The sequence below is a fragment of the Bacteroides sp. RCH18 genome, assembly GCF_058231005.1.
The window spans coordinates 1,038,086-1,095,756 of record NZ_JBIPTC010000001.1; the positions used below are offsets into that span (position 1 = coordinate 1,038,086).

At 41.9% G+C, this 57,671-nt stretch carries 48 protein-coding genes and 2 pseudogenes (2 of these 50 running past the window's edge); 28 read left to right on the forward strand and 22 right to left on the reverse strand.

Going from position 1 to position 57,671, the window contains the following annotated elements:
• Positions 1 to 764 precede the first annotated feature (764 nt).
• The gene (locus ACHLI0_RS04055; protein ID WP_143919628.1) at positions 765 to 1,463 is read left to right on the forward strand and encodes a DUF1963 domain-containing protein; all 699 of its coding nucleotides are present in this window, start codon (positions 765 to 767) and stop codon (positions 1,461 to 1,463) included.
• Positions 1,464 to 1,489: 26 nt separating this feature from the next.
• On the forward strand, positions 1,490 to 2,242 hold the full coding sequence (locus ACHLI0_RS04060) for a class I SAM-dependent methyltransferase (protein ID WP_490748508.1): 753 nt from the start codon (positions 1,490 to 1,492) through the stop codon (positions 2,240 to 2,242).
• Positions 2,243 to 2,356: 114 nt separating this feature from the next.
• On the opposite strand, the gene ACHLI0_RS04065 is transcribed toward ACHLI0_RS04060, so the two are convergent.
• Positions 2,357 to 4,216 (reverse strand): SLC13 family permease, encoded by a 1,860-nt coding sequence (locus ACHLI0_RS04065; RefSeq protein WP_022471458.1) that lies wholly within the window; start codon positions 4,214 to 4,216, stop codon positions 2,357 to 2,359.
• A 345-nt stretch (positions 4,217 to 4,561) separates the two neighbouring features.
• On the opposite strand from ACHLI0_RS04065, the gene ACHLI0_RS04070 reads away from it, so the two are divergent.
• Positions 4,562 to 6,184: a sensor histidine kinase gene (locus ACHLI0_RS04070; RefSeq protein ID WP_490748509.1), complete on the forward strand. Its 1,623-nt coding sequence runs from the start codon at positions 4,562 to 4,564 to the stop codon at positions 6,182 to 6,184.
• 291 nt (positions 6,185 to 6,475) lie between these two features.
• Here ACHLI0_RS04070 and ACHLI0_RS04075 read toward each other — a convergent pair whose 3' ends face one another.
• Positions 6,476 to 7,621, reverse strand: coding sequence for an iron-containing alcohol dehydrogenase (locus ACHLI0_RS04075; protein WP_490748510.1), 1,146 nt, complete (start codon positions 7,619 to 7,621; stop codon positions 6,476 to 6,478).
• Between the two features lie 77 nt (positions 7,622 to 7,698).
• Positions 7,699 to 7,839: a hypothetical protein gene (locus tag ACHLI0_RS04080; RefSeq protein ID WP_008765050.1), complete on the reverse strand. Its 141-nt coding sequence runs from the start codon at positions 7,837 to 7,839 to the stop codon at positions 7,699 to 7,701.
• 358 nt (positions 7,840 to 8,197) lie between these two features.
• Between ACHLI0_RS04080 and trpB the strand changes: the two genes are divergently transcribed.
• The 13 genes from trpB (at position 8,198) to ACHLI0_RS04145 (ending at position 22,101) form a co-directional block, all read left to right on the forward strand.
• Entirely contained in the window at positions 8,198 to 9,382 is a 1,185-nt protein-coding gene (gene trpB, locus ACHLI0_RS04085) for a tryptophan synthase subunit beta (protein WP_132059840.1), read from the forward strand.
• Between the two features lie 44 nt (positions 9,383 to 9,426).
• Positions 9,427 to 10,833 (forward strand): anthranilate synthase component I family protein, encoded by a 1,407-nt coding sequence (locus ACHLI0_RS04090; protein ID WP_490748511.1) that lies wholly within the window; start codon positions 9,427 to 9,429, stop codon positions 10,831 to 10,833.
• A gap of 68 nt (positions 10,834 to 10,901) precedes the next feature.
• On the forward strand, positions 10,902 to 11,468 hold the full coding sequence (locus ACHLI0_RS04095) for an anthranilate synthase component II (RefSeq protein WP_195211386.1): 567 nt from the start codon (positions 10,902 to 10,904) through the stop codon (positions 11,466 to 11,468).
• A gap of 4 nt (positions 11,469 to 11,472) precedes the next feature.
• Positions 11,473 to 12,471: an anthranilate phosphoribosyltransferase gene (trpD, locus tag ACHLI0_RS04100; RefSeq protein WP_490748512.1), complete on the forward strand. Its 999-nt coding sequence runs from the start codon at positions 11,473 to 11,475 to the stop codon at positions 12,469 to 12,471.
• A gap of 106 nt (positions 12,472 to 12,577) precedes the next feature.
• Entirely contained in the window at positions 12,578 to 13,360 is a 783-nt protein-coding gene (gene trpC, locus ACHLI0_RS04105) for an indole-3-glycerol phosphate synthase TrpC (RefSeq protein WP_490748513.1), read from the forward strand.
• 30 nt (positions 13,361 to 13,390) lie between these two features.
• Positions 13,391 to 14,014 (forward strand): phosphoribosylanthranilate isomerase, encoded by a 624-nt coding sequence (locus ACHLI0_RS04110; RefSeq protein ID WP_490748514.1) that lies wholly within the window; start codon positions 13,391 to 13,393, stop codon positions 14,012 to 14,014.
• An 18-nt stretch (positions 14,015 to 14,032) separates the two neighbouring features.
• A complete protein-coding gene (gene trpA, locus ACHLI0_RS04115) occupies positions 14,033 to 14,803 on the forward strand; it encodes a tryptophan synthase subunit alpha (protein WP_258972990.1) in 771 nt (256 codons plus the stop codon).
• Between the two features lie 265 nt (positions 14,804 to 15,068).
• Positions 15,069 to 16,109: an asparaginase gene (locus tag ACHLI0_RS04120; RefSeq protein ID WP_008765045.1), complete on the forward strand. Its 1,041-nt coding sequence runs from the start codon at positions 15,069 to 15,071 to the stop codon at positions 16,107 to 16,109.
• 214 nt (positions 16,110 to 16,323) lie between these two features.
• Positions 16,324 to 18,786: an LruC domain-containing protein gene (locus tag ACHLI0_RS04125; RefSeq protein ID WP_490748515.1), complete on the forward strand. Its 2,463-nt coding sequence runs from the start codon at positions 16,324 to 16,326 to the stop codon at positions 18,784 to 18,786.
• 241 nt (positions 18,787 to 19,027) lie between these two features.
• Complete coding sequence (locus ACHLI0_RS04130; RefSeq protein ID WP_008763087.1) at positions 19,028 to 19,393, forward strand: response regulator; 366 nt, start codon at positions 19,028 to 19,030, stop codon at positions 19,391 to 19,393.
• Positions 19,394 to 19,405: 12 nt separating this feature from the next.
• Positions 19,406 to 20,566, forward strand: coding sequence for a sugar transferase (locus tag ACHLI0_RS04135; protein ID WP_234118150.1), 1,161 nt, complete (start codon positions 19,406 to 19,408; stop codon positions 20,564 to 20,566).
• Between the two features lie 15 nt (positions 20,567 to 20,581).
• Entirely contained in the window at positions 20,582 to 21,496 is a 915-nt protein-coding gene (locus ACHLI0_RS04140) for a glycosyltransferase family 2 protein (protein ID WP_490748516.1), read from the forward strand.
• Positions 21,478 to 22,101: an acyltransferase gene (locus ACHLI0_RS04145; protein WP_490748517.1), complete on the forward strand. Its 624-nt coding sequence runs from the start codon at positions 21,478 to 21,480 to the stop codon at positions 22,099 to 22,101. Before ACHLI0_RS04140 ends, ACHLI0_RS04145 begins: the two co-directional genes overlap by 19 nt.
• Before the next feature lie 584 nt (positions 22,102 to 22,685).
• On the opposite strand, the gene ACHLI0_RS04150 is transcribed toward ACHLI0_RS04145, so the two are convergent.
• Positions 22,686 to 23,297, reverse strand: coding sequence for a response regulator transcription factor (locus ACHLI0_RS04150; protein WP_234118154.1), 612 nt, complete (start codon positions 23,295 to 23,297; stop codon positions 22,686 to 22,688).
• Positions 23,287 to 23,991, reverse strand: coding sequence for a hemerythrin domain-containing protein (locus ACHLI0_RS04155; protein ID WP_008763082.1), 705 nt, complete (start codon positions 23,989 to 23,991; stop codon positions 23,287 to 23,289). The genes ACHLI0_RS04150 and ACHLI0_RS04155 overlap by 11 nt, the downstream gene beginning before the upstream one ends.
• Before the next feature lie 203 nt (positions 23,992 to 24,194).
• Between ACHLI0_RS04155 and ACHLI0_RS04160 the strand changes: the two genes are divergently transcribed.
• The 9 genes from ACHLI0_RS04160 to ACHLI0_RS04200 all read left to right on the forward strand — a co-directional run bounded on the left by ACHLI0_RS04160 (position 24,195) and on the right by ACHLI0_RS04200 (position 32,065).
• The gene (locus ACHLI0_RS04160) at positions 24,195 to 25,370 is read left to right on the forward strand and encodes a phosphoribosylaminoimidazolecarboxamide formyltransferase (RefSeq protein ID WP_258972998.1); all 1,176 of its coding nucleotides are present in this window, start codon (positions 24,195 to 24,197) and stop codon (positions 25,368 to 25,370) included.
• 183 nt (positions 25,371 to 25,553) lie between these two features.
• Complete coding sequence (gene fldA / locus ACHLI0_RS04165) at positions 25,554 to 26,060, forward strand: flavodoxin FldA (protein ID WP_490748518.1); 507 nt, start codon at positions 25,554 to 25,556, stop codon at positions 26,058 to 26,060.
• A gap of 33 nt (positions 26,061 to 26,093) precedes the next feature.
• Positions 26,094 to 26,456, forward strand: coding sequence for a DUF2023 family protein (locus ACHLI0_RS04170; protein ID WP_008763079.1), 363 nt, complete (start codon positions 26,094 to 26,096; stop codon positions 26,454 to 26,456).
• Between the two features lie 153 nt (positions 26,457 to 26,609).
• A complete protein-coding gene (locus tag ACHLI0_RS04175) occupies positions 26,610 to 27,635 on the forward strand; it encodes a TQO small subunit DoxD (RefSeq protein ID WP_490748519.1) in 1,026 nt (341 codons plus the stop codon).
• Positions 27,636 to 28,353: 718 nt separating this feature from the next.
• Positions 28,354 to 29,358: a hypothetical protein gene (locus ACHLI0_RS04180; protein WP_008765035.1), complete on the forward strand. Its 1,005-nt coding sequence runs from the start codon at positions 28,354 to 28,356 to the stop codon at positions 29,356 to 29,358.
• A 58-nt stretch (positions 29,359 to 29,416) separates the two neighbouring features.
• A complete protein-coding gene (locus ACHLI0_RS04185) occupies positions 29,417 to 29,848 on the forward strand; it encodes a hypothetical protein (RefSeq protein WP_055218402.1) in 432 nt (143 codons plus the stop codon).
• 44 nt (positions 29,849 to 29,892) lie between these two features.
• Positions 29,893 to 30,462, forward strand: a complete 570-nt coding sequence (locus ACHLI0_RS04190; protein WP_055218404.1) for a hypothetical protein — start codon at positions 29,893 to 29,895, stop codon at positions 30,460 to 30,462.
• Positions 30,463 to 30,500: 38 nt separating this feature from the next.
• Positions 30,501 to 30,962 (forward strand): radical SAM-associated putative lipoprotein, encoded by a 462-nt coding sequence (locus ACHLI0_RS04195; RefSeq protein ID WP_008765032.1) that lies wholly within the window; start codon positions 30,501 to 30,503, stop codon positions 30,960 to 30,962.
• Between the two features lie 2 nt (positions 30,963 to 30,964).
• Positions 30,965 to 32,065 carry a TIGR04133 family radical SAM/SPASM protein gene (locus tag ACHLI0_RS04200; RefSeq protein WP_008765031.1) on the forward strand — a complete coding sequence of 367 codons (1,101 nt, stop codon included), beginning with the start codon at positions 30,965 to 30,967 and terminating at the stop codon, positions 32,063 to 32,065.
• A 321-nt stretch (positions 32,066 to 32,386) separates the two neighbouring features.
• Here the strand turns inward: ACHLI0_RS04200 and ACHLI0_RS04205 are convergent.
• From ACHLI0_RS04205 to ACHLI0_RS04250, 10 genes and pseudogenes are all read right to left on the reverse strand, one after another.
• Positions 32,387 to 33,421, reverse strand: a pseudogene (locus tag ACHLI0_RS04205) (ABC transporter ATP-binding protein); the annotation flags it as partial.
• A 285-nt stretch (positions 33,422 to 33,706) separates the two neighbouring features.
• Positions 33,707 to 33,814, reverse strand: a pseudogene (locus ACHLI0_RS04210) (TetR family transcriptional regulator); the annotation flags it as partial.
• Positions 33,815 to 34,002: 188 nt separating this feature from the next.
• A complete protein-coding gene (locus tag ACHLI0_RS04215; RefSeq protein WP_490748520.1) occupies positions 34,003 to 36,306 on the reverse strand; it encodes a family 20 glycosylhydrolase in 2,304 nt (767 codons plus the stop codon).
• Positions 36,307 to 36,484: 178 nt separating this feature from the next.
• A complete protein-coding gene (locus tag ACHLI0_RS04220) occupies positions 36,485 to 37,054 on the reverse strand; it encodes a YdeI/OmpD-associated family protein (RefSeq protein WP_055218410.1) in 570 nt (189 codons plus the stop codon).
• 280 nt (positions 37,055 to 37,334) lie between these two features.
• The gene (locus ACHLI0_RS04225) at positions 37,335 to 39,674 is read right to left on the reverse strand and encodes a TonB-dependent receptor (RefSeq protein ID WP_234118166.1); all 2,340 of its coding nucleotides are present in this window, start codon (positions 39,672 to 39,674) and stop codon (positions 37,335 to 37,337) included.
• A 96-nt stretch (positions 39,675 to 39,770) separates the two neighbouring features.
• Positions 39,771 to 40,088: a DUF8478 family putative metalloprotein gene (locus ACHLI0_RS04230; RefSeq protein WP_490749549.1), complete on the reverse strand. Its 318-nt coding sequence runs from the start codon at positions 40,086 to 40,088 to the stop codon at positions 39,771 to 39,773.
• A 145-nt stretch (positions 40,089 to 40,233) separates the two neighbouring features.
• A complete protein-coding gene (locus tag ACHLI0_RS04235) occupies positions 40,234 to 42,561 on the reverse strand; it encodes a TonB-dependent receptor (protein WP_055218417.1) in 2,328 nt (775 codons plus the stop codon).
• Between the two features lie 89 nt (positions 42,562 to 42,650).
• Positions 42,651 to 43,007: a DUF8478 family putative metalloprotein gene (locus ACHLI0_RS04240; RefSeq protein ID WP_225720769.1), complete on the reverse strand. Its 357-nt coding sequence runs from the start codon at positions 43,005 to 43,007 to the stop codon at positions 42,651 to 42,653.
• Between the two features lie 75 nt (positions 43,008 to 43,082).
• Positions 43,083 to 44,681 carry an aspartate:alanine exchanger family transporter gene (locus ACHLI0_RS04245; RefSeq protein ID WP_490748521.1) on the reverse strand — a complete coding sequence of 533 codons (1,599 nt, stop codon included), beginning with the start codon at positions 44,679 to 44,681 and terminating at the stop codon, positions 43,083 to 43,085.
• A 48-nt stretch (positions 44,682 to 44,729) separates the two neighbouring features.
• Complete coding sequence (locus tag ACHLI0_RS04250) at positions 44,730 to 45,629, reverse strand: cation diffusion facilitator family transporter (RefSeq protein ID WP_151209545.1); 900 nt, start codon at positions 45,627 to 45,629, stop codon at positions 44,730 to 44,732.
• Positions 45,630 to 45,851: 222 nt separating this feature from the next.
• Here ACHLI0_RS04250 and ACHLI0_RS04255 point away from each other — a divergent pair, with 222 nt between their 5' ends.
• A complete protein-coding gene (locus tag ACHLI0_RS04255; RefSeq protein ID WP_490748522.1) occupies positions 45,852 to 46,118 on the forward strand; it encodes a hypothetical protein in 267 nt (88 codons plus the stop codon).
• Positions 46,119 to 46,313: 195 nt separating this feature from the next.
• Here the strand turns inward: ACHLI0_RS04255 and ACHLI0_RS04260 are convergent, their stop codons facing one another.
• The gene (locus ACHLI0_RS04260) at positions 46,314 to 46,991 is read right to left on the reverse strand and encodes a bifunctional 4-hydroxy-2-oxoglutarate aldolase/2-dehydro-3-deoxy-phosphogluconate aldolase (RefSeq protein ID WP_490748523.1); all 678 of its coding nucleotides are present in this window, start codon (positions 46,989 to 46,991) and stop codon (positions 46,314 to 46,316) included.
• 43 nt (positions 46,992 to 47,034) lie between these two features.
• On the reverse strand, positions 47,035 to 48,060 hold the full coding sequence (locus ACHLI0_RS04265) for a sugar kinase (protein ID WP_008763049.1): 1,026 nt from the start codon (positions 48,058 to 48,060) through the stop codon (positions 47,035 to 47,037).
• A 252-nt stretch (positions 48,061 to 48,312) separates the two neighbouring features.
• Here ACHLI0_RS04265 and ACHLI0_RS04270 point away from each other — a divergent pair, with 252 nt between their 5' ends.
• Both ACHLI0_RS04270 and ACHLI0_RS04275 read left to right on the forward strand, forming a co-directional pair.
• On the forward strand, positions 48,313 to 49,377 hold the full coding sequence (locus tag ACHLI0_RS04270) for a LacI family DNA-binding transcriptional regulator (protein WP_490748524.1): 1,065 nt from the start codon (positions 48,313 to 48,315) through the stop codon (positions 49,375 to 49,377).
• Positions 49,378 to 49,402: 25 nt separating this feature from the next.
• A complete protein-coding gene (locus tag ACHLI0_RS04275) occupies positions 49,403 to 50,893 on the forward strand; it encodes a UxaA family hydrolase (protein ID WP_490748525.1) in 1,491 nt (496 codons plus the stop codon).
• A gap of 67 nt (positions 50,894 to 50,960) precedes the next feature.
• Here the strand turns inward: ACHLI0_RS04275 and ACHLI0_RS04280 are convergent, their stop codons facing one another.
• Positions 50,961 to 53,552, reverse strand: coding sequence for a hypothetical protein (locus tag ACHLI0_RS04280; RefSeq protein ID WP_490748526.1), 2,592 nt, complete (start codon positions 53,550 to 53,552; stop codon positions 50,961 to 50,963).
• 132 nt (positions 53,553 to 53,684) lie between these two features.
• Positions 53,685 to 55,289 (reverse strand): MFS transporter, encoded by a 1,605-nt coding sequence (locus ACHLI0_RS04285; RefSeq protein WP_055218427.1) that lies wholly within the window; start codon positions 55,287 to 55,289, stop codon positions 53,685 to 53,687.
• The gene (locus tag ACHLI0_RS04290; RefSeq protein ID WP_413554910.1) at positions 55,286 to 56,353 is read right to left on the reverse strand and encodes an HlyD family secretion protein; all 1,068 of its coding nucleotides are present in this window, start codon (positions 56,351 to 56,353) and stop codon (positions 55,286 to 55,288) included. The genes ACHLI0_RS04285 and ACHLI0_RS04290 overlap by 4 nt, the downstream gene beginning before the upstream one ends.
• Before the next feature lie 12 nt (positions 56,354 to 56,365).
• Positions 56,366 to 57,671 carry the 3' portion of a TolC family protein gene (locus ACHLI0_RS04295; protein ID WP_490748527.1) on the reverse strand. Its footprint extends 14 nt past the window's final position, so the window shows 1,306 of its 1,320 coding nt (coding positions 15-1,320); its start codon lies beyond the right edge, outside the window — the gene reads right to left on this strand; the stop codon is at positions 56,366 to 56,368.
• Positions 57,666 to 57,671, reverse strand: the 3' portion of a protein-coding gene (locus ACHLI0_RS04300) for a MarR family winged helix-turn-helix transcriptional regulator (protein ID WP_072066319.1). Its footprint extends 435 nt past the window's final position; only the last 6 of its 441 coding nucleotides appear in the window; its start codon lies off the right edge, out of view; it ends in the stop codon at positions 57,666 to 57,668. Before ACHLI0_RS04300 ends, ACHLI0_RS04295 begins: the two co-directional genes overlap by 20 nt.

The following is a 57,671-nucleotide window of genomic DNA, read 5'->3' on the forward strand; positions in this document are numbered from 1 at the left end:
ATTGATTCTGTTTATTTTCAACATTAAGCACTTAAACTTTCCAAAGAGCGAAATAGAAAACAGAGAAGACTAAAAGTATTAAATAAAGACAGTTTTATCGGTATGATGACACTATAGCAATGGTTTACTTACTTCATACCTACCTTTTAGTGACACCATCCGCATCTTTTGGTTACTTCATCCGCATCTTTTTCACAAACAATACGGTGTTTTTCATCAAACCATACAGTCATTTTATGCAAATCACCCGTATATTTGCGGTAATTCAACCATCTTTCCAAACTAACAGAAGATTATTAAAAAACAGGCAGGAAAGTAAATCGAGTCTTTCTACAAACAAATGACAGAATAAAGACTTATCACTGAACATTATGATAAAGGCAATCATCAATACCTGCACTCAAATAGTCTCTAAAATATAATATGCAATATATTACTTTTTTCACTTTTCTATTAGATGGAAGAAAAAACTGCCTGTTTCTTTTGTAGGGAATTAAACAAAACCGTATTTTTAGAGACAATAATTATAGTTTATAAAGCAAAAATGTCTGATATACATACATTTATTAGGTGACTGTGAAGGACTTGATAAATATTATTTAGTAACAGTTGATTTGATGGAGCTATATAGCATAACAGACCATGATGACTTACTTTATATTGATGTGAGAGGAAATGAAATAAAAAAGTTAACAACAAGCGAATAAGCGACCCTAATAGTCGGCTATTCACCAACCATTACCTGTAAACTAAAGAATCATAGAATGGATAAAATTACAGCAATAAAAAAACAGCTTGTAAAGAAAGCAACAAACTTCACCACAGGTGGATTCAGACCAACAAACTCTAACACAGAAAGTTGGATTGGACGAGTTTATCTTTATAAAGAAGATGAAGAAATTCCAACCGATAACAATGGTAAATTAATGATCCCATTATTTCAGGTTTGTCTTGAAAGTCTGCCCTATGTTCCGGCAAGCCTGCATGACACTAAAGTGCTGACTATTTTTGCGTCTGCTGATATACCTATGGATTTAGTAACAAATGGGGATAACTGGCTTATTCGGGAATATAAAATGAATGATGTATTAGTCGTAAAAGATTTAGTAAATAAAGCATCATTCGTAAAGCCATTTCCATTGAAAAGCCAATTGATTGAAGAAGATTATCCCGTATGGGATGGAGGAGGCATACCCGCTGAAATAGAAAGTGAACTTCTTGAAATGGAAGAATCGGGAGAAATAACCGATTATTTCGATTATGTGGAAATAAACGAAGGACATAAAATAGGTGGTTATCCTAACTTTATTCAATCGGGAATAGACTTTGGTGAAGGATATGAATTTCTGATTCAAATAGCGTCAGATGAAAAAGCAAATCTGGAAATTGTGGATAGTGGAAATATGTATTTCGCTAAAAACAGCCAAACAGGAGACTGGAAACTCTATTGCGATTTTTATTAATAAACAATAGATATTGGAGGATATAGATGAATAGCGATTATAAAGTTGGGGATTTAATTTATGATGCAAATATTTATGACGGGATGAATACCGACCTATCTGATTTGCAATTTTATAAGCGGTGGCTACCCCAAAGTAAAGGTGCCCGAATACTCGAACTTTGTTGTGGAACAGGTAGGCTTACTCTTCCAATAGCAAGGGATGGATATGATATTAGTGGAGTTGATTACACTCCCTCAATGCTTGCCCAAGCAAGACTCAAAGCTTCCGAAGCAGGATTAGAAATCAACTTCATTGAGGCAGATATCAGGACTTTAAATCTACAAGAAAAATACGACCTTATTTTTATTCCATTTAATTCAATCCATCATTTATATAAGAATGAGGACTTATTTAAGGTATTTAATGTCGTTAAAAACCACCTCAAAGACGGAGGTTTATTCTTATTAGATTGCTTCAATCCGAATATTCAATATATCGTTGAAGGCGAAAAAGAACAGAAGGAAATTGCTGCATATACCACTGACGACGGAAGAGAAGTATTGATAAAGCAAAGGATGCGATATGAAAATAAAACCCAGATTAATCGCATTGAATGGCATTATTATATCAATGGTAAATTCAATTCTATCCAAAATTTGGATATGAGAATGTTTTTCCCTCAAGAACTGGATTCATACTTGAAATGGAATGGTTTTAATATTATCCATAAGTATGGAGGATTTGGAGAAGAAGCATTTAATGATAATTCGGAAAAACAGGTATTTGTTTGTCGATGAAAATCCGCTGCATAACAATAACCTTCCTATATTGATATAACAACAACTGCCCTGTAGTCTGATATCAGACTACAGGGCAGTTGCTATAACGTTATACTAATTTCCTTCTATCTGTCAGAATGGGAAAATCAAAGGCAGCACCAATATCATCACAATTCCCATGATTATCTGCAATGGTAATCCCACTTTTATATAATCCATAAAAGTATATTGTCCGGCAGGCATCACCAGCGCATTAGGTGGTGTAGAGAACGGAGAAGCGAAACACATACTTGCACCCACCGTCACGGCAAACAGGAAAGGAACCGGACTAACTCCGATCTGCATAGCACTTTGCAAAGCAATCGGGGCAAGCAAGACAGCAGTAGCGGTATTACTGATAAACATAGTCATTAATGACGTCGTAAAATAAATACCAGCCATCAATGCTACCGGTCCGTAAGATCCAAGCCCACTTACCAAAGTATTGGAGATGTACTCCGAAGCGCCTGTTTTCTCTAATGCCAAAGACATAGGAAGCATAGCCGCAATCAATACAATACTTTCCCAGTTGATTGTTTTGTAAGCTGCTTCCACATTGCGGAAACATCCCGTCAGAACCATCAGAATACCAGCTATCATAACAGCCGTAACCGGCGCAACCGGAATAAAATCGAATACCATCATTGCCACCATCAATACCATGATAGCAGCAGCAACGGGTGCTTTGTAGTCCAACGTTACTTTAGCCGCTTCTGCCAAAGGCTGTCCCAACACCACCCAATCCGAATCTTCCTTACTAAGCCGGGCAATATTACTCCACGTTCCCTGCACTAAAAGCACATCGCCACTATGAATCCGCTCATTGCCCAAATCCTGCAACAGATATTCCTTTTTACGACGGATACCTAATACATTCACATTAAACTTATCACGGAATCCGGACTCTTTAATGGTCTGATTGACCAAATTGGAAGCAGGCATCAATACAATTTCGGCAATACCGATATCATAAAAATCAAGCGAATTAGTAGTGCTTTTCGTCTCTTCCGTGGCATGATCATCAAGGATATCCAGCAGATAATCTTCGGCAAACTGCTGCACTTTATCAAATTCTCCCGTCACATACAGAATATCTTCCGCTTCCAGCATAGTATCCGGTTCGGCAAGCTTCTGAGTGATAGTCTTCAGAAAACGGTGCTGCGAAGCATCTCCACGACGGACTTCCATAATATTAAGTCCATATTTACGACGAATATCCAGATCAAGAATGGTCTTTCCCAAAAGACGGGAGTCCTTGATCACTTGCATACGGAACAGATTACTGGAAAGACCATATTCATTCACCAACTGTTTCAGTGACTTACCCGAACGGCTGTTATCATCTTTCTGCCCTTTTTTAGAAAGAAACCACTTACTAAGCGGCATCAGAACCAGCGTACCGACAACCACACTTACCAGACCTACGGGCAGGAAAGTAAAGAAAGAGAGCGGTTCGAAGCCTGCGGAAGTCAATGTATTTTGTATGACAAGGTTGGGCGGTGTACCGATCAGTGTCATCATACCTCCCATACTACTGGCAAAGGCCAACGGCATCAGCAATCGGCTCGGATTCATTTTGGCGCTCATCGCCAGACTGACCACAATGGGAAGCATCAATGCCACCGTCCCGGTATTACTGACAAACGCACCAATAGCGGAAGTTACCAGCATAACAAGCAAGAACAGGCGAATTTCACTGTTTCCAGCAAGTTTAAGAATACGCGAGCTAATCATTTTTGCCAGTCCTGTCTGAAAAATAGCTCCGCCTACCACAAACAGTCCGATCATCATAATAACTACCGAATTGGAGAAACCGGAAAGGGCTTCGTCGGGTGTTAATATCTGAAAGATAAGCAAAGCTACCAATGCACATAGTGCCACAAGATCCGAGCGTATCTTACCGTTTACAAAAAAGATAGCCGAAAGAACGAGAATGATAATGGTTATCAACATAAGCAAAAAATAAAATGATTGTTTTATCCTGAATGTATCAAAGATTTATTTTGGAGGAGCAAAATTAAAAAATACTTTGCCGTTATAAAAACAAATTAGAATTGTTTTTGGTTCACGGGACATCATTTAATATTTTAATACATTCTTACTCTTTACGAAAATGTGTTCCATTAAAAACATTTTAAAACCAAACCGGAAATAGAAGGCACCAAAGTTCTACTAATCAGTAAAGGTATTCTTTTCAGAAGAGTTTTATAAGGCTGATAAACAATATATTTCAGAAATTCCCTTTGTGAATTACAAAAAATGCATATATTTACCACAGATTTAGTACAAACATAAATTATGGCAAACAATATACTATCCGTTATATGGATTACAGACCAGCATTGGAGTTATTATTATTTACTAATAGGCTTTTTACTCCTGATCATCTGTTTTTTATTTTACAGATTACGACAACTTAAAAAGAATATAGGAAAAGAACAGGATTACTATCATTCTTTATTCGATATACTCGATAATCTCCCTTTCCCTATTATGGTAAAAGATATCCAGGATAGTTTCCGATACTATTACTGGAATAAAGAATCCGAACTGCAATCCGGCATTAAGCGGGAAGAAGCAGTAGGATGCACAGATTATGAAATCTATGGAGAAGAACGAGGCAGAAAATACCGGGATGTAGATGAATCACTTGTACAGGCAGGCAAGGTATACCGTGCAGAAGAAAGCTACAGCACAGTAGACGGAATAGTACATGATACGATTGCCGTAAAATCGATTATCAAATGGAAGGAAAAGAAAAAATGGCTGTTAGTGACCCGATGGGACATCACCCGGCTAAAGACCTACGAACGGGAACTGATCGCCGCTAAAGAAGAACTGGAAAAAGCGCTGAACAAACAAAAGTTAGCCTTGAAGAGCGTTAACTTCGGGCTCATCTATATCGATAAAAACTATCTGGTACAATGGGAAGAAACAACGCAAATTGCCAGCCTCGTGAAAGGAAGGCATTATACACCGGGACAAATCTGTTACAAAACAAGTGCACTCCGGGATACTCCATGCGGACAATGCGCCTTTCAGAAAGCGATTGAACAAGGAAAAATCATACGCCATACCATCCGGATAGATCAGGTAGACTTTGAGGTGACAGCTACTCCGGTTTATAATAATGAAGGAACGGAAATCATCGGTGGTCTGTTGCGCTTCGAAGACATCACCGAAAAGGTAAAAATGGACAAGATGCTACAGGAAGCAAAAGAAAAAGCAGAAGAATCAAACCGTCTGAAATCAGCTTTTCTTGCCAACATGAGTCATGAGATACGTACTCCATTGAATGCGATTATTGGATTCTCTGACATGATTTGCCAAACGGGTGAAGAGGAAGAGAAACAGGAATACATGAAGATAGTGTCCAGTAACAATGAATTATTACTGCAATTGATAGATGATATTCTCGATCTTTCCAAAATCGAAGCCGGAACGATGGAGTTTACCCTTGCCCCTACCGATATCAATGGTCTGATGGAAGGCATTTACAGGCAAATGCAGGAGAAAAACACTTCCCCCGACGTGGCGATCACATTCATGGAGAAAGCGGAAGAATGTATTCTCAACACAGACCGCGTACGTCTTTCGCAAGTAATCATCAACTTCACAAACAATGCGATGAAGTTCACTCCGAAAGGTTCCATTCAAATAGGATACCGGATTGACGAAGCAAAAGATGAAATCTACTTCTATGTAAAAGACACGGGAATCGGGATTCCGGCGGATAAAATAAACGAGGTATTCGAACGTTTCGTCAAGTTGAATACATTCGCAAAAGGTACGGGACTTGGTCTGGCTATCTGCCGGGTGATCGTAGAGCGCTTAGGCGGCACTATCGGAGCAGATTCTAAAGAAGGAGAAGGTTCGTGCTTTTGGTTCAGACTTCCGATAACCCCAAAATCAAATAATTAACTGTAAATGGCTGTACACACTAATTCATGCTTGTACAGTTTTACTCCTTTCTGTTTAGGAATGAACTAAACAGTAGTACACAATAGTAACTCCATTCTCCTCCTTCGGGAAGGAGGAGTGGTCGAAGACCGAGGTGGTAGGAAAAACAATGTTTATACCTATTTCTTTGTAAATGACAGGATTATGTATTCACCTACCACCTCCCCCTACGGGTACTCCTCCTTCCCGAAGGAGGAGAATTGAAGATAGAACCGACTATCATTTAGTTCAAAACAGTGTCAAAAGAAGCGATCAGAGAGCAGCCTCCAATATTTTACGGGCAACGGCTCCTGTCACGTTCTCATTTTCTCCATACTTGGCACCACGCTCGTTAAATCGGCGTTCAATTTCCAAAACGGTTTCTTCACCGATATTTTCTTCATGCAGACGGGTAGTCAAGTCCAATGAACGGAAAAACTCTTCAGTACGATCAATTGCTTCATCAATACGTTCTTCTTTCGTTCCGGAAGTAATTCCCCATACTCTTTCACCGTATTGCACCAACTTGTCTCCTTTCGCTTCCCGAAGGACACGTAAAGTTGCCGGGAGAATAATTACCAGCGTATGCCCATGTGTCAGTCCATGCAATGCAGTGATTTCATGACCGATCATGTGAGTCGCCCAGTCCTGAGACACTCCCATTGCAATAAAGCCATTCAATGCCATTGTTGCAGAAAGCATGAAATCTGCCATAAGCTGATAATCATGCTGGTTCTCACGAATCTTTGGAGCTATTTCTACCAGAGTTTGCAGGATACCTTCCGCCCAACGGTCCATCACACGGCTTTGTCCGGCAACTGTCATGTATTGCTCCATCACATGAACGAATGTATCCGCCAATCCGCACGCCACCTGATGAGGAGGTAGAGTAAAGGTTACTTCCGGATCAAGAATAGAGAACAATGGGAAATTGGAATAAAAAGGATATTTTTCCTTGGTTTCGTGACGGGAGATGACAGCTCCGTTATTCATTTCCGACCCAGTGGCAGGAAGCGTCAATACGGTAGAAAGCGGAACAGTCTTGGTAACCGGACGTCCGGCAAGTACCAAATCCCATGCATCACCGTCGTATAACAAACCCGCGGAAATCAATTTCGTACCATCAATCACAGAACCACCGCCTACAGCCAATAGATAATCGACTTTCTGTTCCTTGCCCAAAGCAATCGCCTTGCGAAGCGTTTCGATGGCCGGATTAGGCTCAATGCCCCAAAACTCTATCGTAAAATGGTCTTTAAGCGCTTCTTTTACCTGATCATACACGCCATTCTTTTTCACGCTGCCTCCGCCAAAAGTTATCATAATACGTTTGTCGGATGGTATTTCTTTGCTCAACCGGGCAATCATTCCATGCCCCATAATCAGCTTTACGGGATTCTGAAAGATAAAATTTTCCATATCTGTCTATTGTTATTATTTTGGTTATTAGTTACTAACCTTGCAAATATACGCCAATTATCTGAAACCTGTCGGAATCAGGCAATGAATTGTTGCAAGGCCGAAGGAACCATAGCGGACAGCCAAGGTTTCATATCTTCAGCTACCAATAACCAATAAAGCAATAATATAATAAAAATGGCAATAGCGATACCTACTAAGACTTTTCTCTGTTTCATAATTGTTTTTCGTTTAAATATTCAATATTTATAAGAACAAATCAGGCAGAAAATTGTTCTATATCAGAAAAATGAAGGGGAAAAAGAAAAAAAGTAAGATTTTGTTTGTTGTTTCAAACAAAGTGTCTATATTTGTCCCCGATAAATAACAAAAGACAATGAGAACAATGTTAGTAAATACATATTGGTGGTGGCGCCCGTTACAACTCCGACAGTCGTAAGGGAGCAGTGCTCGTATGTATATACCTCATTAAAGATATAACAAATTTGAAAGAGCCCTGTCGCAACCTGCGACAGGGCTCTTTTTATTTGCCCGTTTTTGAAAATCGAATAAATAATAATAAATAAAAATAGGATTATGAAAAGTTTTTTAGTTGATCAGGATGGTTATTACGGAGAGTTCGGCGGCGCTTATGTTCCGGAAATTCTCCACAAATGTGTAGAGGAACTGAAGAATACGTACCTCGAAGTGCTCGAAAGCGAAGATTTCAAAAAGGAATTTGACCAGCTGTTGCGCGACTACGTAGGACGCCCTTCTCCACTCTATCTCGCCCGCAGACTTTCTGAAAAGTATGGTTGCAAAATGTATCTGAAACGGGAAGACCTGAACCATACAGGTGCTCACAAAATCAACAATACCATCGGACAGATTCTGCTGGCACGCCGCATGGGCAAGAAACGCATCATCGCCGAAACCGGAGCCGGACAACACGGCGTTGCAACGGCTACCGTATGTGCTTTGATGGATATGGAATGTATCGTCTATATGGGTAAAACGGACGTTGAGCGCCAGCACATCAATGTCGAAAAAATGAAGATGCTGGGAGCTACCGTAATCCCGGTCACTTCCGGCAACATGACACTGAAAGATGCGACCAACGAAGCAATCCGCGACTGGTGCTGTCATCCTGCCGACACTTATTATATCATCGGCTCTACGGTAGGTCCCCATCCTTATCCCGACATGGTGGCACGCCTGCAATCCGTAATCAGCGAAGAAATCAAAAAACAACTTCTGGAGAAAGAAGGACGTGATCACCCTGATTATCTGATAGCCTGCGTAGGTGGAGGAAGCAATGCCGCCGGTACGATTTATCATTATATCAATGACGAACGGGTAGGCATCATTCTGGCAGAAGCAGGAGGAAAAGGAATAGAAACCGGAATGACCGCCGCCACTATACAGCTTGGAAAAATGGGCATTATTCATGGAGCCCGTACTTACGTTATCCAGAACGAAGACGGACAGATTGAAGAACCCTACTCTATCTCCGCCGGACTGGACTATCCGGGAATCGGACCGATACACGCCAATCTTGCCGCTCAAAGACGGGCTACCGTATTGGCTGTCAATGATGACGAAGCAATCCATGCCGCTTATGAACTGACCAAGCTTGAAGGAATCATTCCCGCACTGGAATCTGCCCACGCACTGGGTGCGCTGAAGAAATTGAAGTTCAAACCGGAAGATGTGGTTGTACTGACCGTATCGGGACGTGGCGACAAAGACATTGAAACTTATTTGTCTTTCAATGAAAAGTGATTATCAACATCTAGTTTTGTAGTTTGAATTTAGAAATTATAAAAATGAAAACATTCAGTTATACAGCCCATAGTAAACAGGTACTCGGAGATATGCACACTCCTGTCAGTATCTATCTGAAAGTACGTGATATGTACCCGCAATCTGCATTGATGGAGAGTTCCGATTATCATGCAGGAGAAAATTCCCTTTCGTTCATCGCTCTTTGTCCGCTGGCAAGTATCGGTGTCAATAGCGGAACAGTCACTGCCAGTTATCCCGACAACAGTCGGAAGGAAGAGCCGCTCACCAAATCATTCACCGTAGAAAAAGCGATGAATCAATTCATCAGTCAGTTTCAAGTGACCGGAGAAAATAAGAATGTATGCGGACTTTACGGATATACCACATTCAACGCAGTAAAATACTTCGAACATATTCCGGTGAAAGAAAGTCATGATGAGCAGAATGACGCTCCGGACTTGCTATACATATTATATAAGTATATCATCGTTTTCAATCATTTCAAGAATGAATTGACATTGGTAGAAATGCTGGGCGAAGGTGAAGAAAGCGGTTTGCCGGAACTGGAGGCTGCCATCGAAAACAGAAATTATGCTTCTTATAATTTCTCGGTGACAGGTCCTGTCAGCAGCCCGATCTCCGATGAGGAACATAAAGCGAACGTCCGCAAGGGTATTGCTCATTGTATGCGTGGCGACGTTTTTCAGATTGTCCTTTCCAGAAGATTCGTCCAGCCTTATGCCGGAGATGATTTCAAAGTTTATCGTGCTCTTCGCAGCATCAATCCTTCTCCCTATCTTTTCTATTTCGATTTCGGAGGATACCGCATTTTCGGTTCTTCACCGGAGACTCACTGTAAAATTGAAGACGGACGTGCCTACATCGACCCGATTGCCGGAACAACCCGCCGCACCGGAGATACGGTAAAAGACCGCGAACTGGCGGAAGCACTGCTTGCCGATCCGAAAGAGAATGCGGAGCATGTGATGCTGGTTGATCTGGCAAGAAATGATCTTTCACGTAATTGCCATGATGTACGGGTATTGTTTTATAAGGAACCACAGTATTACAGTCATGTGATTCATCTGGTCAGCCGCGTGAGCGGTCAGTTGAATGAAGGGGCGGATAAGATTAAAACTTTCATCGATACTTTCCCTGCGGGAACGTTGAGCGGAGCACCGAAAGTACGCGCCATGCAGCTGATCAGCGAAATCGAACCTCATAACCGCGGTGCTTATGGCGGCTGTATCGGTTTTATCGGACTTAACGGAGAACTGAATCAGGCAATCACCATCCGTACTTTTGTCAGCCGGAATAACGAATTGTGGTTCCAGGCCGGAGGCGGTATCGTAGCACGTAGTCAGGATGAATACGAACTGCAAGAGGTAAACAATAAATTAGGAGCTCTGAAAAAGGCTATCGATTTAGCTGTTAATTTAAAAAACTAATTGTTCAGAGCAGTCTGCCTGATAAGTCAGAAAAACTATTTGAACAACAATTTTACAATGATAATAAAATGAAAATATTACTTTTAGATAACTATGATTCTTTCACCTACAATTTGCTGCATGCAGTGAAAGAACTGGGAGCTACAGACGTCGAAGTAGTCCGCAACGACCAGATAGACCTTGATGAAGTGGAACGATTTGATAAGATCATACTTTCACCGGGACCGGGAATACCCGAAGAAGCAGGCTTGCTATTGCCCATTATCAAACGATATGCACCGACAAAGAGTATTTTAGGCGTTTGTCTGGGACATCAGGCCATCGGCGAAGCTTTTGGTGCACGACTGGAAAACCTGAAGGAAGTATATCACGGTGTACAGACACCGATCAGCATCCTGCAGAAAGACGTACTTTTCGAGGGACTGGGCAAAGAGATACCTGTCGGGCGCTATCATTCCTGGGTAGTCAGCCGGGAAGGTTTTCCCGGATGCCTGGAGATAACAGCTGAAAGTCAGGAAGGACAAATCATGGCATTACGCCACAAAACCTATGACGTACACGGCATCCAGTTCCATCCCGAATCCGTACTGACTCCGCAAGGAAAAGAAATCATCAAAAACTTCTTAAACGAATAAACTTATGAAACAGATTCTATATAAGCTTTTCGAACACCAATATCTGGGACGCGATGAAGCACGTACTATCCTGCAAAACATCGCACAAGGGAAATATAATGACGTACAGGTAGCATCACTGATTACTGTCTTTCTGATGCGTAATATTTCTGTCGAAGAATTATGCGGATTCCGTGATGCATTATTGGAAATGCGGGTTCCGGTTGATTTGAGCGAGTTTGCTCCGATCGATATTGTCGGTACGGGAGGAGATGGAAAAAACACGTTCAACATTTCTACGGCGGCCTGCTTTACAGTAGCCGGAGCAGGTATTCCAGTAGTAAAACATGGCAATTATGGAGCTACTTCAGTCAGCGGTGCCAGCAATGTGATGGAGCAGCATGGGGTTAAGTTCACAAGTGATGTTGATCAGATGCGGCGCAGCATGGAACAATGTAATATTGCTTATCTGCACGCTCCTTTGTTCAATCCGGCACTGAAGGCAGTTGCCCCGATCCGTAAAGGATTGGCGGTACGTACATTCTTTAATATGCTCGGTCCGTTGGTCAATCCGGTGTTGCCGACTTATCAGCTTTTAGGCGTGTATAATCTTCCGCTTTTGCGCCTTTATACCTATACTTATCAGGAGAGTAAGACTAAATTTGCCGTTGTACATAGTCTGGACGGATATGATGAGATTTCTCTGACGAACGAGTTTAAGGTAGCCACCTGCGGCAATGAGAAGATTTATACTCCGGAAAGTCTCGGATTTGCACGTTATCAGGATGCTGATCTGGATGGTGGACAGACACCGGAAGATGCTGCTAAAATCTTTGATAACATTATGAACAATACGGCTACGGAAGCACAGAAAAACGTGGTTGTTATCAATGCAGCTTTCGCTATTCAAGTAGTTCGTCCGGAAAAAACGATTGAAGAGTGCATCGCCCTCGCTAAAGAATCACTGGAAAGTGGCCGGGCATTGGCTACACTGAAGAAATTCATTGAATTGAATAATAAGTAATAGATAATAAGTTATAAGTAATAGATAATAAGTTATAAGTAATAAATGATGAGTGGTAAATGATGAATATGCGATATCCTTTGCCTTGATTCAAAATTTAAGATTAATGAAAGATATATTATCCGAGATTATAGCTAACAAACGGTTTGAAGTCGATTTGCAAAAGCAGGCTATTTCCATCGAACAATTGCAGGAAGGTATCAATGAAGTTCCGGCTTCCCGTTCTATGAAACAGGCATTGGCTTCTTCCGATTCCGGTATTATAGCCGAATTTAAGCGTCGCTCGCCATCCAAAGGGTGGATCAAACAGGAGGCACGTCCCGAAGAGATTGTTCCGTCATATCTTGCGGCAGGTGCTTCCGCCCTCTCTATTCTCACTGATGAGAAGTTTTTTGGAGGAAGTCTGAAAGATATCCGTACAGCACGTCCCTTGGTCGATGTTCCCATTATAAGAAAAGACTTTATCATTGATGAGTATCAGTTATATCAGGCAAAAATTGTCGGTGCGGATGCCGTGCTTCTTATCGCCGCCGCACTGAAACAGGAAAAATGTCAGGAACTGGCAGAGCAGGCGCATGAACTGGGACTGGAAGTATTACTTGAAATCCATAGTGCGGAAGAGTTACCTTATATTAATAGCAAAATTGATATGATTGGGATTAATAATCGCAATCTGGGTACTTTCTTCACAGATGTAGAAAACTCTTTCCGACTGGCAGGACAACTTCCACAAGATGCGATATTAGTATCGGAGAGTGGCATTTCCGATCCGGAAGTGGTAAAACGTCTTCGGACCGCCGGATTCCGGGGATTCCTCATCGGAGAGACATTTATGAAAACTCCGCAACCGGGAGAAACGCTGCAGAACTTTCTGAAAGCCATCCAATAAATATATGAACTTCCAAAAACGGACAGCCCTATGATCAACGGAAAAATCATCAAAGTATGCGGTATGCGTGAAGCCCAAAATATACGGGATGTGGAGTCACTACAAAGAGTGGATATGATGGGATTTATCTTCTATCCCAAATCTCCCCGTTATATCTACGAACTTCCCGCTTACCTACCCGTTCATGCCCGCCGTGTCGGAGTTTTTGTAAATGAAGACAAAGATGTAATCACGATGTACGCCGACCGTTTCGGACTGGAATATATCCAGCTCCACGGCAAAGAATCACCGGAATACTGTCAGTCATTGCGCACCTCCGGCCTGAAAATCATCAAAGCTTTTTCTGTAGCTCGTCCGAAAGATTTGAATCACGTAAGCGAGTATGACAAAACTTGCAATCTTTTCCTGTTTGATACGAAATGTGAGCAGTATGGTGGCTCAGGAAACCAATTCGACTGGAACATTCTGCATACCTATAACGGACAGGTTCCATTCCTATTGAGTGGCGGAATCAACTCACACAGTGCCAATGCATTGAAAGCATTCGACCATCCCCGTCTGGCAGGCTACGACCTGAACAGCCGTTTCGAACTGAAGCCCGGGGAAAAAGATCCGGAACGAATCCGGATATTTCTAAATGAACTAAAGTCATAAAATTAAATTCTCAAAATCATGAACAGAATTAATCAACTCTTTAATAGCAACAAGAAAGACATCCTTTCTATTTATTTTTGTGCAGGTGATCCTACCCTTGATGGAACAGTCAATGTCATCCGTACTCTCGAAAAACATGGCGTCAGCATGATCGAAGTCGGCATTCCATTCAGTGACCCTATGGCAGACGGCATCGTTATCCAGAATGCCGCCACTCAGGCATTACGCAACGGAATGTCATTGAAAATCCTTTTCGAACAATTACGAAACATTCGCCAGGAAGTAAGTATTCCATTGGTATTTATGGGATACTTAAACCCTATTATGCAGTTCGGATTTGAAAACTTCTGCCGCAAATGCGTGGAATGCGGAATAGATGGCGTTATCATCCCCGACTTACCTTTCAGAGATTATCAGGATCACTACCGTATCATTGCCGAACGTTATGGAATCAAAGTAATCATGCTCATCACCCCGGAGACCAGCGAAGAGCGGGTACGTGAGATCGATGCACATACAGACGGATTCATCTATATGGTTTCATCCGCAGCAACTACAGGCGCACAACAAGACTTTAATGAACAGAAACGTGCCTATTTCAAAAAGATCGAAGATATGAATCTGCGCAACCCGCTAATGGTTGGTTTTGGTATCTCCAACAAAGCTACTTTTCAAGCAGCTTGCGAACATGCTTCCGGAGCTATCATCGGTAGCCGCTTTGTCACTCTGCTTGAAGAAGAAAAAGATCCGGAAAAAGCCATTCTAAAACTGAAAGATGCGCTTAAATAGACATAGGAAATAGTCAGACAAATGGTAGCTAAAATAGCCGGGTAGTATCGTTTTGCTTTGCATAACCATTCTTTCCAAACAATTTTAGCTACTTGACTATTTTTACAACTCACTTGATTTTTTCTTTTAATCCATCGTATAATTCCGCATAAATATTCAGATTTATAACATTTCACTGCAAACTACGAACAAATTCATCATTTACTATTCATAATTCGCAATTAATCTATATCTTTGTCAGCGTTTTAACAGAAATTCATCAATTATGAGAGTAGAGACCCCTTCCGTTTTGTTAATTTACACGGGTGGAACTATCGGAATGATAGAAAATCCGGAGACAGGTGCCTTAGAAAACTTTAATTTCGACCATTTGCTCAAGCACGTTCCTGAGCTGAAAAGATTCAACTATCGCATTTCCTCCTATCAATTCGATCCTCCTCTCGACTCCTCGGATATGGAACCTGCTTACTGGGCAAAACTTGTAAAGATCATCAACTATAATTACGACTATTTCGATGGCTTTGTAATTTTGCATGGAACGGATACAATGGCCTATACGGCTTCTGCCCTAAGTTTTATGCTCGAAAATCTGAGTAAGCCTGTTATTCTGACCGGTTCTCAATTGCCAATCGGAACGCTGCGTACGGACGGAAAAGAAAATCTGATCACTGCAATCGAGATTGCTGCTGCCAAGAATCCGGACGGTACAGCTATTGTCCCCGAAGTATGTATTTTCTTTGAAAATCACTTGATGCGGGGTAATCGTACCACAAAAATCAATGCTGAGAACTTTAATGCCTTCCGGTCTTTCAATTACCCGCCATTGGCACGCGTAGGCATCCATATTAAATACGAGCCCAACCTTATTCGCAAACCGGACCCGGACAAACCACTAAAGCCACACTATCTGTTTGATACGAATGTGGTAATATTAACTCTTTTTCCCGGCATCCAGGAGGAGATCATTCATTCACTACTCCATGTCCCCGGATTGAAAGCGGTCGTCATGAAAACATTCGGATCAGGAAATGCACCGCAAAAAGAATGGTTCATCCGGGAATTAAAAGAGGCTACTGATCGTGGAATTATCATTGTTAACATCACACAATGTGCTTCCGGAGCAGTAGAAATGGGACGTTACGAGACCGGAATGCATCTACTCGAAGCAGGTGTTATCAGTGGATATGACAGTACTCCCGAATGTGCTGTAACTAAACTGATGTTTTTGCTGGGACACGGACTATCTAATAAAGACATCCGATACAAAATGAACTCTTGTTTAATAGGGGAAATTACCAAACCCTAAAAAAGTAAATCTCTATAGTAATCTCCTGATTTTCATTCTATAATATTTCTGCAAAAGAAAAAATCAGGAGATTTTTCTTTCGTTTTTCATATAAAGCGAACCAAAACGGAATTATCGTTGCTTTTTACACAAGAAATATCAATAAATACATCTTTAATCCAAAATATACAACTATCTTTGCAGCAAACAAAAAAACAATCAAACAATAGACATTATGATGAAAAAAACAATTCTGCTTACATCTATTATTGCGATAGCAATAGTAAGCATGTTATCCAGTTGCGTAAATTCCGAGAAGGATCTATATGATCCGTCTTATCAGACAGCCAATCCAATGGGAGACGGTTTTGCTGCACCGGATGGATTTGACTGGAATATGACTACAACTAGTATTCTAAACATAGAAATTGATGATGAACTTTACAACCAAATAGAAATATTGGACGCAAATCCATTTTCAACGTCTGATTACCATATACTTGCCAAAGGAGTTGCCAAGAAAGGTCAAGCTTTTTCACAAGAAATAAATTATACAGAAGGAACTAATTACCTATATATTCGTAAGACAGACTCTAGAAGCAGAGTGTCTATTAGTACATGGGATGTATCTAAAAATAAAGAATTTGTAGGTTCAAGGACTACAAGAGTTGCAAAAGCGACCACCGGAAGCTATAATATTCCAGAAAAATATCCCGAAGAAACTTATGATACCACAGGAGCTATTGAACTTACAGGTAATACTAATTGGAATCAATCAAATCATCATTTGGAAGCAGGCAAAAGCTATATCATAAAAAACAAATTTAATGGTGAAATCAACCATACCAGTGGATATTTGAATGGCGGAAGATTTACCATATTTGTAGAAGGTGAATGGACACCCTCGCAAAACCAAATACAAAGTGCAGATATTATTATTTTGAAGGGTGGAAAAATCAACACCGATTCATTCACGAGTTTTCTTATTGCTGACAACTCAATATTAACGATTCAATCAGGCGGAAGTCTTATTGGCAATAACATCAATCTTGCTGCCATAGGAGTATTACTGAAAAATTTTGGAACAATTAATGTCAATAGTATGAAGGACTTGAATACGACGTCTATTTTATACAATGCTCCTAAAGCCACAATTAATGTTACAGGAAAATCTGTTGCTTCTTGGGAACAGTCCGTATTTACCAAAGGAGCTATTTATAACTTTGGAGAATTGACTATTCAAGAAGGTGCATTAAAGTTTAATTCTCAAGATGCAACATGCTATTTTTATAATGGAACTGAAGCAACAATTAATACTCCAACTTTCATTATAGGTGGGATTGGTGTAAATGATGGAACTGTTAATGCTCAAAAAATAAGTAATGATAATGGCGGTAACCCTACTTTTACTAATAATTGCAGTCTTTATGCCCAAAATTCTTTCGAATTCGGAGGAACAAGCGGAACTATCATAATGAATAAAGGTATATTGGCTGGTGGCGTAGAAAATGGTACTTTTATAGCTATTCCATCTTTTAAATGCGGTAATAGCGGAAGCACTTTTGAACTGAATAATGGTTCTATGATAAAAGCAGAGATAATGGATATTCCTAATGTCACTTTTAAAGCTGCCGGAACCCGTTCATTAATAAAATCCACAAAAAGCATATCTACTGGTTGGACAACTAAGTTCAATGGTAATTTGGATATTGAATGCCCGGAAGGGGAATTCGCCAAAGGGGTACCTGCCAATAATCCTAATTACATTATGGAAAATTCAGTAGAATTATATATCCCGAATGGTTCCAAAACAATCATTACTTCATGTGGTGAAATTTCAGAAATACCTGACCCTACCCCTGACCCGGAAGATCCTGAATTCCCTATTGAAGTGGAAGACAACAAAGATTATACTTACCTCTTCGAAGACCAATGGCCACTATATGGAGATTATGATATGAATGATATCGTTCTGACCATTCAGAAAAGGAAAATATATACTAATAAAGAGAATAAAGTAACAAAATTCGAGTTAAGTATTGACTTATCCGCAGCCGGAGCAACCAAAAGCATCGGAGCAGCTATTATGCTGGACAATGTACCCGCCAATGCCATTACACAGTCAGTTGAATTCAGTGACAATACTCTTGCCAAGAATTTCAATCTAAATAATAACAATATCGAAAGTGGTCAGGATTATGCTGTGATTCCTCTGTTTGATGATGCTCATAAAGTATTGGGAAGAGATCGGTATGAGCAGATTAATACTGTCTCAGACTATGCAGGCAATACCAAACCTAAGAATATCAGTTTCTCCATTACCTTCAATAATCCGACAATATCAGCAGATGCTTTTAATGTCAACAATTTGAATGTCTTTATCATCGTAGACGGCAACAGAAACCCACGTAAGGAAATACATGTTGCAGGCTATCAACCAACCAAACTCGCAAACACCGATCTGTTTGGCGGAAACAACGATAACAGTCATCATGGCAGCAAAAAATATTATATCAGTAAAGAGAATCTGGCATGGGGTATCATGGTTCCTTCCAATTTCAAATGGCCTTTAGAGTATGTAAATATCAAAACTGCTTATTCACAATTCAGCGACTGGGTAACGAGCGGTGGTACAGAAAATGAAAAATGGTGGAATGATTTTGATGTAAACAAGGTATTCCAAACAAATAAAAACTAATCTCCCTTATCAACACGGATTTCATTCTTTTTATGAAATCCGTGTTTTTTTCCTCACTAAATGTATCAGATATATTCTATTAATAAATAAAAATAATAACCTCCATGAATTTTACTTCTGCTAATTGGAAATTTATTCTAAAATTATATATATATTTGCACGAAGTGAAACAAAGACAAGAGATTCAATTTAATCTATATAAATCAAGTAGCAAAGCAAGCGATAGAAAGGTTCTATTTGTATGAAAAAAAAGATACTATTAGTTGACGATAAAGCGACTATTGGAAAAGTTGCAAGTATATATCTAGGTAAGGATTACGATGTTATGTATTTGGAAAATCCTATTAAAGCAATAGATTGGCTTAATGAAGGTAATGTACCCGATCTCATTATTTCCGATATCCGTATGCCGCTAATGAGAGGAGATGAATTCCTCAGATACATGAAAGCCAATGAGTTATTCAAGTCAATTCCCATCGTTATGCTGTCCAGCGAAGAAAGTACCACGGAAAGGATCAAATTACTGGAAGAAGGAGCAGAAGACTATATTCTGAAGCCATTCAATCCTTTGGAACTAAAAATCCGAATCAAAAAGATTATCGACTAATACAGCCTTTAAATGCAATATTTTGTTTACATAGGCAGACACAACAAAACAATAGAACTGTTTTCGAAATTAAGTACCGGAGTATTCTATGCAGCACCAAACTGCTATAAGGCAACTAAAGTGCTAGACAAGATACGAGAAAAATACGATGCAGCTTTATTTATTGAGCAGGTAGAACTATCAAAAGATATCGCCGATATTCGCTCTATACGAAAAATGTATCCAGGGCTTTATATGGTACTAGTTATAGATTCCATTACTAAGGAAGAAGCTACAGAATACTTGAAGGCAGGAGTTAATAACACGATTAAGTATGAAACCAACAGTGAAGTACTGAAAGATCTGTCAACTTTTCTCACACGTAGAAAAGAACAAAAAATAGAAGCGCTGCAACTCAAAACACAGAATTTAAATGCCTTTCGCTTGCCTTCGTGGAAAAGAATCTTCGATATATTCTTTTCCGGAATAGCATTACTTTTCCTTTCTCCTCTTTTAATAGCAACTTCTATAGCCATTCGCCTGGAGAGCAAAGGGCCGATTATCTATAAATCCAAACGTGTAGGAAGCAATTATCAGATATTTGATTTTCTCAAATTCCGTTCGATGTATACCGATGCCGATAAACATCTGAAGGATTTTAATGCTCTCAACCAATACCAACAGGAAGAACAAGAGGAAGAAGATATATGGGGAGAAGAATCCAGCATCTCTGAAGAAGCAGACGAAGAAGAAATTCTTCTGATATCCGACGATTTTGTAATTTCGGAAGAAGACTATATTCACAAGAAATCAAAAGAGAAAAGTAATGCTTTCGTAAAACTGGAGAATGACCCCAGAATCACAAAGATAGGACGTTTTATCCGCAAATACAGCATTGATGAATTACCACAGCTTATCAATATCCTCAAAGGAGATATGTCTATAGTAGGCAATCGTCCCCTCCCACTCTATGAGGCAGAGTTACTGACCAGCGATGAACATATCGACCGTTTTATGGGACCAGCCGGACTTACCGGACTGTGGCAGGTTGAAAAAAGAGGTGAAGCGGGTAAACTCTCCGCAGAAGAACGCAAGCAACTGGATATCCAATATGCAAAAAACTTCTCTTTCGGACTGGACATAAAAATCATTCTGAAAACAGTTACTGCATTCGTTCAAAAAGAGAACGTATAACTCTTTCACTGCAGAATGGACAACTTTATCTACATAGCAGACGATTTCTTCTTTTTGTGTATAGGGCTTTTGCTCCTATACCTTTTCATATTGGCTGTTGCCTCACATTTCAAACATTCCAATTATCCCAAAGCCAGAAAACAATATCAGTGTGCCATATTAGTTCCTGACGGAAGCCTCCTTCCTTTCATGCATCAACAAGAATCATATGAATTCATCACATATAAAGATCTGCTGGAAGCAATTGATTCATTAGATAAAGAACGATACGAATTAGTCATCCTTCTTTCTGATAAAGCCAGTGCTTTATCACCCCATTTTCTGGAAAAGATTCATAATGCCTACGATGCCGGAATACAGGCAATGCAGTTACACACGATCATTAATAATCGTAAGGGAGTACGGAATCGTCTCCATGCTCTATCCGAAGAAATCAATAACAGTCTTTTCCGATCGGGGAATACTCAGATCGGCTTTTCTTCAAGTCTTTTCGGAACCAATATGGCTTTCGACTTAGAATGGCTACAGAAGAATCAAAGAACTGCCAAAACAAATCTCGAACGGAAGTTATTTAAACAGAATATATATATTGAATATCTGCCGGATGTGATTGTACATTGTGACTCAGCCCCTGTTTATCCCTATCACAGGCGCATACGGAAGACCCTCTCTTATCTATTGCCGTCTTTATTAGAAGGCAACTGGAATTTCTGCAACCGTATAGCCCAGCAGCTGATACCTTCTCCGATGAAATTATGTACCTTCGTCAGTATCTGGACTTTATTGATAACAGGATACCACTGGACCTCGTCACTCAAATGGTGGATATTGCTTTTAGGATTGGCAATCACATACAGTCTGGCAATACCGGATTATTTAGTAGAAGATAAAAAGAAACAAAAACATTCAATATGGAGAAAAGGACACTGAAACAGCGAATCAAACAGAATCCGGCTTTGAAACAAGCCGTACATCGTTTTATTATGCATCCCGTAAAGACACGTCCCAACTGGTGGATACGCCTTTTCTATTTTGTATATCTGAAACGTGGAAAAGGTTCCGTAATTTATCGCAGTGTCCGCAAAGACCTTCCTCCTTTTAATCAGTTCTCGCTAGGGCGCTATTCGGTAGTAGAAGACTTTTCCTGCCTTAATAATGCGGTAGGAGATTTAATCATTGGAGATTATACCCGCATCGGATTAGGAAATACCATTATCGGTCCGGTTCGTATAGGGAATCATGTGAATCTTGCACAGAATGTAACAGTCACAGGACTTAATCATAACTATCAAGATGCGGAGAAATCAATCGACGAACAAGGAGTAAGTACACAGCCTGTCACTATTGAGGATGATGTATGGGTAGGTGCAAACTCCGTCATACTGCCGGGAGTAACTTTAGGGAAACATTGTGTAGTGGCTGCCGGAAGCGTTGTCAGCCGTTCCATCCCGGCATACTCTATTTGTGCCGGTTGCCCTGCCAAAGTGATCAAATCATATGATTTCGCAACGAAAGAGTGGAAAAAAGTAAAATGATATCCACCACTAATCATTAATAGTGAGAACAGCTACGCAATATACCTTATAAAGGGGATTGTGACAGATACAGAAACGCACTATCTTTGCAGTATCAGAATTGAATTAATTAGTCATAATTTTATTACGTAGCCACATTTAAGTAAAAATGAAATAGAGTCCCGCCGAAGCGATTTCGTCGGGATTTTGTTTTATACCAATCCCGGCCATTAGCAATCCCGGTATTTATATACCTTTCAGCTCCCCTGCGTCTATAAACAAAAAACGAGTCAATTCCTAGAAGGGAACCACTCGCCGCAGCATCAGAAAAGCCAGGAAGGCTTTTCTTTTATTACCTCAATTCCTGAAAACTAATCTTCTTTTTACCTTTTAAACTTCTTACCTATTGTTATCCTTTTTACCTTTTACCAAAAAATGTCCTATTGAATACTAAAAAATTTAATACCTTAATTATTTAAATCTAATACCTTAATAATCTTTTCTTTTACCTTTTAAACTAATAGCAATTTCTCAATTGCACTGCAAAGGTACAAAAAGATTCCGTGTTCGCAAACGGTTTCAGATTTTATAACATTCTTTGAAGGTTATAAATCTTTCACATCATTGAGCGTAACAAGCTTATTTACAATCGCATAAATAGTCAGACCAGCCGCGCTGTGTATCTGTAGCTTCTTGCTGATATTCCTTCGGTGAGTAATGACAGTATGGATAGATAAGAAAAGATTCTCTGCAATCTCTTTATTCGTCATACCTTTCACCACACAGATCACTATCTCTTTCTCCCGTTGGCTAAGCGTTTCCTGATTGTCAAGCTCCTCCTCTTCCGAAGCTAGATTTAGCAGACCATGAATCTTTTTAGAAAGAATATCCAAATCATCAAAGATAGAAATCGACTCATCATATTTAGTCAGCAAAGAGGCATCTACAAAAGAGGTAACCAAAGCAATCAAACGTATTTTCTTACCAGCAGTTTCTTCCCGGAACTTATTTACATCAAAGTAGTCACCAAAAGTAGGATTTACAATCAGCATTTCCGGATATTGCGTACGCAGGCAATCACTCAGAGCCTCCACTGAAAGTAATTCTATAGGTTGCACCTTCACATTAGGAAGACGCTTCAATGCAGCGGTCAGCCCACCCCGGATAATCACTGAGGTTTCGGCGATCGCAATTCGAATGGCTTCGTTATTTTTCATTTTCCCTAATCCTCCTTTCCAGCTTCAGAATGGCAGGAACAAAAATATAGTCTTCAACCTTGCAGTGAGATTCCAAGCCGGCCTCACAGGCGTATATATCGAAAAGAGCCGCATTCAACAGATTCTCATTGGCTTTGGCAGGACAATATTTAATGATGATATTTTTCAATTCTGTCAGCTTCTCTCCCACCTGGTCGTGATGTTTGGAGAATGTGCTAATCTGATAATTCCGGGGAGCATTGCCATTTATCAGCGCATCCACATACTTGAATACCGTTTTCTCCTCATAATCCATATGCTTACGTACCTCTCGTGTATATTCATCAAAGAACTTGAGAATCAGAAAGGCTACATCATCCTGCGAACAGTCAATCGCTTCAATCAGTTTACGACGAATGGCAGGAAGAGAAAAGTCCAGGAAGTAAATATGGGCTTGCCGCAGATAATCGATTAGTGCAGGTATAGAAATATCCTCACTGCTTCCATCCATCCGTGAGAAACCTTCAGACATAAAGTTGACTACAATCAGAAAAGTCCTGCAATCTACTCCATTAAGCTCGCAAACTTCTTTCACTGTTTTGTCGCCAAATCCCAACGAAAGGCCGAAACGGCTCATCACTTGTAACAAGGAATAGTTATCACTGATGAGATCAATCATCTTATCAGTTGGTTTGTATTTTTGCAAATTATCCATTTACACCTATTTATATTAGAGACTGCAAAGAAACGGAATATTTCGAGGATATGCAATCACCACAAATAGGTATTTTCGCTATTCACAGTTTCCCCAATACTAATTACTTGTTACTAATTTATAACAGGAGGCTAGGCTGGCTATTCTTTTTTTAGTAATTTTGTCGCTATCAATTTGTAATCAGTAATTCATAATTAAATAATATGGCAAACGAACTCGAACTGAAATACGGCTGCAACCCTAATCAAAAGCCTGCCCGTATCTTCATGAAAGAAGGCGAACTACCCATTGAGGTATTGAACGGACGCCCCGGTTACATCAATCTGCTGGATGCATTCAACAGTTGGCAGTTAGTAAAAGAACTGAAAGAGGCTACCGGACTTCCGGCTGCCGCATCATTCAAACACGTCAGCCCGGCAGGTGCTGCTGTTGCTGTAGAAATGAGTGACACACTGAAGAAAATCTATTTTGTGGATGATGTAAAACTGTCTCCACTGGCAACAGCCTATGCACGCGCACGCGGTGCAGACCGTATGTCTTCTTACGGGGACTTCATCGCATTGTCCGACACTTGTGATGAAGAGACTGCACGCATTATCAACCGTGAAGTATCCGATGGTGTGATTGCACCCGATTACACTCCCGAAGCTCTGGAAATCCTGAAAAATAAAAGAAAAGGAACTTACAATGTGATCAAGATAGATCCGGCTTACCGCCCGGCTCCTATCGAACACAAAGATGTTTTCGGAGTGACTTTTGAGCAAGGCAGAAACGAACTGAAAATAGACGAAAGTCTTTTGAAAGAGTTACCTACACAAAACAAGGAAATTCCGGCTGAAGCCAAACGTGACCTAATCATTTCTTTAATCACCTTAAAATATACACAATCCAATTCCGTATGTTATGCAAAAGACGGACAAGCGATTGGTATCGGTGCAGGACAGCAGTCACGCATTCATTGCACGCGCCTTGCAGGAAATAAAGCAGATATCTGGTATCTCCGCCAACATCCGAAAGTGATGAATCTGCCCTGGATTGAAAAAATCCGCCGTGCAGATCGTGATAATACTATCGACGTTTATATTTCAGAAGATCATGATGACGTATTGGCAGACGGCGTTTGGCAACAGTTTTTTACAGAAAAGCCGGAAGTCCTGACCCGCGAAGAGAAACGTGCATGGCTGGATACAATGACTGGCGTAGCTTTAGGCTCTGACGCATTCTTCCCCTTCGGAGACAATATCGAACGTGCACACAAAAGCGGTGTAAGCTATATCGCACAACCGGGAGGTTCTGTACGAGATGATCATGTTATCGGTACATGCGACAAGTACAATATGGCAATGGCATTCACAGGCATTCGCTTGTTCCATCATTAATCGTTTTCTGCTATATTTTAAGATTTATATCAGGTTGTTGGCTTTTAACCTATTTATAGATCCGAAACGTTATGCTATCCCCATTTATAATGAGAATAAAGCAATTATTCCACTATAAATGGGGATTTTCTATTTCTCCGAGACCCTCTATCTTTGCACCATCACATTAAAATAGAATCAAAGATGAACAAAATTGGAGTATTTTATGGTTCCACTACCGGAACAACAGAAGACCTTGCCCGTCGGATTGCAGAGAAACTAGATGTTCCTTCCGCACATATTTATGATGTATCCAAACTCACTGAAGCTTTGGTCGGTGAATATGATGTACTGATACTGGGCAGTTCCACATGGGGAGCCGGTGAATTACAGGATGACTGGTACGACGGAATTAAAGTTTTAAAGAAATGCGATCTGTCTCACAAATATGTAGCCTTGTTCGGTTGCGGTGATTCTGATTCTTACAGCGATACTTTCTGTGATGCTATCGGTATTCTTTTTGAAGAACTGAAAGATACCCGCTGCAAATTCTGTGGAGCGGTGGACACAGCCGGTTATACATTCGATTCTTCTATCGCTGTCGTTAATGGCAAGTTCGTAGGTCTTCCACTCGACGAAGTCAATGAAGACGGTCAGACAGATGAACGTATCAGCGCATGGGTTGAACAAGTAAAACAAGAAATCAGCTAATCTTTATCTCCATATAAAATAACAGTTTACATCATGGCTACCGAAAGAATCATTCCCGGAGAAATCCGGATTTTCCTCAACCACATTTATGAGTTCAAGAAAGGCGTACGCAACATGGTACTCTATACGATGAGCAGAGAGCACGAAGAGTTTGCTATCCGCCGGCTGAAGAATCAGAAGATCAGTTATATGATACAAGAAGTAGGTACTAACAAGATTAATCTGTTTTTCGGCAAACCCGAATGTATGGAAGCCATGCGGCATATCATCATTCGCCCCTTGAATCAACTGTCTGCCGAAGAGGACTTCATCTTGGGAGCCATGCTGGGATACGACCTTTGCCAACAATGCAAACGGTATTGTAATAAAAAAGAAGGTATAAAGATAGCCGTTTAAAGAATAACTTTTGCATTGTTAGCTTTGTTTTGTATGTAGTTTATCTTGAGTAGAATCGTTTCAAAAAAAACAGGTTTTCACAAAAACATTTTCCACTGGAAACTTGTTCTAATAAGAAACGATTCTCTCAATAACAAACTAACAACAAACAGTATGCTGACACAACAACAAGAACCATCCAAAGCCTACGTACTTGCGGGCATTTTCACTCTCTCCTTACGACTGATCGTCGGCTGGACTTATTTCTCAGCTTTTTGGCGCAGACTCGTCCTTGAAAACAAACTCATTCCGGATGGAACCGGATACATTGGAGAAAAGTTCAATCATTTCCTTCCCAATTCCATTGGTATCAAACCGATTATTGAATACTTGGTCAGCACACCGGATTTACTTTGGTGGGCAATGGTAATTTTCACATTAGTAGAAGGCATCGTCGGGTTACTCTATATGCTCGGTTTCTTCACACGATTAATGAGTATCGGCGTATTCAGTCTGGCATTCGGCATTCTTTTAGGCTCCGGCTGGCTGGGTACTACCTGCCTCGACGAATGGCAAATCGGCATCTTGGGGGTGTCAGCCGGATTCACTATTTTCCTGTCCGGTGGCGGAAAATATTCTTTGGATTATCTGTTATTGCCTAAACTTTCCAAGAACAAATGGCTTGTATGGCTTACTTCCGGTGAACTTCCACTATCTATCAAGCAATTCAGTAAAGTCGCAATAAGCGGTGCAGTACTGCTTTTCATACTGACCTTATATACTAACCAAGTCTTCCATAACGGTGTTTGGGGACCTTTGCACAACAAATCGGTCAAACCGGAACTGAAAATATCCAATGCAAAGATTCAAGAGGATATCCTCACGTTCAAAGTATACCGGATAGAAGGAGCCGACGTGTACGGTTCCTTCCTGATCGGCATAACACTAAAAGACGAGAATGGAAAAACAATACTTCAAAAGAATGGAGAAGAGCTAGCCCGCTTCCCACTTACCCGAATAAAAAATGACTATGTAGCCAAAGTAGCTCCGGGAAAACACAGCCTCATCATTCCTTTAGGAAGTAAAACAACTCTTACAATCAGAAGTGATGTTTTTATGGACTTGCCCAAAGGTAACTACGAACTAATTCTGACAGATATAAGTGGTATAACCTGGAAAGAGAAAATTACCATCAATTAAATCAAGTCAGAAAAATCTAATAACAAAAGACGGACTTTGTGGAAAGAAATATATATCGTACAAACTGTTTTTGCTATTTATGGGGAGTAGATACTGACGCTATTTACAGGATATAGTTACGCTATTTGCAGGCTGTAGTTACACTATACGCACAATATACTTACTCTATATCTTGTCTAACCTTACTCTTCACGCTACTAAGCCCCGTGCTGAAGCACTCTGAGAGCCGGTCCGGGAGTAGAAGAACTCCTTTCTGAGAGCAAGAAACCGCTATTTGAGGCAATTCTACAATATACAACGATAGGGAATTACTTTAAATCAAATCAAAAAGAAAGGATATCACAGAAAGTATCACACTTTTTGCTATTACACATATCCTTTCCAATATATGCAAAAGGGGGAGAATATCAATTCGCACATCCTGTGGATAAATACCAGCCTAGCATGGTAAAGATAAAAACGAGCCCGCTCTTTACCTTTTCCTGATCAAACATATCATGCAACAGATCATTGTGGAATTGACTGTCAAGGGATGCTTTTTCATAGGATAGAGGAAAAAACTAACAAATTCCTTTGTGGGTGATCAGACAAAACTGTATTTTTAGAGGCATAATATTGATGAATTATTAAATAGAAATGAATTAGATTGCTAACAAACTGATAAAGCACCTTAATAGTCAATTATCTGCCGGACATTAGCGGTTAAAATAAAAAACAAATGAACAGAATATTTGAAATAGAAGAATTAAACGAACTTGAAGTTTTTTTGAAATCTCAAAATGATATTGACAAATTGCGAGATAGTTTATTCGCTGAATTTCTTAAATATGCGGATTACAAAAATGTAGAAGAGTGGAATAATGCAGTTCGGGTTTGCGAGAGTTTGGCAATCATAGGTTGGGGATCTAATGAGGCCCTTGAGGCATTAAGAGGCTCTTTCTTTAATGGAAACCCGATGACTTGCTTTGTCAATAAACACAGAGAGCCTCGTTTCGTCGAAGCCATTTGGTCAAGAAGAATAAACGGATTTACCATGGAAGCAGGAAGGACAAGTTATCATTTCAGCCCGGATGATCCCTTTCAGAGGCAATCCATAGCATGGGAATATAAAACGAAAGAAGATGTACAAGGTATAGAACTTAGAAGTCAACGAAATTGGATTCCTAAAAATCCCATTTGGATTGAACGTACAATTGGTAACTGTTATGAGAACTCTAAGGTTGTTATTGAAAGTATTGAGAATGATTTACAATCAAAATTAAACAAACAAATGCGACCTGAATTGTATGGTCAGGCTGTCAATAAAATTATTCTAAAGTGTTCATTTAGTTATTACGACCATGTTTGCTGTAAATGCAATTACGTTATCGCTGATGAAAAACTGAAATTGAGACAAAAAGAATTATACCCCAAATTACTAACAATGTTTACCAAACAAGAGATTGAAAAGAATGGATATTATCTTCGAAATCGCTTTGAGTTTGGACCATTCAGAACAGATACTGGAAAAGTAAAAGCAGTGATAACCCTTGAAAAAGAATTTAGCGAACTGAATCATTCTGAACAAAAGAAAAGATTAAGCGAATATATCCTATCAGCATTAAGTCATATAACAAACAAACTAAATAAGAAGGTTAAGTATGACTTTGATTTAATGTTGGCTGATTTTAATGTAATATTGACCGAATGGAGTAATGAACAACTACCACTAACGAGCAAATGAGTTGTCTTAACAGTCGGTTAGCCACCGGACATTAGTTGCAATAAAAAAATGAAGAAAAATGAAAGGATATAGAATAGCAATGAAGCTGATTAATCAAACCAAGATTTTTAAATTTATAGTTCCCATTATAGTATTCATTCTATTGTATGCTGTCTCAACAATTAGAAACAACAATGTAAGAAAGGATGGCATATATTCTATAGTAACTCTTATTAAATACGGTTCTGCTTATAGAGGACAAAGCGCAAAATATGAATTTATATATAATAAGACTTTATATAAAGGAAGTTTTTTTATATCATTTGACGAGAGTAAAAACACTCCAATCGGAACCCGTTATTTTGTAACATTCTTAGCCAAAGCCCCCGACCGACATCGAATATTAGACACTGTACCATCCTGGTTTACTCTAAAAGCGCCAGATAAAGGATGGAAAACATTACCTACACAAAAACAACTACGAATAATGATGAAAGATAGCTTGATTTAAATGAAACATGGCAATCCGGATTCTGTAAAAGAATTGAATTAGATATGAAAGATAAAAGTTTGGAAAAAAACACATTCTGGATTTATCCTACAAATAAGTTTGTTTGGGCAGGAGTTGCAATATGCAGTATATTCAGTGCATTTATGATCTACTTTTTATGCGTAGCCGATTTAAGTGAGAATAAAGTCCTCCTTATTTTCTTGTTACCCATATCTTTGTCTATACTGTTAATCTATTGGGCATTACCCAGTAAGATTTTGCTTTGTGAGGATAGAATAGAAGAACGAAGCCTGTTCGGGAAAAGAAGTATCCGGGTGGATGAGATTAATTCGTGGGGAGTTGTGCAAATGTATAAACCCTACCGTTGTAAAGAGGGTATTTATTCTTACATACCTGCCAAGTCATTCAAGCCTTCCCGCAAAATAGAGGAGAACATGATTTTCTCGTATAGCCTGTTTTTATCCAATATTCCGCACTATGACGGTAAAAAGAAAGATTCCTTCCAAACAGATAAAACTATTTTTGTCAGTTATCGGAAAGAAGTGTATATTGCATTGGAAAAGCATCTAAAAAAAATAAAACGAACAATGGAGAACAACCAATTCAAAGATTAATTATCTTTGTCCCAACAAGAACTAAACACATTAACAACATGAAAAACAAATATCTACTAAGTCTGCTCGCCGCTTTAGGCTTTTCCGGATGTGGCAATAATAACGAGATCTGGGACGAACCTTGTTATTATGGTCCCGGTCCCGTCTGGACTCCTGACATTATAATAAGCAGTCAAGTACAAAATGAAGAAAAAGAAACTATTAATGGCATTCGCGTAGTATCCAGTTATATGAATCAAGAAGATTCATTAATTACAGATACTGCCTATACCGAGTCACGTGAAATAGAGCATTATACGGTAAGCGGTATAGCAATCAATACATTTAAATTCAAAGAGTATCCTCCCAAAGATACAGAAATGTACCTTGAGTATACAGATGTAGACGGCGAAAAGAATGGTGCATACCAAACAAAAAAGATTAGAATACAAGACCTTGGAAAAGAGGGAAAAGTCACTTTACTTAAAGAGGAGAAAAAAGAAGAAGAAAAAGAAGACTAAGAATGAAACGTATCATCCCCCTTACTCCCCGCCGATGGCTGGCTTTAGAAATATTCCGCCGGATGAAACACGAAAGAGTGGAAGAACATCCGCTCAGGCAGCTTTTTTGGGAATGCACCTTACGATGTAATGTACGTTGCCGCCATTGTGGCAGTGACTGCAAGTCCTCTCCCGCTACTCCGGATATGCCTCTACAAGACTTTCTAAAAGTACTGGACAGCATAGCGACACATACCAATCCGCACGATGTATTCGTCATTATCTCCGGTGGAGAGCCAACCGTACGTGAAGATTTGGAAACTTGCGGTAAAGAAATATCCCGACGGGGATACCCGTGGGGCATGGTATGCAACGGCCTGTGTCTCACACGAGAACGGCTTCATAACCTGATCCGCAGCGGTATGCGTAGTATATCCATCAGCCTGGACGGACTGAAGGATGTACACAACTGGATGCGACGACATCCCGAAAGTTTCGATTGTGCCGTAAATGCCATACGGGAAATCACAGCTATCCCCGAACTGACATTCGACGTCATTACCTGTGTCACCCGCCGTAGCCTGCCACAGTTGCCGGCTATGAAAGAGTTACTTATCAGTCTCGGAGTCAAACGATGGAGGGTATCTACCATCTTTCCGGTAGGACGAGCCGCCGAAGAACCGGAATTCCGTATGAACGGAGAAGAACTGAAACAAGTACTCGACTTCATCCGTGACACCCGAAAGGAAGGAATTATCCGTGCGAGTTACGGCTGCGAAGGTTTCCTGGGTAACTATGAAGGTGAAGTACGGAATACTCCTTTCTTCTGTAGCGCCGGAATATCAGTCGGCTCCGTCTTGATTGACGGTTCTATTAGTGCCTGTAGCAGCATCCGCTCCAACTACCATCAAGGAAATATCTATCAGGATGATTTTTGGGAAATATGGCAAACGAAATTCCAGCCTTATCGCGACCGTTCATGGATGAAAAAAGACGAGTGCGCCCGATGCAAATACTTCCGTTATTGTCAAGGCAATGGTATGCATTTGAGAGATAATGAAGGAAAACTACTGGTATGTCATCTGAACAGGTTGACAGGAAACTCTGCAAATGTTCCGGAATAAAAGATTCACCCCCACTATATATTGCTAGTAAACCGCCCAAGAATACCCATTTCAGGTGATTGCAGGAAATCGTCAAAGCCCCTATCTTTGCAATATCAGAATTGAATTAATTAGTCATAATTAAAAAATTACGTAGCCACATTGAAAACATTGGAATCGGCCGAAGTGATTCTCCCGCATTCTCACATTTGGTTGTCAGTTAAAAAAACCATATAATGTATTCAATATTACAGAATAAGTGTAAATAGCATAAATTCTAGTAAACAAAAGGCCCGGCTTGTGAAAGCCGGACCTTTTCGTTTTATCTCTGATGAGCCGTTTTTATAGTTTCCATCCCGATGTCTGTTCCTGTATATTCCAAAGTTTGGCGTACAGCCCCGGCCGGCTCAAAAGTTCATCATGAGTGCCTTGTTCCGCAATTCGTCCTTCTTCCAGCACAATAATCCGGTCGGCATTTCGGATCGTTTTGAGGCGGTGAGCGATAACGATTACCGTCCGCCCCGCAATCAAGGTATTGATAGCTTGCTGCACTTCCACTTCATTTTCTTCATCCGTAGCATCTGTCCTGCCGAAACGGATATTATTCTTCAGCGTATCCTAAAACAGATAGACATCCTGAAAAACCATGAAACAATGTTTCATTAATGACTCCGGCTCCAGTTCTTTCATATCCATTCCGTTAAAACGAACCGAGCCTTTACGCGGATCATAGAAGCGTGCGCAAAGTTTCAGCATCGTACTCTTTCCGCTTCCGGAAGGACCGACCAAAGCAGTGAGCGTCCCTTTTCTAAGAGTCACGGAAATATCATGCAGTATTTCCTTTTCCTGATAGCCGAAAGATACATGATCAAAAGTAATATCTCCGCTTTCGGGCACATCACGATCTCCCTTCATTTCCGATTCGTTCATCAACGTAAGGATACGTCCTCCTGCGATGGAGAAGTAGCGAAACTCGGCAAAGTTAGTCAAGGCAGATGTCAACGGATCGAAAACACGGGAACCGACTACCAGAAACATGACAAACGTGAGCAGTGAAAGTTCGCCTCCTATCAACAGGTACGTACCGCAAAGTATCATGAATGTCAATCCGGCACGAATCAATGTAACCGAGAATAAGATAAATGGGCTGAGAAGCGCCTCCTGCCGGATACAGGCACGACGGAGATCACTAAAAGCCATTTTCAGGCGTTCGAACTTGCCTCCCAGCAAATTATATGCTTTCATCACCCGTATGCCTTGCAGATATTCTTCCAAGCGGTTTCCGGCATTAATCTTGGATTCAATCTGCCGCACACTCAGCTTACGCTGGGCGATATTGCTAAGCAACAGGACAGCAACCGCAAGCGGTAAACATACCTTTTCATTTATCGGTATACTCCGAACGGAAGTTTTCCAGGGATGATCCCTGTGCCTGGAAAGTAACATACACAACCGGGCACGGTGTTCGGAAACCAAATCGATATATTCCTGCACGGATTCCTGCTGATAGTCCGAATTCGTAAAAACCTCTATGGACATCTGATTGGCATCATGTCGGTATATCTTGACATACAAATCATTCAGCACAGGTTTCAGAATCGTGCGGAATATCTCATCCTTATTGGTGAAATAATGATAGATGTTGCTGACTGTAATCCCTGTTCGGGAAGCAATTTCGCGCATGGAAGCATCCTTATATCCTTTTTCAGAGAATACTTCTTCGGCTATGTGGAGGATTTTTTCCTGTATGTCTTCTTTCAGATATTGCATAGTGGCGTTTTATTCACTCTGCAAAGTTGAGAAGAACTTTTGATTTGGGAAATACCCATTTATAAGGATATTTCAACAAGAATTACCTACAGAATAAAAACAGCGGATAAAAGTATCCCTACTTCTACCCGCCTTCTATCAAACCTTATCTATATTAATACCTAATAAAAAATCTTCAGGGGATCTGTTTATTCATGTTTCAGCCATTCTTTCGGAAGCACTTCTTTCTCACCCTTTTCATTGACTAATTCCATCTGCAAAACTCCGCCATTGCAATCGAAGTAGCGTACTTCTATCGGGTGCAGTCCGGCTTTCAAGGCCTTCTGTACTATAATCTCTACCGGTGAATGTGCTCCGTCATTATCTCCCAGTAATTCACCATCCAGTTTCAGCGTACTGCCGTCGTCCGAAAGAAGGGCAAATGTATAGATGCCATCAGCAGGTACTTCCAGGTAGCCCGTGAGTATCAGGCCGATATCTCCTTTCACCTCTTCGGGGATAGAAACGGATTCTACGACATACTCACCATTCACGGGAGCCGCATCGATATCCGCACAAAGATTACCACGGAATTTATGCCATACCGCTTTCAGTCCGGAATTCAAAGAAGCCGGAGCAGCAGTTGCCTCCGCATAAGGAGCTTTGACGTATCGGGTACGTGCTACATCCGATGGAGTACCGTCGGGACGGAAAGTGCGGAAAGTAAAATCTGTCGTTTCCGTCACTTTCAGATTTCCTTCATAAAGAGTGGATTGCTTAGTCGGCATACTTCCGTCAGTAGTATAACGGACTTCAATGCCGGGCAACGGACAAGTCAGATCAACCGAAGCCTCATCAAGGAAAGCATTCACTTTGTAGAATCCTTCCAGATCGGGTACCCGGTAGTTCAATCCAAGGATATCCATCCGCTTGAAATGCGGAACAAGCTGACGATAGAACTCTTTCAGATCCGGTTTCGCCTCCGGCTGCACCCAGGCTATTTCACTCAACGCCACCATACGGGGAAGTATCAGATATTCGATACGTTTCATAGACGGAATCCATTCTGCCCAGAGATTAGCCTGCACGCCCCAGAAACATTCTTTCTGTTCAGGTGACAAGCGGTCGTCTGCATACGGATCGTATGCCAATATCTTCTTCACGGAGTTTTTATCCTGCGCATAATCAAAATAGAAATATTCATTCGGACAGGCAATCACTCTTTGTCCTTGCGAAGTGGCCATAGGCACTGCCTCTTTCGACCAACTTCTCCACCAGGTAATAGCAGCATCCGAAGTCAGTCCGTCGGCAACAACTTCATCCCAGCCTATCAACTTCTTTCCATTGGCAAGGAAGAATTTCTCCATATCACGCACGAACCATGCCTGCAAATCTTCTACCGATTTAAGTCCTTCCGTGCGGATTCGCTTCTGGCAACGGGGGCACTTTTTCCAGTTATTTTTCTCGACTTCGTCACCACCCATGTGTACATATTCATAAGGAAAGAGATCGAAAATCTCTTTAAAGACATCCTGACAGAATTCCAGCGTCGTATCCTTTCCCGGACAAATAGGAGAAGAGAATGTTTCTCCCCAGCCGATCAGTCCGTCACAAGCGAGATCGGGGTATTGGGTGATAGCAGCCAGGAAATGTCCCGGCATATCTATTTCCGGAATCACATCAATACCTCTCTGTGCAGCATAATCTACAATTTCTTTTATATCTTCGTGCGTATAGTAACCACCATACAGAGTATCTCCTTCTACAATCCGTATTTTGTTTTCCGGAATCAGGAAGTCGGTATTGTCCTCTTCTACCGCACGCTCCATACAACCACGGTCGTGCTTGTTAAATTTCCGCCACGCTCCTTTTTCCGTCAGCAACGGATATTTCTCAATTTCGATCCGCCATCCCTGATCATCTGTCAGATGCCAGTGGAACTTATTCAGTTTATACAAGGACATCAAGTCCAGTATATGTTTCACTTCATCTTTATTCCAGAAGTGACGGGAAGCATCCAGCATAAATCCACGCCATTCAAAACGCGGCGAGTCCTCTATTTGCACGGCAGGAATAGAGAAAGTCTGTTTCGTTCCTTGCACTTCTATTCCGGCAGGCAGCAGTTGGTGGAGGCTGGCAATGGCGGAAACGATGCCCGAATAATCTCCGGCTTCAACCTGAACAGACTTGGGGGTAGCCTGAAGTTTGTAAGAGCCGGGCTTTCCATTATCCTGCCCTAGCTGGAGATAGATATCCGCCTTATCGGCTTCGGTCACCTCTACAGAAGTAGACACCACATTCCGAAGAATATCCTGCAAATATCCGGCAGCCGGAAATAAGGACTGATCGGAAACGCCGATTTTCATTCCATCCTTTAAAACGAAGATACCCGACTGTTCCGTCAGACTAACGGGGGTAGGTAAAATTGCGATCTCCTGCTTCACCGTAGGCGTGCAAGAGGACAAAATACATGCTGATGCAATCAGTAGAGAAGTACTTAGTTGTTTGAACATAAGGTTAACTGTTTAATAAGTTGATTACTTTGACTTTTATTGACTATCTATATATAATACAACTCAAACAGGCAAACTACTAAAAGGGAAAGAAAAGTTTTTAGTGATTTACTACTAATGATGCTCCATCGCTTCCATCAGACTATAAGGCCATTCTTCCATAAAGATTCGGACAATCTCAATAATATTTCTCTATTCCGCCAAATCCGGTTATCATCTTATTCTCTTTCACTTTACAGATAAAGTTGTTTAATCGCTTTTCAAATTCTTCCGGTCGCTTCCTTGCTGCTTCAATGTATGCAATTCGGATACGCTTATATGCGTCGGAAAAATGCTGGTAGTTTCTCCATGCTATTTCATCTTCTTTCAATCTGTCCATTATATCATTGGGGAAAATAAAAGGGTCAGATAAAACAGTGCGTATTTTATCTTCAAATTCAGGGTGTATCATTTTATTTTCCAATAACCATTTAAGTCTTTCTTTGTTGGCTTGTGAGTATGTACTTTTAGGTTTTCTAGGCGTGAAACGCTGAATTCTATGTTCTTTATCAAGCGGTTTTATCGTACTGTCAATCCATTCGAAACAAAGGGCTTCTTCAACAGCATCGTTGTATGCAATACTTTTTTCACCTGACGATTTAAGAGGAAATACAAACCAAATTTCGTCTTCGGTTTCAAAGTTGTCCATCAGCCACTTTCTCCAGTCTTCCCGATTTTCAAAATACTTTATTTTATTTTCTGTTGCCATAATAGGTCATTCAAACTAATTATTTTACTGCCTTTACATTCGTAATAATGAAGCATTTCGTCCATCTTCTTTTTATCATAATCCGTAATACAATCTGATAAGACTTTGAATCGCTTACTTACAATCGCCAAAAATACTAAAAATCGGTCAGGCAGATATGATTATCGTTGAAATCATCAATGTCAAATCTGTCGCTTATTTATAAAACATCCGGGAAGCAATCGTTTTATCACATTCCCGGATGCATAAAATGTTCTGAAAATAACAGACCGGTATCGTATCAATAACTAATCTTCACTCCGGCAAAGAAACTTCTCGGAAGCGAAGGACCGTAGATATAGTTGGAATCCCGGTTAGCTCCTCTGTCGAAGTCTTTCTGATATGCTTCAAAGATATTCTGAACACCTCCGCTAAGTTGTAAGTCTACCGTTTTATAGAGCTTGAAGTCATACGCTATCTTCACTCCCATATCGAAGAACCGGGGTGTCCGGATGGCTTCCGCCTTCCGTTCGGGCATATCGCCCATTGCTGCGTTTTCTGCGCTGATGTCCATACGCTGCACAAGCATACTGCCGGTATATGTCCCCGAGAGAGCGATGGACAACGGTTTGACGGGAGTATAAGTAGCCGTAAAATATCCGTAAGTATCGGGAGTACGGAAGATTTTTCTTTCTGCCGGCGCATCATCGTGCCATTTATGCGGTTCATCGTATCGGCTGCGCTGCAATGTCAGTCCTGCCTGTATTTGAAGCAAAGAAAGATAAGCAATCTTTCCTTCCAGAGTCAATCCCATTACTTTGGCTCCCGGACCGTTGCTGCGTATTTTCACCAATACACCGTCACCACGGTCAAAGGGCTCTCCTAACACGAACACATCAGTCAGCCTCGTATAAAATCCTTCTACTAACAGATTAGTCTGAAAAGCACCAAAGCGGTGATACATATCTGCGGATGCACTGAAGCTCTGCGATTTTTCCTCTTTCAAGTCCTTTGCACGCTCGATCATCGCCACTGTTCCACCTACATTTTCGATATGCATATCTTCGTCAAATGCCTGTGGGGCGCGGAAGCCGGAAGAATAGCTCAAACGCAGATTGATATTATCCGTAGGATTGAAACGCAGGTTGGCACGCGGGCTGAAAATAACATCATCCACCATATTGTGCTTATCCAGACGCCCGCCAATCAAAATTCCCCAATGTTTGTTTTTCCATTCGTTCTGTAGAAAAGCACTGTAAACCTTGACCGTCTGGTCCGTATGGCGGTCGTATCCCCACATATTATCTTTCAGCCGGTCACGGTTATATTCAAGTCCCGCCGTTAGGTCGGAAGGCATGAAAAGACATTTGTCGAATGTGTGCACATATTGCGCACCGCCCATAGCGGTGAGGTCGGTCGTCTTTCCGTATGCTTTCAGAGGATCGTTGCCGGGACCATAATAACTGTCACGATCCGTATTGGCTGCCGAGGCAAAAACACTTAAACGATTCTTTTCATTCGGTGAGAAATAATCGTATTTCAGACTTCCGCCATCTATGGAGTGTTGTAACTGTTCGGCAATATGGGCTTCGTGAGGAGGACGGTCTAGCATATCTCCACCACGACGGAATTCCTGCATATGATGGTATTCAAACGTCAGTTTGGAGTAAGTACTCGTTTTCAGATAAGAACGGAAACCGACCGTCTGATTCTTAAGTTTCGGAAGTTCCGTAAATCCGTCTCCGTCATAATCATATCCCGACCGGTGACGGTTCTGCCCGAAGATATACAATCCGGCACGATGATCATCCGTTACAAGGGAAGCATTCAGCGAGGTGTTGTTATCGAATGCGGAACTGCCACCAATGGAAGTGATCGTATGCGATAACTGACCGGAATTTCGCAGAGGCTCTTTCGTGATGATATTGATCGTTCCCGCAATGGCCGAAGAGCCGAACAATGCTGATCCTCCCCCACGCATGACTTCTACACGTTCGATCATGCTGGCAGGAATCTGCTCCAGCCCATATACCCCGGAAAGGGCACTGAACACGGGACGGGAGTCGATGAGTATCTGTGTATAGGGGCCGTCCAGCCCATTGATCCGGACTTGCTGGAAACCACAATTCTGACAGTTAGTCTCCACACGGACACCGGGCTGAAAATTCAACCCCTGTGATAATGTAGAAGAATTAGTAGTTTCAAACAGTTTCAAATCTACTACATTGACCAGAGTCGGTGCCAGACGTCGGGTCGTTTCACTACGGTTGGCAGAGACGACTACTCCGTCCAGAGCAATCGCATCTTCTTCCAGTTCAAAGTTCTCTTCCAGCGTTTTACCTTTTTTCAAGGTCACATTACGGGTAACCGTCTTATACCCTACCGAGCTGACTTCCATCACAAAGTTTCCTTCCGGCAGATTCTTCAGGAAATAGTGTCCGGTAGCGTCGGTGACGGTTCCTATCGTGGTTCCCTTTAATGCTATGGTAATATAAGGCAGATGCTCACTTGTCTTTTTATCCAATACATGACCAATTATATTCGCATCGGATTTTTTCAATTCCGGATACTCCGGATGTTCAGCCAATGCAGGCAACAAGGCACAACATAGGCTGACCAGGACTAAAAGATATTTTTTCATTGTCGTTAGTCTTTTAATGTTTTAAATCAAAAATAATAAGGATGGGAAGCAACAGCTGTTTCCAAAGAAGACCTGCCTGCTTCTACGTGATGCAGACTAAACGACGGGAGGTGCTCTGAGAGAAATGACGCCCGGACAGGGACGACAATACCGCATACGCTGCGGAGAGGCGAGAAAAACACATAAAAGAGACAGGACAGAAGTAACAAACAAAGGCGTCAAACCATTATCTGTCACCAATGTATGGTCCAATATGTGAATCAACTGGAACTCTACTGTCGTATGGCTATGTTCGCCACCTTTCTTGAAGGGATGTGAATGAACAATCGTAACCCCGTTTACCACATGGGAGTGAGTAAACAAAGTAATCCCTGCCATGTACGAAATAAACAGTACAGGCAAAAACCACTTCATTATATTCAGGTATATTTGTTTCATTCGTCAGTTTTTGTGTAACAAAGATCAGGTTTATCTTCTGCGACAAAGATAGGGATTGTCTCAAAGCAAGACAATCCCTATTTATAAGGATTTATAAGCTAAAAAGATTATTAAACCATTATTAATAGCTAATTTTCACTCCCGCAAAGAAACTTCTCGGCAGTGAAGGACCATAAATATAACCCGAATCACGGTCGGCTCCCTTGTCAAAGTCATTCTGATAAGCATTGAAGATATTCTGTATTCCGGCATTCACCTGCAAGTTCATCGACTTATAGAGTTTGAAGTCGTATGCCGCCTTCAGAGCGATATCGAAGAAGTCCTCCGTATTGACCGTAATCGGTTTGTCGAGGAATCCGGGAACCGGTTCGTGAGGCACTAGCATCGAACCGGTATAAGTACCGGAAAGGGCGATAGACAACGGTTTGACCGGAGTATAAGTAGCTGTAAAATAGCCGTAAGTATTCGGGGTACGCATCATCTTCTTTACTGCCGGAGCATCCGGATTCCATTCGTGCGGTTCACTGTAATGGCTCTGCTGCAAAGTAACCCCTGCCTGGATCTGGAATTTATTCAGATAAGCCATCTTTCCTTCCAGTGTCAGTCCCATCACACGAGCTCCGGGAGCATTATAGCGTGTACGTGTCAGAATTCCGTCTTTTACTTCGCCATCAGTCAATGCAAAGACATCCGACAATTTAGTATAGAATCCTTCCACCAAAAAGTTAATCTGGAATGCACCGAAACGGTGGTAAATATCTGCTGAAGCACTCAAGCTCTGTGATCTTTCCTCTTTCAGATCCTTTGCAAGCTCAACCATTGCCACATTTCCCCCTACGTTCTCCACATGCAAATCTTCATCAAAAGCCTGCGGTGCACGGAAACCGGAAGAATAGCTCAAACGCAGGTTAATATTTTGGGTAGGGTTGAAACGCAGGTTAGCACGCGGGCTGAATATAATATGACCAATCAGGTTATGCTTATCCAGACGACCGCCAAGCAAGAATCCCCAATGATCGTTCTTCCATTCATTTTGCAGGAAAGCGCTACCGATATTTACTTTTTGATCTACCGTGCGATGATATCCCCACATATTGTCTTCCAGCTTATCTTGGTTGAATTCGATTCCGGCAGTCAGGTCCGAAGGCATGAAAATACATTTTCCGAAACTGTAGACATATTGTGATCCTGCCATCCAGTTCAGGTCAGTAGTGTTTCCATAAGCATTCAGGTCTTGTCCGCCACCATAATAGCTGTCACGATTGATGTGCTGTGCGGATGCAAACACATTAAAACGGTGCTTCTCGTTTGGTGAGAAATAGTCATATTTCAATCCACCGCCATTGATGGAATGTTCTGTCTGTTCGGCCACATTCGCTTCGTGAGGCGGACGGTTCAGTAAGTCTCCTCCCCTGCGGAATTCTTCCATATGGTGATATTCGAAAGTCAGTTTTGAATAAGTAGTCGTTTTCAGGAAGGAACGGAAACCGATTGTCTGGCCATGTATTTTCGGTATTTCAGAGTATCCGTCTCCATCATGATCGTATGCCGAACGGTGGCGGTTCTGACCAAAGATATATAAACCAGCACGCTGATCGTCCGTTACAAGAGAGGCATTCAAAGCAGTATTATTATCGAAAGCGTCTCCATCTCCAATACCGGTGATGGTATGGGACAACATTCCTGAATTGCGAATCGGCTCTTTAGTAATAATATTGATTGTACCGGCAATGGCAGACGACCCGAACAAAGCCGAACCACCTCCACGCATAACTTCCACACGCTCTATCATGCTGGCAGGAATCTGCTCAATGCCATATACACCCGAAAGTGCGCTGAAGATCGGACGGGAATCAAGCAGGATTTGTGTATAAGGACCATCCAGACCGTTAATACGTACTTGCTGGAAACCACAATTCTGGCAGTTGGATTCTACGCGTACTCCAGGCTGAAAGCTCAATCCCTGTGCCAGAGTAGTGGAGTTGGTCGTTTCAAACATTTTCATATCGACTACATTCACCAAAGTAGGCGCTAAACGACGGGTAGTCTCGTTACGATTGGCGGAAACGACTACGCCGTCCAAGGCAACCGCATCTTCTTCTATTTCAAAATCTTCTTCCAGCGTACGGCCTTTCTTCAGTGTTACATTGCGTCTCACGGTTTTATAACCTACTGAGCTGACTTCAAGCACGAAGTTACCTTCGGGAAGGTTCTTCAAAAAGTAATGTCCGGTAGCATCGGTCACAGTACCGATCGTTGTACCTTTCAATGCCACAGTAATATAAGGCAGATGTTCTTTGGTGTTTTTATCAAGGATATGACCTACGATGTTTGCATCCGATTTACGTAAATCCGGATATTCGGGATGCTCATGGAGAGCAGCTTGTCCTTCGAGGGCAGGCAACAATGCACAGCACAAGCAGACAAGCGAAAAGATGTATTTCTTCATTTTTCGTTTGTTATTCGTTTTCGTTAAGTGATGATGTGAACAAACAGATGGGGACCTCCCGCTTTACTATAAAGCAGGATACCATCGGTTCAAATGACGGAAAAACGAATAGCAGGAGGGGCCCTGAGTGCCACCACCCCATGATAGGGAGAATGGTAGTGCGTATGCTGTGTAATACCATGCAACCGCCACAAGAGGAATGGAATAAAAAGAGAAAGAGCAAACACAACAGCCGCACCGTCCGTTGTCAGGTGTGACAGAAAATGAACTAATAACAGTTCGACTGTTGAGTGCTTATGTGCCGCCCCTTTCTTGAAAGGGTGCGAATGGACGATTGTCACGCCATTGACCACATGTATGTGAGCAAAGAATGTGATACTTACCAGATACGATACAAACAGTACCGGCAAGAAGCAGCGCATGATATTCAATGACAATCGTTTCACCTCATCTTAAATTTTGAGGCGGTAAAGATACAAACTATTATTTTAACAATCAATACCTATATATATTGATTTTCATTAATATACAGCTGAGGATATCACCTGTATAAATAAAATAAGGAATACCATAGCAATCGGATAAACGGTCGCGTATGCTACACTTGGAATATTACTGTCCACCATCGAATCGGCAGCAGCCAGTCCCGGAGTACTGGTCATACCTCCCGTAATGGTTCCTAGTAGATCAAGTATGTTGATCTTGAACACCAAACGTCCTACAATTACCGCAACCAGCATCGGTACTACCGTGATAGCTGCACCCACTCCGAACATCAGCAAGCCACTTTCCTGAAAAGTAGCCACAAGGTTCTTTCCGGCAGAGGTTCCGACTTCGGCAAGGAAAAGCAACAGACCTAACTGTCGCAACAGTTGATTGGCGGGACCGGACATAGACCAAATGATAGGTCCTGTCTTACCAACGGCACTCAAAACCAACGCCACAATCAATACTCCTCCGGTCAATCCAGGTGAAAACGATAGTGTATCGGAGAAAGAAATATTCAGCTTACCAAACAAAACCCCCAGCACAATACCCATCGCGATGGGGAAGAAATCAGTATCGGAAAGTTTCTTCGCATTGTTTCCCAGTAGGCGGGCTACTCCTTTGATGCCTTCCTTCTCTCCTACCACCATCAGTTTATCACCAAACTTCAAAGCCAAATCCGGCGACGGAGATAAATCAATACCGCTTCGACGAACACGGGTCACCGTACAACCGAAGTTTTTCTGTAAATTCAGATCACCCAGTTGCTTATTAATCATATCTTTCTTGGTCAATAGTAAGGACTCGATTTCCTGTGTTTTATCCAAAGGAAGTTCGCCTTCTTCACGTTCGCCAATTAATACAGACAGCTGATTCAGTGATTCCTCACTGCCTACTGCCTGAATATAGTCTCCTTCGTGCAATACCGTATGCGCGGTGGGGATGGATATTTCATCTTTATGTTTCAGACGGGAAATAACAGCACCTGTCATTGCCCGTGCATTGATTTGCATCAAGCTACGGTTGAATACGCTTGCATTAGTGACACGGTAGATACAAGTGCCCAGCTCCGGAAATTGTCCACGACGCTCTATTTCAAGGCGACGGGCTTCCTGATCCAGATTTACACGCATGATTTTGGGAAGCAGCTTCACAAACAAAATCACTCCGATTACACCAAACGGATAAGCGATACCGTAAGCAATGGATGCCAACGGAGAGTGTGTACTATCAATTGCTACCGCCAATCCCGGAGTACTGGTCAAAGCTCCTGCAATCAATCCGACTACACTCGGCGTATCAATATCGAACGCATACTTCAAACCTACTGCCGTGAGGCAGGCAGAACAGATAATAAGCATAGTAATGAGAATCAACGTCTTTCCTTTACTACGGAAAGAGTCGAAGAATCCGGGACCAGCCTGAATACCGATGGTAAAAATAAAAAGTACCAAACCGAAGTTTCCTAATTCTTTAGGAATAATAACACCAAAGTGTCCAAAAAGAAGAGCAATAAAGATCACCGCTGACACATCAAGCGATAGCCCCTTAATCTTAATTCTTCCTAACATAAATCCCAACGCTACTATCAGAAAGAGCGAGAAATAAGAGGAATGCAATAAGTCAGTAAACATGTTTTTTAAAGGTTAGTTAGTTTAAGGGCGCAAAGGTACGGATTTATTTCAATCCTCACAACATTCTGTGCTACAAGTCACTTCCTCGCCCTCTATCTCTAATGTAGCATGATGGATACCTGCTGCTTCAAGCGCCTCCTTTATACGATGTTTTATTTCCTCCATTTTTGCTATATCATCCACTACAACGTGTGCAGTCAAAGCCGTTTCCGTAGTACTAATGGCCCAAATATGCAGATGATGACAGCTTTCTACCCCCGGCTGTTCCACTATCAGTTGCTGAATCTGCTGAGTATCGATTCCCACCGGAACACCATCCAGCGATAATCGAAGACTGTCATGAAGTAATCCCCAAGTAGAAACAATAATAATCACAGCGATACCCAATCCGATAATCGGATCGATAATGCTCCATCCCGTATACATGATAATAATACCGGAAGCAACTACTCCGACAGAGACCAGTGCGTCAGCTGCCATATGCAGGTAGGCTCCTTTTACATTCAGATCTTTATCCTTATCCTTCATAAAAAGCCAGGCAGTAAGTGCGTTGATCACCACTCCTACTCCGGCAGTCCAGGCAATGGCGGAACCGTCAACTGAGACCGGATGAAACAGCTTGTCTATGCTTTCAGCGATAATTATCCCGACAGCAACCAATAATATGACTGCATTTAGTAAAGAAACGAGGATGGTACTTTTCTTATATCCGTAGGTATAGCGACTATTCGGGTGTACTTTCTCCAACCGGAAAGCCAACATAGCAAGAATCAAGCTTGCCACATCTCCCAAATTATGTCCGGCATCAGAGAGCAATCCCAAAGAATCGTAATAAAAACCAACTCCGAACTCGACTATAACGAAAGAGATATTCAGAACGATACCTATTATAAAGGCTTTATTAAGAGATGTTATCCGATGATTATGTTCGTGATGATGAGGTTCCATATTCTAAATAGTTTTATATTTAGAAAACAGTTATCTAAGAAATTAGTTCACACAACAAAGAAAGCCCCCAAAAATCATTTGAAAAGAATATGCTCCTCATGCTCCATCGTTTACTTTTTTAGTTACCTTTGCGCCGATTTTAAGAATCCCTTTGAACTAAACCCTAAGTACTGTGTTGAAACCATAACAGGAATTTACGTATAACTTAAAAGGGTAAGAAAGATGTCTACAGAAATATTAGTGGATACTGTAACCACAACCACAGATAGCTGCCAGATGGTAGCAACAGAAACAACACTGCAAATAACAGCAGCCACCAAGTCTGACAATCAGACTACAGCCAACGAGGCTTATACCGCTGTACCTCCACGCCGTACTTTCAATGAACAGAAACCGTTTGTTTTTTCAATCGTAGGCTTTGCCGTGGCGTACATTGCAGCACTCGTTATCGGACGGATTATCAAAATGCGAATGCCACATCATTCTTAAAAGAAGCGCTTACGACCAACCCAAAAAACAAGTCACCGAAATGATCACTCATTCCGATGACTTATCCCCTTTAAACACCTTTAAACAAAATGGAAAATATGCCTCATTACTAACTAAACTAACTAACCCTTTGAGGCATATTTTGAAGAGGCTGACGTATCAGCCTCTTTTTTATTTATAGATAGCTTTCGCTCTCTAATCTTTTTTTTTGCGGGCCTCAGCAATATAGCCAAGAGCTTCTTCGCATTTTGCAGTCACATAAGCCCAGTCTTCTGCTGCTACCTTGTCTTTCGGGAACAGTTTTGACCCCATACCTACGCAGAACACGCCTGCTTTGATCCATGCAGTCAGGTTTTCCTTGGAAGGCTCTACCCCACCTGTCACCATCAGCTTAGACCATGGCATCGGAGCCATCAAACCTTTCACAAAGTTAGTTCCATATACATCACCCGGGAACACTTTGCAAAGATCGCAACCTACTTCCTGCGCAAAACCTACTTCAGATACAGAACCACAACCCGGAGTATAAGCTACCAGACGACGGTTACATATCTTAGCGATTTCCGGATTGAACAACGGACCTACCACAAAATTAGCTCCTAACTGAAGATACATAGCAGCAGTAGCCGGATCAACGATTGAACCGATACCGATAGCCATTTCAGGACATTCTTTTGCTGCGTATTTCACGATTTCAGCAAATACTTCCTGTGCAAAGTCACCACGGTTGGTGAATTCGAAAGCACGAACACCACCGTCATAACAAGCCTTTACTACTTTCTTTGCCACTTCCGCATCTTTGTGATAGAATACAGGAACCATACCTGTAGAGCCGATTTTATTCAATACGGCTATTTTATCGAATTTTGCCATCTTAATTTCTTATTTTAAATAATTGGGTTTTCAAACTCTCAACTTATCTCTGTACGCGACCGCTTGCGTCACCACCAGCCAATGCTTCCACTTCTTCTACAGAAACAAGGTTAAAGTCACCATTGATCGTGTGTTTCAAAGCAGATGCAGCAACAGCGAATTCAAGAGCTGCGCCCTGGTTAGGTTTAGTCATCAAACCGTGGATAATACCGCCGGAGAAAGAGTCACCACCACCTACACGGTCGATAATCGGATCGATATCATAACGCTTGGAAGTATAGAATTCTTCGCCATTGTAGATCATAGCTTTCCAGCCATTGTGAGTAGCAGAGAAAGATTCGCGCAATGTAGAAACTACATATTTGAATCCGAATTCTTTCATCATCTGCTGGAAGATACCTTTGTAGCCTTCAGCATCTGTGTGGCCTGCTTCAACGTCAGCATCCGGTTTGAAGCCCAGACACAGTTCCGCATCTTCTTCGTTACCGATACATACGTCTACATACTTCATCAACGGTTTCATGATAGACTGTGCTTTTTCTTTTGTCCACAGTTTCTTACGGAAATTCAAGTCAACCGATACAGTTACGCCATGACGCTTGGCTGCTTCGCAAGCCAGACGAGTCAGTTCGGCAGCTTTGTCAGAAATAGCCGGAGTGATACCGGACCAGTGGAACCAGTCAGCACCTTCCATAATAGCATCAAAATCAAAGTCGGCAGCATCAGCTTCAGCGATAGCAGAATGAGCACGGTCATAGATAACCTTGCTGGGACGCATAGAAGCGCCTGTTTCCAGATAGTAGATACCTACGCGGTCGCCACCACGAGCAATAAAGTCTGTCTTTACACCATATTTACGCAATGCGTTTACAGCAGACTGTCCGATTTCATGTTTCGGCAATTTGGTTACGAAATAGGCTTCATGTCCGTAGTTGGCACAGCTTACTGCAACGTTCGCTTCTCCACCACCATATACTACATCAAAAGAGTCAGACTGAACAAAGCGGGTATTACCCGGAGTTGACAATCTAAGCATGATTTCGCCTAATGTAACGACTTTCTTTCCCATAATCTTATGTTTTAAATTCTAAGTTATTAATATTATGAAGTTTCAATTTATCATTTTTACCCTATTTTAGGGGTTAAACCACTGATTATATGAGTATTAATATATAAACAGAGTTACATTACACACCTTTCGTGTGCGGGCACAAAGATACAACAATTTTCGTAATTACAAAAATTGTTATATATTTGTATCGAAAATATTAAGATTATTATTGTGTGCGAGCACATAAACCTATATAAATAAGGTGATCGTATGAATAAATTGCACGAAAGAATCAGAATCAAAGACATCGCCCGTTTAGCAGACGTGTCTGTAGGAACAGTAGACCGCGTCATTCACGGACGCAGCGGAGTATCAGAAGCAAGCAAAAAACGGGTGGAAGAAATTCTGAAGCAGCTTGACTATCAACCTAACATGTATGCCAGTGCCCTGGCTTCCAACAAGAAGTACACATTCATCTGTCTTCTGCCTCAACACCTGGAAGGCGAATACTGGACAGCAGTAGAACTAGGTATCCACGAAGCTATCGCTACCTACTCGGACTTCAATACCTCAGTAAAGATCAACTATTACGATCCATACGACTATCATTCGTTTGTAGACGCCAGCGAAGCTATCCTGACTCAGCAACCGGATGGAGTGATGGTGGCCCCTACAGCTCCGCAATATACGAAAGGCTTTACCGATCAGTTGCAAACGTTGGATATACCTTATATATATATAGACTCAAATATCAAAGACGTGCCTCCCCTCGCCTTCTTCGGTCAGAACTCACGCCAAAGCGGATATTTTGCCGCCCGTATGCTGATGCTGCTTGCCAGAGACGAAAAGGAGATCGTTATTTTCCGTAAGATACATGAAGGAATTGTCGGCTCTAACCAGCAAGAGAACAGGGAAATCGGATTCAGGCAGTACATGGAGGAACATCATCCGTCTTGTACTATACTGGAGCTTGACTTGCATGCCGAGCGCAATGATGAAGATAACGAAATGCTGGATGAATTCTTCCGTTCTCACCCGAACGTAAAGAATGGAATCACTTTCAATTCAAAAGTCTACATTGTCGGCGAATACCTGCAAAGTCGCGGAAAGAAAGATTTCAATCTGATAGGCTATGACCTTCTGGAACGGAATGTCACTTGCCTGAAAGAAGGAAGCGTTTCCTTCCTCATCGCCCAGCAACCAGAACTGCAAGGCCTCAACGGCATCAAAGCGCTCTGCGATCACCTCATTTTCAAGAAAGACGTGACTTGCATCAACTATATGCCGATTGACTTGTTGACTGTAGAGACAATAGACTATTACCATAGCAAATAACAACAAAATCCAACTAAACAAGTACATGGAAACAAAGTATTTAAGAATTAATCCTGCCGACAACGTTGCCGTTGCCATTGTTAACCTCCCGGCAGGAGAGCATCTATCCGTAGATGGAATAGAGATCACACTAAACGAAGACATTCCCGCCGGACATAAGTTTGCATTAAAAGATTTTGCAGAAGGCGAGAACGTAATCAAGTACGGATACCCTATCGGTCATGCCCGTATGGCAAAGAAACAGGGAGACTGGATGAATGAAACGAATATCAAGACGAACCTTGCCGGACTGTTGGAGTACACCTACCATCCGACTCAGGTTACTCTGGACATCCCTCATAAAGACCTTACTTTTAAAGGCTACCGCCGTAAGAATGGTGATGTCGGCGTAAGAAATGAAATCTGGATTATCCCGACTGTAGGTTGCGTTAATGGTATCATCGGACAACTGGCCGAAGGTCTTCGCCGTGAAACGGAAGGAAAAGGGGTAGATGCCATCGTGGCTTTCCCACACAACTACGGTTGCTCACAGCTCGGCGACGATCACGAAAACACGAAAAAGATTCTTCGCGATATGGTACTTCACCCGAATGCAGGCGCAGTGCTGGTAGTAGGCTTGGGATGCGAAAACAACCAGCCGGACGTATTCCGTGAATTCTTAGGAGACTATGACCAGGACCGTGTGAGATTCATGGTAACCCAGAAAGTAGGTGACGAATACGAAGAAGGAATGGATATTCTGCGTGACTTATATGCCAAAGCATCCAAAGATGAACGTACGGAAGTACCTTTGTCAGAACTTCGCGTCGGACTGAAATGTGGTGGTTCCGACGGTTTCTCAGGTATCACTGCCAATCCGTTGCTGGGTATGTTCTCAGACTTCCTGATTGCACAAGGCGGTACAAGCGTGCTGACTGAAGTTCCGGAAATGTTTGGTGCGGAAACAATTCTGATGAACCGTTGCGAGAACAAAGACCTGTTCGAGCAGACCGTACACTTGATCAATGACTTCAAAGAATATTTCCTGTCCCATGGCGAGCCTGTGGGTGAAAATCCATCTCCGGGAAATAAGGCCGGTGGTATCTCTACTCTGGAAGAAAAAGCACTGGGATGTACACAGAAATGTGGCAAAAGCTATGTATCCGGTGTGATGCCTTACGGAGAACGTCTGCAAAAGAAAGGACTGAACCTGCTTTCCGCCCCGGGCAATGACCTGGTAGCCGCTACTACCCTTGCCGCAAGCGGATGCCATATGGTACTCTTTACCACCGGACGTGGTACTCCTTTCGGCACTTTCGTTCCGACGATGAAGATTTCCACCAATTCTACTTTGGCTAAAAACAAACCGGGGTGGATTGATTTCAATGCCGGAGTCATCGTTGAGAACGAACCGATGGAAAAGACTTGCGAACGCTTTATCGAGTATGTGGTTAAAGTAGCAAGCGGTGAGTTCGTTAATAACGAGAAGAAAGGTTATCGCGAAATTGCCATCTTTAAAACAGGAGTTACGTTATAAGCGTTTCACCATCAAAGAAAATATTACAGTTATGGGGAGGGTGTATCAAAACACCCTCTTTTTTATATCACTCGTTAAACATGCCAATAGCCCCATCCGCAGAAATCATTTCAGCCGTTATTTTCAACCTGCGGCAACGACTGTTGTTATAGAACCTCACCTGAGCATTCCCTGCTTCATCCGGCATCACTTCCGGGTTCCAGTATAACGTGCGGCGATAGTCCTCTTCTTTGGGAAGAACAGAATAATCGGGATGATAAAACTCTACAGGTTCGCTATAGCCATCCAACCAGGTTTTTCTGACTCCCCTGCCTCCTTTTACGGGAATCTCTCCTTCCGGATAGGTTTCAATAAAAACAGCACAGCTATATATTTCATCCACATCCATCGGAGACATACGGATGTCAGCATAACGACACCTTGCCGATAATTCCTCGTTGATATAAATAGACTTGATAGCCACCAGGCGAAGTGTCCGGTATCGGGTCTGATCTATTTCAGTAGCCTCCGTTCGTTTATAGTTTACCACATACAAGGGAGAGCGACCTTTGTACTGCAACCATTCCTCACCACCACTATACCTGCGTATGAAATTGGGATTCATACGGACAAGCAGCTCGTGGATATCTTCACCGATATAACCTCCCTTATCCAAAATATCATCCATCTCCGAAGGTACATCGTAGTAAGCAACCGATTTCGAACGATTTTCATAAATATCCTTCTCACGACTCCATTTCTTAGCCTTCACCACTACTTCACCCAAACGGTGATTTTTCTCTCTCATACCCCGTTTTGACAGAGAATCTTCATAAGCATCCATAAAACGATTATAATCGATATCATCACCAATCACAGTATCTGTCTGCAGTTCCTGTTCTGCTCCCGGTTTATCTCTGCCGGACAGGCTTATCTGCATTTCTCCCAGCGGATATTGTGTAGGTTGAGGACTGAAGACTCTGTCTAATACAATCCGGTGGTCTTTCCGCTTACCTTTCTCCATCACAGAAAGAATCAGATTCCACTTGCCAATAATATCGGTAATAAAAGCAAAACGCCCCACACTGTCTGTTTCGAACAGGTTAAGAGAAAGCGCCCCCGGCGAAGTTTCCTCATCTCCCCGCTTCGCCAGAAAAGAAGAGACTTGTATATTTGGTTTAGGCTTACCTCTAACAAATGAAACGACTTGTCCATGCACTTCAATCCCTTGTTCGGGCATGTACTTCAATTCAAACGGTTCCACCCCCGACTCGTATTTCCATGCATAACGCCGCCATCCCTGCACCAACAACAAATGATCCAAAGCTGTTCTGTGCTCTTTATCATCCGCTTCGAAATAATAGAGCGGACGATGAACGTAGCCTTTAATCTCAGACATTAACAATAAGTCCGCTAACATAGAATGCCGGCTTTCCACTTCTTCCCATCCGTCACGCACAGATACCGACATCGGAGCGGATACAGGCTTACCCGCCGTGTCACGTACTGAAAAGTCCAATAAGACACGATCAAACGGCTGATAATCCTCTTTGTTTTTCCGGACACTGATTGTCAATGGCTCCGGTTTTCTCATAAAGATAAGGCGGTCGGCAATAATCTGTCCTGCCGTATCAAACAATACGATCTGTACCACCCCCGCCTTCCATTCCGTCTTGTCAAGTTTGAAAGAGACAGGCGTATTTTTCCGGATGTTCAACAGGCAATAATTAAGCAGTTTCCCATGACCAAGCACAGCTAAACCTAAGACAGACTCCGGTGTATGCGGATTCTTTTGTACACTGACTGCTATACTGTCTTCCGAAGAAAGATTGTCAACCTGCAAGACATATCCCTGCAACCGGGCTTCCGGCAAATCAAAACGGTACTTTTTGCCATTCAACTCCACCTCAGCCTTATGATTCTCTCCGTTCGTAGGAATATACACAAAGGTGCCACGTCCTTCGTGTACAGTGGCAAAGGAGGCGATTTCTTTCTTTTCCCGGTTGATAACCGTTCCGGACAGTGCGATCGGATTTCCATAGGCATCCGTTGCCTCAAAAGCAACGCGGGAAGGAATGCCTTCGACCAAATTTCCTCCTTCAGGAAAAAACTTCAGATTGACTTTTTTCTCCTTAGCCGTTTTTTTCCGTACCTGCGGATATTTATAAACAGCATATTTCTGTATGTTCTTCTCTTTAAAATCACCAGCCACCCGAGGCTTATCGAATACCGGAAGAACCCGGGAGAAAATAACCTCCTCTCCAAAGTTCAACATATATTTCGTGTAGGCACGAACCTCATAAAAACCGGAATAAAAAGGTAGTTGTGTTAATTCGAAACTACCGTGGCAACGGCCGTTCCTAACAGGCAATACACGTTTCGCTATGACTTCCCCACCCGGATTCAGCAATTCGACATAAAGGGTTTTACTCAAATCCGACGGGCGGTTCAGTTCGGATGTCACAACATAACACTGAAACCAAACAGGATCTCCCTGATAATAACTGGTATTGTCGAAATGTAAATAGACTTTTTCCTGTGGCAGCATTTCTCCGAAATTCTGCACTGCTTCAATATAGCCCGATAATTTACGAACGATACTGTCCGGCATCTGGGCTTGCAAAGAAAATGGCAGTGCCGACAAGAGGAATAGTAAGACGAGGGTAGCCCTGTTCATCATAATTCATCTATTTCAAATTTGTGTTTAAGATTAGATCTGTCCTACTCCGGAGAGAATCTGTTCTCCAGTGATTACCAGCCAAATATAGGAAAAAGAATTGAAAAATTGAGATGATTTACTCTTTTTTATATGCTATACCATATCATCTCCCGTCTTGGCAAATGTAACACGAATCGTCTTATGAAACGGAATGAAACGCGAGATAACAGCTATTATGACCGATATCACCAACAGATAACCTAATATTTCTTTCAGTGCAAGCAACAGACTCTGCTCCTGCAAAGTTCCATAAAGAGAATGGATAGCTATCTGTACCGCTTCATCATATCTGTGTCCTTGTGCAAGCGCATTATTCAGAGACTGAGTATAACGGGACGCAGCCAGCGGGTCGGCAGTCGTGATAGTCTCCGACAAAGAATATATATATTTCTGTTGCAGACGATACAGCATATTGCTGTAAAAAGAAGTAGCCATGATAGGTGCCAGTACCGAACGGAAGATTATCAGAAAGAAAGCATTCGACAACAAAAACTTCGGGTTCAAATCTTCTACGGCAAACAGGGCAAAGGCTATAATCAAAGTCAACATACCCAATCCGCGGAAAAAGATGGGCAGATATAACATTTCATACGTACTGTTCGGCGCAATACCAAAATATAGAATACCAAAGAAAATAACAAAACAACTCATTCCGCCCGCTATCAGAAACCGGAAACGCCAACGTTGCCAGCGAAACCACCAGAAACAGATAAAAGCTCCGATTACATACCCCGGAAGCAAAAAGATATAAAGAGAATAGGTATGCGTGCTGTCTACTTTCAGGATGATGCTCAGGTAATTGGTCAATAATGTGGTGGATGTACTGAAAAACATAACAAGCATCATATAGAAATATCCGACGATTGCTTTAGGCTGAAACAGAGGGGCAAGACTTACATAGGGATTCTTCGAATGGTGCTGAATCCAGATAAATAATGCGATCAGTATAGGAGAAATTACAATATAAGCACAAAGTTTGGTAGAAGCCATCCAATCCAGAACTTTCCCATAATTGATGACGTAAATCAGCATCAGCAACCCTACCGAAATGATAAACATCTCCCGAATATGCAAATCGGATAACGGTACCGATTTAATCGGGCGGTTATGCCGGAAGCAGATGATAACAAACAGAATAGAAACCAGAATCAAAAGCATCATGAAGTAATACATATACTTCCAGTTATAATGATATGCCAATTGCGCAGTGACCAGCATGGAGGCCTGTCCGCCCCCGTACACCAATGGATAAAAATAAGAATAGAACTCGCTGCGGATATTCTTCGCACTGAAAATCTTCTGTGCATAACGAATAAACCATAACATCAGAAAACCTTTCAGAAAGCCGATAGCAAAACTGCAGGCTATCAGAATATCGGCATTCTGCGAACGGGCGCAAATCCAACTCAAAAAGAACTGCAGGAGCAAGTCTATCAGCAAGAGAAACTTGACCGAAACGGCTGCCAGCACTTTAGGAATAATAGGATAAGCAATGGCCATACCTGCCGAAGCCGCATAATATCCCATCGTTATATCTTCCGAATTGGTTCCAAGCGTATTCGATACTTCGAGCATGCTTCCGGTATACGAACCATTCAGCATGGTAACCGGAAGAATAACAATGAAAATGCAACAGAAACCCAGCCAATCGGGCACCCAGGAACGAACGGGTACTCCCAACTCTTTCATTGTTATCATTTGCGCAAAGCTTCTGTTTCAACCATCATACCCGCTCTTAATTGTGCCATTTCTTCTGAAGAGATATTCTCCAGCTCTATCCGTACCGGGATACGCTGTTGTACTTTTACAAAGTTTCCCGCGGAATTGTCTGTGGGAACCAGAGAATATTTCGACCCGGTTGCCTCCGAGATAGCAGTGACTTCCCCATTAAAAATCTTCCCGGGCAACGCATCTACTTTAACGCGTACCTGCTGACCAATATAGATATTGGCAATCTGTGTTTCCTTATAATTAGCAGTAATCCATTTATCCTTGTTGCGTACCAGATAAGAGATGGTTTGCCCCGTCTGGACATACTGTCCGGGTTCTAAGGTACGCCTGCCCATATATCCATCGTATGGAGCAGTGAGTACCGTATAAGACAAGTTCAATTTAGCCAGATCCAAATCCGCTTCTTTACGTAAGATACCGGCTTGAACTCCGGTTGTCTTTTTACTCGTTTCCGCATATTGCGACAAAGCAGCCTGTTTTTGCGCGACTAATGCCTGATAGCGTGCCTCAGCTGCTTCATACGCGGCTTTGGTCTGCTCGTACTGTTGTTCCGGCACCGATTCTTCTTTCAGCAGACGTTCAAAGCGGTGAAAGTCCTGTTCCAGTTGCCAGAGCTTCGCCTTCGCTTCGGCTATATTGGCATCCTGCACGGCTATATTAGTATGGGAAGTTTCGATGCCCGAGTGAAGAACATCCTGCAAACCGTGCGCATCCAGCAGAGCTGCTTCGGCTTCCTTCACTTTAATTTGATATTCACGGTTATCGAGTACTAACAAGGTATCTCCCTGACGCACATATTGATGTTCCTTGAAACGGATATCCTTGATATATCCCGAAGCACGTATATTTAAAGGAGCAACATATTGGTCTACAAAAGCATCATTGGTCACTTCATAGCTAATGTAACGCCAAAAATAAGTAATAGTCCACCAGAGCCCGGAGACAGCCAAACATACACACACCATATTCAAGATGATGTTGCGAACTCTCATTCTTTTAAGTTTCCGTTTTTTTTCCTTTAATGTTGCCATAACCTTAATATATTATAGACGACCACAAGCCTTCTGAAGTTGATAATAAGTATAAATCACACGAGTGCGGGCAGTGACCAGCTGCAACTCCACATTCAAACGGACAGAGTTGGCATCCAGCAAGTCAGTCAGAATAGCCAACTGATTCAGATAACGGTTCTGCATAATACGGTAGTTCTCCTGCGCCTGCCGGACAGACAACTGCAAGGCTTCTACCCGTTGCAAAGCTTCCTGATGCCGCAGAAAAGCAGTGCGCACATCCATGCGGATTCTCTGCATCTTCTGCTCTTCATCATTCTTACGCAAAGACACCACCAGTTTGCTTTCCTTTATTTTATGACTGTTTTTGTAGATTGAGGATAAAGGATAAGAAACCAATAGTCCTACATTCCAGTTATTGTTGTACATATCCGCCAATGTACGCGAAACAGGGCGTGCCAGTGTATTTGAGGCATACAGTGATATGCTGGGAAGAGACAACGAGTGAGCCAACCGGATCTCGTTCCGGGCAAGTTCCGTTTGTTTTCTGAGCAATTTCATTGCCGGATCATTTGTGTAAGCAAGGGTGATATAGTCATCATACGCTTCCAGAGCAACTGCCTGATGCAGTAGGGTCGTATCCGGTTTCAGTAACAGGTTCTCATTCTGTCCCAATAAAATATCCAGCTGCTGCGACACGAGTACGATGCTATTTTCCGTTTCCTGCAAAAACAAACGATCGTTCGTCAACTGCATCTCGCTGCGCAATACATCATTATTCGTTATCAGCCCTTCCTTTTTCATCCGGCGAATATCCCGCAGGCGTAATTCGGATTCCTCAATGTTCCGCATCAATATCTCATGCTGCTTGAAAAGGCTGAACAGATTCATGTATTGGTTCAGCAAACCAAGTTTGATTTCTGCCTGGTCTGTCAATGTCTGCAACTCGGCAACTTGTTTTTCCATGTCTGCCTTACGGATAGTCCTCCGAATCTTACCACCTTGATACAGTGGTTGGGAAAAGTCGATGGCGTAATTCTGCGACCAGTCCGGAATATCCGGATATGTCGGACCGGACAATCCCCGTTCCCAAACGAGCGGCTGTCCCACAAAACCTCCTTTCAATCCCACTTGCAGATAAGGCAGTGATGACGTGCGTGCCGTCCGTGTCCGTTCTTGTGCCATGGCTTCTTTCAGCGCATCCGCCTGAAGCTGCAAACTATGCTGCACCCCACGTTCGAAAAGCTGGTCTACGGAAAGAAATAAAGAATCCGTCTGCGCCTTTGCCGACTGACCGACGAAGATCAGGCAGAGCGGCCCTAGCAGATATACCCTATAC

Excerpts from the sequence above, each read along its gene's own strand:
- ACHLI0_RS04175 (WP_490748519.1), top strand. The coding sequence starts at position 26,610 with ATGCTGACACAACAACAAGAACCATCCAAAGCCTACGTACTTGCGGGC.
- ACHLI0_RS04065 (WP_022471458.1), bottom strand. The coding sequence starts at position 4,216 with ATGTTGATAACCATTATCATTCTCGTTCTTTCGGCTATCTTTTTTGTA.
- ACHLI0_RS04230 (WP_490749549.1), bottom strand. The coding sequence starts at position 40,088 with ATGAAGTGGTTTTTGCCTGTACTGTTTATTTCGTACATGGCAGGGATT.
- ACHLI0_RS04270 (WP_490748524.1), top strand. The coding sequence starts at position 48,313 with ATGAATAAATTGCACGAAAGAATCAGAATCAAAGACATCGCCCGTTTA.
- trpD (WP_490748512.1), top strand. The coding sequence starts at position 11,473 with ATGAAACAGATTCTATATAAGCTTTTCGAACACCAATATCTGGGACGC.
- ACHLI0_RS04285 (WP_055218427.1), bottom strand. The coding sequence starts at position 55,289 with ATGATAACAATGAAAGAGTTGGGAGTACCCGTTCGTTCCTGGGTGCCC.
- ACHLI0_RS04080 (WP_008765050.1), bottom strand. The coding sequence starts at position 7,839 with ATGAAACAGAGAAAAGTCTTAGTAGGTATCGCTATTGCCATTTTTATT.
- ACHLI0_RS04265 (WP_008763049.1), bottom strand. The coding sequence starts at position 48,060 with ATGGGAAAGAAAGTCGTTACATTAGGCGAAATCATGCTTAGATTGTCA.
- ACHLI0_RS04090 (WP_490748511.1), top strand. The coding sequence starts at position 9,427 with ATGAAAACATTCAGTTATACAGCCCATAGTAAACAGGTACTCGGAGAT.
- ACHLI0_RS04200 (WP_008765031.1), top strand. The coding sequence starts at position 30,965 with ATGAAACGTATCATCCCCCTTACTCCCCGCCGATGGCTGGCTTTAGAA.
- ACHLI0_RS04075 (WP_490748510.1), bottom strand. The coding sequence starts at position 7,621 with ATGGAAAATTTTATCTTTCAGAATCCCGTAAAGCTGATTATGGGGCAT.
- ACHLI0_RS04235 (WP_055218417.1), bottom strand. The coding sequence starts at position 42,561 with ATGAAGAAATACATCTTTTCGCTTGTCTGCTTGTGCTGTGCATTGTTG.
- ACHLI0_RS04245 (WP_490748521.1), bottom strand. The coding sequence starts at position 44,681 with ATGTTTACTGACTTATTGCATTCCTCTTATTTCTCGCTCTTTCTGATA.
- ACHLI0_RS04150 (WP_234118154.1), bottom strand. The coding sequence starts at position 23,297 with ATGAAAAATAACGAAGCCATTCGAATTGCGATCGCCGAAACCTCAGTG.
- ACHLI0_RS04180 (WP_008765035.1), top strand. The coding sequence starts at position 28,354 with ATGAACAGAATATTTGAAATAGAAGAATTAAACGAACTTGAAGTTTTT.
- ACHLI0_RS04215 (WP_490748520.1), bottom strand. The coding sequence starts at position 36,306 with ATGTTCAAACAACTAAGTACTTCTCTACTGATTGCATCAGCATGTATT.
- ACHLI0_RS04070 (WP_490748509.1), top strand. The coding sequence starts at position 4,562 with ATGGCAAACAATATACTATCCGTTATATGGATTACAGACCAGCATTGG.
- ACHLI0_RS04110 (WP_490748514.1), top strand. The coding sequence starts at position 13,391 with ATGATCAACGGAAAAATCATCAAAGTATGCGGTATGCGTGAAGCCCAA.
- ACHLI0_RS04155 (WP_008763082.1), bottom strand. The coding sequence starts at position 23,991 with ATGGATAATTTGCAAAAATACAAACCAACTGATAAGATGATTGATCTC.
- ACHLI0_RS04140 (WP_490748516.1), top strand. The coding sequence starts at position 20,582 with ATGGACAACTTTATCTACATAGCAGACGATTTCTTCTTTTTGTGTATA.
- ACHLI0_RS04220 (WP_055218410.1), bottom strand. The coding sequence starts at position 37,054 with ATGGCAACAGAAAATAAAATAAAGTATTTTGAAAATCGGGAAGACTGG.
- fldA (WP_490748518.1), top strand. The coding sequence starts at position 25,554 with ATGAACAAAATTGGAGTATTTTATGGTTCCACTACCGGAACAACAGAA.
- ACHLI0_RS04250 (WP_151209545.1), bottom strand. The coding sequence starts at position 45,629 with ATGGAACCTCATCATCACGAACATAATCATCGGATAACATCTCTTAAT.
- ACHLI0_RS04290 (WP_413554910.1), bottom strand. The coding sequence starts at position 56,353 with ATGGCAACATTAAAGGAAAAAAAACGGAAACTTAAAAGAATGAGAGTT.
- ACHLI0_RS04225 (WP_234118166.1), bottom strand. The coding sequence starts at position 39,674 with ATGAAAAAATATCTTTTAGTCCTGGTCAGCCTATGTTGTGCCTTGTTG.
- ACHLI0_RS04190 (WP_055218404.1), top strand. The coding sequence starts at position 29,893 with ATGAAAGATAAAAGTTTGGAAAAAAACACATTCTGGATTTATCCTACA.
- ACHLI0_RS04120 (WP_008765045.1), top strand. The coding sequence starts at position 15,069 with ATGAGAGTAGAGACCCCTTCCGTTTTGTTAATTTACACGGGTGGAACT.
- ACHLI0_RS04170 (WP_008763079.1), top strand. The coding sequence starts at position 26,094 with ATGGCTACCGAAAGAATCATTCCCGGAGAAATCCGGATTTTCCTCAAC.
- trpA (WP_258972990.1), top strand. The coding sequence starts at position 14,033 with ATGAACAGAATTAATCAACTCTTTAATAGCAACAAGAAAGACATCCTT.
- ACHLI0_RS04135 (WP_234118150.1), top strand. The coding sequence starts at position 19,406 with ATGCAATATTTTGTTTACATAGGCAGACACAACAAAACAATAGAACTG.
- ACHLI0_RS04255 (WP_490748522.1), top strand. The coding sequence starts at position 45,852 with ATGTCTACAGAAATATTAGTGGATACTGTAACCACAACCACAGATAGC.
- ACHLI0_RS04060 (WP_490748508.1), top strand. The coding sequence starts at position 1,490 with ATGAATAGCGATTATAAAGTTGGGGATTTAATTTATGATGCAAATATT.
- ACHLI0_RS04260 (WP_490748523.1), bottom strand. The coding sequence starts at position 46,991 with ATGGCAAAATTCGATAAAATAGCCGTATTGAATAAAATCGGCTCTACA.
- trpC (WP_490748513.1), top strand. The coding sequence starts at position 12,578 with ATGAAAGATATATTATCCGAGATTATAGCTAACAAACGGTTTGAAGTC.
- ACHLI0_RS04130 (WP_008763087.1), top strand. The coding sequence starts at position 19,028 with ATGAAAAAAAAGATACTATTAGTTGACGATAAAGCGACTATTGGAAAA.
- ACHLI0_RS04275 (WP_490748525.1), top strand. The coding sequence starts at position 49,403 with ATGGAAACAAAGTATTTAAGAATTAATCCTGCCGACAACGTTGCCGTT.
- ACHLI0_RS04195 (WP_008765032.1), top strand. The coding sequence starts at position 30,501 with ATGAAAAACAAATATCTACTAAGTCTGCTCGCCGCTTTAGGCTTTTCC.
- ACHLI0_RS04160 (WP_258972998.1), top strand. The coding sequence starts at position 24,195 with ATGGCAAACGAACTCGAACTGAAATACGGCTGCAACCCTAATCAAAAG.
- ACHLI0_RS04095 (WP_195211386.1), top strand. The coding sequence starts at position 10,902 with ATGAAAATATTACTTTTAGATAACTATGATTCTTTCACCTACAATTTG.
- ACHLI0_RS04055 (WP_143919628.1), top strand. The coding sequence starts at position 765 with ATGGATAAAATTACAGCAATAAAAAAACAGCTTGTAAAGAAAGCAACA.
- ACHLI0_RS04125 (WP_490748515.1), top strand. The coding sequence starts at position 16,324 with ATGATGAAAAAAACAATTCTGCTTACATCTATTATTGCGATAGCAATA.
- ACHLI0_RS04185 (WP_055218402.1), top strand. The coding sequence starts at position 29,417 with ATGAAAGGATATAGAATAGCAATGAAGCTGATTAATCAAACCAAGATT.
- trpB (WP_132059840.1), top strand. The coding sequence starts at position 8,198 with ATGAAAAGTTTTTTAGTTGATCAGGATGGTTATTACGGAGAGTTCGGC.
- ACHLI0_RS04280 (WP_490748526.1), bottom strand. The coding sequence starts at position 53,552 with ATGATGAACAGGGCTACCCTCGTCTTACTATTCCTCTTGTCGGCACTG.
- ACHLI0_RS04145 (WP_490748517.1), top strand. The coding sequence starts at position 21,478 with ATGGAGAAAAGGACACTGAAACAGCGAATCAAACAGAATCCGGCTTTG.